The organism is Streptomyces naganishii JCM 4654 (genome assembly GCF_014650575.1).
Classification (GTDB): Bacteria; Actinomycetota; Actinomycetes; order Streptomycetales; family Streptomycetaceae; genus Streptomyces; species Streptomyces naganishii.
The window spans coordinates 115,344-173,014 of sequence record NZ_BMVF01000012.1; the positions used below are offsets into that span (position 1 = coordinate 115,344).

Annotated in this window: 45 protein-coding genes, 3 tRNA genes and 1 pseudogene (2 of these 49 cut by a window edge); 19 read left to right on the forward strand and 30 right to left on the reverse strand. The window is 74.8% G+C overall.

What is annotated here, in order from left to right; translation table 11 throughout:
• From nirB to IE217_RS22255, 7 genes are all read right to left on the reverse strand, one after another.
• Positions 1-500, reverse strand: the beginning of a protein-coding gene (nirB, locus tag IE217_RS22225) for a nitrite reductase large subunit NirB (RefSeq protein WP_190179674.1). 2,110 nt of this gene lie to the left of the window's left edge; 500 of the gene's 2,610 nt are visible here — the first part of the coding sequence; the start codon lies at positions 498-500; its stop codon lies off the left edge, out of view.
• On the reverse strand, positions 501-1,730 hold the full coding sequence (locus tag IE217_RS22230) for an NAD(P)/FAD-dependent oxidoreductase (RefSeq protein WP_190179675.1): 1,230 nt from the start codon (positions 1,728-1,730) through the stop codon (positions 501-503).
• Positions 1,731-1,839: 109 nt separating this feature from the next.
• Complete coding sequence (locus tag IE217_RS22235) at positions 1,840-2,460, reverse strand: class F sortase (protein WP_190179676.1); 621 nt, start codon at positions 2,458-2,460, stop codon at positions 1,840-1,842.
• A gap of 104 nt (positions 2,461-2,564) precedes the next feature.
• The gene (locus IE217_RS22240; RefSeq protein WP_190179677.1) at positions 2,565-3,110 is read right to left on the reverse strand and encodes a GVDTG sorting domain-containing protein; all 546 of its coding nucleotides are present in this window, start codon (positions 3,108-3,110) and stop codon (positions 2,565-2,567) included.
• Positions 3,111-3,558: 448 nt separating this feature from the next.
• Positions 3,559-5,202, reverse strand: a complete 1,644-nt coding sequence (locus tag IE217_RS22245) for a M4 family metallopeptidase (protein ID WP_190179678.1) — start codon at positions 5,200-5,202, stop codon at positions 3,559-3,561.
• A 144-nt stretch (positions 5,203-5,346) separates the two neighbouring features.
• Positions 5,347-7,548: a molybdopterin oxidoreductase family protein gene (locus IE217_RS22250; protein ID WP_190179679.1), complete on the reverse strand. Its 2,202-nt coding sequence runs from the start codon at positions 7,546-7,548 to the stop codon at positions 5,347-5,349.
• A 103-nt stretch (positions 7,549-7,651) separates the two neighbouring features.
• Positions 7,652-8,344, reverse strand: a complete 693-nt coding sequence (locus IE217_RS22255; protein WP_373298096.1) for a SanA/YdcF family protein — start codon at positions 8,342-8,344, stop codon at positions 7,652-7,654.
• Between the two features lie 271 nt (positions 8,345-8,615).
• Here IE217_RS22255 and IE217_RS22260 point away from each other — a divergent pair, with 271 nt between their 5' ends.
• The 5 genes from IE217_RS22260 (at position 8,616) to IE217_RS22280 (ending at position 15,963) form a co-directional block, all read left to right on the forward strand.
• On the forward strand, positions 8,616-9,461 hold the full coding sequence (locus IE217_RS22260) for a sirohydrochlorin chelatase (protein WP_190179681.1): 846 nt from the start codon (positions 8,616-8,618) through the stop codon (positions 9,459-9,461).
• Between the two features lie 336 nt (positions 9,462-9,797).
• Entirely contained in the window at positions 9,798-11,132 is a 1,335-nt protein-coding gene (locus IE217_RS22265; RefSeq protein WP_190179682.1) for a deoxyguanosinetriphosphate triphosphohydrolase, read from the forward strand.
• Between the two features lie 176 nt (positions 11,133-11,308).
• Positions 11,309-12,574, forward strand: a complete 1,266-nt coding sequence (locus IE217_RS22270) for an NAD(P)/FAD-dependent oxidoreductase (RefSeq protein ID WP_190179683.1) — start codon at positions 11,309-11,311, stop codon at positions 12,572-12,574.
• A gap of 39 nt (positions 12,575-12,613) precedes the next feature.
• On the forward strand, positions 12,614-14,536 hold the full coding sequence (dnaG, locus tag IE217_RS22275; protein WP_190179684.1) for a DNA primase: 1,923 nt from the start codon (positions 12,614-12,616) through the stop codon (positions 14,534-14,536).
• Positions 14,537-14,652: 116 nt separating this feature from the next.
• Positions 14,653-15,963 carry an RNA polymerase sigma factor gene (locus tag IE217_RS22280; protein ID WP_190179685.1) on the forward strand — a complete coding sequence of 437 codons (1,311 nt, stop codon included), beginning with the start codon at positions 14,653-14,655 and terminating at the stop codon, positions 15,961-15,963.
• 36 nt (positions 15,964-15,999) lie between these two features.
• Here the strand turns inward: IE217_RS22280 and IE217_RS22285 are convergent, their stop codons facing one another.
• The 4 genes from IE217_RS22285 to IE217_RS22300 all read right to left on the reverse strand — a co-directional run bounded on the left by IE217_RS22285 (position 16,000) and on the right by IE217_RS22300 (position 21,809).
• Positions 16,000-17,928 carry an ABC transporter ATP-binding protein gene (locus IE217_RS22285; protein WP_190179686.1) on the reverse strand — a complete coding sequence of 643 codons (1,929 nt, stop codon included), beginning with the start codon at positions 17,926-17,928 and terminating at the stop codon, positions 16,000-16,002.
• Entirely contained in the window at positions 17,928-19,661 is a 1,734-nt protein-coding gene (locus tag IE217_RS22290; protein ID WP_190179687.1) for an ABC transporter ATP-binding protein, read from the reverse strand. The genes IE217_RS22285 and IE217_RS22290 overlap by 1 nt, the downstream gene beginning before the upstream one ends.
• A gap of 194 nt (positions 19,662-19,855) precedes the next feature.
• Positions 19,856-21,310, reverse strand: a complete 1,455-nt coding sequence (locus IE217_RS22295; protein ID WP_190179688.1) for a xylulokinase — start codon at positions 21,308-21,310, stop codon at positions 19,856-19,858.
• A gap of 196 nt (positions 21,311-21,506) precedes the next feature.
• Entirely contained in the window at positions 21,507-21,809 is a 303-nt protein-coding gene (locus tag IE217_RS22300; protein ID WP_190179772.1) for a YtxH domain-containing protein, read from the reverse strand.
• A gap of 156 nt (positions 21,810-21,965) precedes the next feature.
• Between IE217_RS22300 and IE217_RS22305 the strand changes: the two genes are divergently transcribed.
• From IE217_RS22305 to IE217_RS22315, 3 genes are all read left to right on the forward strand, one after another.
• Positions 21,966-22,038: transfer RNA gene (locus IE217_RS22305), tRNA-Asn, on the forward strand.
• Between the two features lie 5 nt (positions 22,039-22,043).
• Positions 22,044-22,116 (forward strand) — tRNA-Asn (locus tag IE217_RS22310).
• A 129-nt stretch (positions 22,117-22,245) separates the two neighbouring features.
• A tRNA-Ile gene (locus tag IE217_RS22315) sits at positions 22,246-22,322 on the forward strand.
• A 162-nt stretch (positions 22,323-22,484) separates the two neighbouring features.
• Here IE217_RS22315 and IE217_RS22320 read toward each other — a convergent pair.
• Both IE217_RS22320 and IE217_RS22325 read right to left on the reverse strand, forming a co-directional pair.
• On the reverse strand, positions 22,485-22,646 hold the full coding sequence (locus tag IE217_RS22320; RefSeq protein ID WP_190179689.1) for a hypothetical protein: 162 nt from the start codon (positions 22,644-22,646) through the stop codon (positions 22,485-22,487).
• Positions 22,647-22,693: 47 nt separating this feature from the next.
• Positions 22,694-23,611 carry an ANTAR domain-containing response regulator gene (locus IE217_RS22325; protein ID WP_308432758.1) on the reverse strand — a complete coding sequence of 306 codons (918 nt, stop codon included), beginning with the start codon at positions 23,609-23,611 and terminating at the stop codon, positions 22,694-22,696.
• Between the two features lie 420 nt (positions 23,612-24,031).
• Between IE217_RS22325 and IE217_RS22330 the strand changes: the two genes are divergently transcribed.
• Both IE217_RS22330 and IE217_RS22335 read left to right on the forward strand, forming a co-directional pair.
• Positions 24,032-24,301, forward strand: a complete 270-nt coding sequence (locus tag IE217_RS22330) for an anti-anti-sigma factor (RefSeq protein WP_229865490.1) — start codon at positions 24,032-24,034, stop codon at positions 24,299-24,301.
• Positions 24,298-25,233, forward strand: coding sequence for an anti-sigma factor RsbA family regulatory protein (locus tag IE217_RS22335; RefSeq protein WP_190179690.1), 936 nt, complete (start codon positions 24,298-24,300; stop codon positions 25,231-25,233). The genes IE217_RS22330 and IE217_RS22335 overlap by 4 nt, the downstream gene beginning before the upstream one ends.
• 76 nt (positions 25,234-25,309) lie before the next feature.
• Here the strand turns inward: IE217_RS22335 and IE217_RS22340 are convergent, their stop codons facing one another.
• A complete protein-coding gene (locus IE217_RS22340; protein WP_190179691.1) occupies positions 25,310-26,347 on the reverse strand; it encodes a rod shape-determining protein in 1,038 nt (345 codons plus the stop codon).
• A 284-nt stretch (positions 26,348-26,631) separates the two neighbouring features.
• Here IE217_RS22340 and IE217_RS22345 point away from each other — a divergent pair, with 284 nt between their 5' ends.
• Complete coding sequence (locus IE217_RS22345; protein ID WP_190179692.1) at positions 26,632-30,348, forward strand: S8 family serine peptidase; 3,717 nt, start codon at positions 26,632-26,634, stop codon at positions 30,346-30,348.
• On the opposite strand, the gene IE217_RS22350 is transcribed toward IE217_RS22345, so the two are convergent.
• Positions 30,323-31,705: a carboxyl transferase domain-containing protein gene (locus IE217_RS22350; RefSeq protein ID WP_190179693.1), complete on the reverse strand. Its 1,383-nt coding sequence runs from the start codon at positions 31,703-31,705 to the stop codon at positions 30,323-30,325. The genes IE217_RS22345 and IE217_RS22350 overlap by 26 nt on opposite strands.
• On the reverse strand, positions 31,698-33,143 hold the full coding sequence (locus IE217_RS22355) for an acyl-CoA synthetase (RefSeq protein ID WP_190179694.1): 1,446 nt from the start codon (positions 33,141-33,143) through the stop codon (positions 31,698-31,700). The genes IE217_RS22350 and IE217_RS22355 overlap by 8 nt, the downstream gene beginning before the upstream one ends.
• A 173-nt stretch (positions 33,144-33,316) precedes the next feature.
• Here IE217_RS22355 and IE217_RS22360 point away from each other — a divergent pair, with 173 nt between their 5' ends.
• Complete coding sequence (locus IE217_RS22360; RefSeq protein ID WP_190179695.1) at positions 33,317-34,198, forward strand: ATP-grasp domain-containing protein; 882 nt, start codon at positions 33,317-33,319, stop codon at positions 34,196-34,198.
• Here the strand turns inward: IE217_RS22360 and IE217_RS22365 are convergent.
• From IE217_RS22365 to pgfA, 10 genes are all read right to left on the reverse strand, one after another.
• Positions 34,191-34,817 (reverse strand): hypothetical protein, encoded by a 627-nt coding sequence (locus IE217_RS22365; RefSeq protein WP_373298098.1) that lies wholly within the window; start codon positions 34,815-34,817, stop codon positions 34,191-34,193. The two genes, IE217_RS22360 and IE217_RS22365, sit on opposite strands and share 8 nt — an antisense overlap.
• Positions 34,774-35,607, reverse strand: coding sequence for an FkbM family methyltransferase (locus IE217_RS22370; protein ID WP_229865492.1), 834 nt, complete (start codon positions 35,605-35,607; stop codon positions 34,774-34,776). Before IE217_RS22370 ends, IE217_RS22365 begins: the two co-directional genes overlap by 44 nt.
• Positions 35,608-35,633: 26 nt before the next feature.
• Positions 35,634-35,840, reverse strand: a complete 207-nt coding sequence (locus IE217_RS22375; protein WP_190179697.1) for a Trm112 family protein — start codon at positions 35,838-35,840, stop codon at positions 35,634-35,636.
• Complete coding sequence (locus IE217_RS22380) at positions 35,837-36,745, reverse strand: hypothetical protein (protein WP_190179775.1); 909 nt, start codon at positions 36,743-36,745, stop codon at positions 35,837-35,839. Before IE217_RS22380 ends, IE217_RS22375 begins: the two co-directional genes overlap by 4 nt.
• Positions 36,746-36,761: 16 nt before the next feature.
• Positions 36,762-37,508 carry a class I SAM-dependent methyltransferase gene (locus IE217_RS22385; RefSeq protein WP_190179698.1) on the reverse strand — a complete coding sequence of 249 codons (747 nt, stop codon included), beginning with the start codon at positions 37,506-37,508 and terminating at the stop codon, positions 36,762-36,764.
• Positions 37,505-38,821, reverse strand: a complete 1,317-nt coding sequence (locus IE217_RS22390) for a condensation protein (protein ID WP_190179699.1) — start codon at positions 38,819-38,821, stop codon at positions 37,505-37,507. Before IE217_RS22390 ends, IE217_RS22385 begins: the two co-directional genes overlap by 4 nt.
• Entirely contained in the window at positions 38,818-43,263 is a 4,446-nt protein-coding gene (locus IE217_RS22395) for an alpha-(1->3)-arabinofuranosyltransferase domain-containing protein (RefSeq protein WP_190179700.1), read from the reverse strand. Before IE217_RS22395 ends, IE217_RS22390 begins: the two co-directional genes overlap by 4 nt.
• Positions 43,260-44,060, reverse strand: coding sequence for a class I SAM-dependent methyltransferase (locus tag IE217_RS22400; protein ID WP_373298099.1), 801 nt, complete (start codon positions 44,058-44,060; stop codon positions 43,260-43,262). Before IE217_RS22400 ends, IE217_RS22395 begins: the two co-directional genes overlap by 4 nt.
• Positions 44,057-45,211, reverse strand: coding sequence for a glycosyltransferase family 4 protein (locus IE217_RS22405; protein WP_190179701.1), 1,155 nt, complete (start codon positions 45,209-45,211; stop codon positions 44,057-44,059). The genes IE217_RS22400 and IE217_RS22405 overlap by 4 nt, the downstream gene beginning before the upstream one ends.
• 167 nt (positions 45,212-45,378) lie before the next feature.
• Entirely contained in the window at positions 45,379-46,356 is a 978-nt protein-coding gene (gene pgfA / locus IE217_RS22410; protein ID WP_190179702.1) for a cell envelope lipid trafficking protein PgfA, read from the reverse strand.
• 190 nt (positions 46,357-46,546) lie between these two features.
• On the opposite strand from pgfA, the gene IE217_RS22415 reads away from it, so the two are divergent.
• From IE217_RS22415 to IE217_RS22430, 4 genes are all read left to right on the forward strand, one after another.
• Positions 46,547-46,696: a DUF2613 family protein gene (locus IE217_RS22415; protein WP_190179703.1), complete on the forward strand. Its 150-nt coding sequence runs from the start codon at positions 46,547-46,549 to the stop codon at positions 46,694-46,696.
• A 3-nt stretch (positions 46,697-46,699) separates the two neighbouring features.
• Positions 46,700-47,947 carry a PucR family transcriptional regulator gene (locus IE217_RS22420; protein WP_190179704.1) on the forward strand — a complete coding sequence of 416 codons (1,248 nt, stop codon included), beginning with the start codon at positions 46,700-46,702 and terminating at the stop codon, positions 47,945-47,947.
• A 137-nt stretch (positions 47,948-48,084) separates the two neighbouring features.
• Positions 48,085-48,858 (forward strand): IclR family transcriptional regulator, encoded by a 774-nt coding sequence (locus IE217_RS22425; RefSeq protein ID WP_190179705.1) that lies wholly within the window; start codon positions 48,085-48,087, stop codon positions 48,856-48,858.
• The gene (locus tag IE217_RS22430; RefSeq protein WP_190179706.1) at positions 48,855-49,709 is read left to right on the forward strand and encodes an SMP-30/gluconolactonase/LRE family protein; all 855 of its coding nucleotides are present in this window, start codon (positions 48,855-48,857) and stop codon (positions 49,707-49,709) included. Before IE217_RS22425 ends, IE217_RS22430 begins: the two co-directional genes overlap by 4 nt.
• Before the next feature lie 4 nt (positions 49,710-49,713).
• Here IE217_RS22430 and IE217_RS22435 read toward each other — a convergent pair whose 3' ends face one another.
• The 4 genes from IE217_RS22435 to IE217_RS22450 form a co-directional block, all read right to left on the reverse strand.
• Entirely contained in the window at positions 49,714-51,114 is a 1,401-nt protein-coding gene (locus IE217_RS22435) for a pyridine nucleotide-disulfide oxidoreductase (protein ID WP_190179707.1), read from the reverse strand.
• Entirely contained in the window at positions 51,107-52,327 is a 1,221-nt protein-coding gene (locus tag IE217_RS22440) for an MAB_1171c family putative transporter (RefSeq protein ID WP_190179777.1), read from the reverse strand. The genes IE217_RS22435 and IE217_RS22440 overlap by 8 nt, the downstream gene beginning before the upstream one ends.
• Before the next feature lie 62 nt (positions 52,328-52,389).
• Complete coding sequence (locus IE217_RS22445) at positions 52,390-53,100, reverse strand: toxin-antitoxin system, toxin component family protein (RefSeq protein WP_229865494.1); 711 nt, start codon at positions 53,098-53,100, stop codon at positions 52,390-52,392.
• 125 nt (positions 53,101-53,225) lie between these two features.
• On the reverse strand, positions 53,226-56,192 hold the full coding sequence (locus tag IE217_RS22450; RefSeq protein WP_190179708.1) for a beta-galactosidase: 2,967 nt from the start codon (positions 56,190-56,192) through the stop codon (positions 53,226-53,228).
• 76 nt (positions 56,193-56,268) lie between these two features.
• Here IE217_RS22450 and IE217_RS22455 point away from each other — a divergent pair.
• The 3 genes and pseudogenes from IE217_RS22455 to IE217_RS22465 form a co-directional block, all read left to right on the forward strand.
• Positions 56,269-56,415 (forward strand): annotated as a pseudogene (locus IE217_RS22455) (transcriptional regulator); the annotation flags it as partial.
• A 191-nt stretch (positions 56,416-56,606) separates the two neighbouring features.
• On the forward strand, positions 56,607-57,257 hold the full coding sequence (locus IE217_RS22460; protein ID WP_190179709.1) for a DUF4360 domain-containing protein: 651 nt from the start codon (positions 56,607-56,609) through the stop codon (positions 57,255-57,257).
• Positions 57,258-57,338: 81 nt separating this feature from the next.
• Positions 57,339-57,671 carry the beginning of a hypothetical protein gene (locus IE217_RS22465; RefSeq protein ID WP_190179710.1) on the forward strand. Its footprint extends 1,086 nt past the window's final position, so the window shows 333 of its 1,419 coding nt (coding positions 1-333); the start codon lies at positions 57,339-57,341; its stop codon lies off the right edge, out of view.

The following is a 57,671-nucleotide window of genomic DNA, read 5'->3' on the forward strand; positions in this document are numbered from 1 at the left end:
GCCGCCTCCAGGCCGAGCAGTCCGCCGCCGACCACCACGCCCGTCGCCGCCCGCCGCCTCGCGTACTCCTCGATGGCGAGCAGGTCCTCGACGGTGCGGTAGACGAAGCAGCCCTCGGCGTCCTTGCCGGGGACCGGCGGCACGAAGGGGTAGGAGCCGGTGGCCAGGACGAGGACGTCGTAGCCGACGGTGAGACCGGAGCGCGCGGTGACGGTGCGGGCCTCGCGGTCGACGGACTCGGCCGGGTCGCCGATGCGCAGTTCGATGCCGTGCGCCGCGATGAACTCCTCGTCCGTCAGGGACAGTTCCTCGGGTGTGGTGCCCGAGAAGTACGAGGTGAGCCGCACGCGGTCGTACGCGGGACGCGGCTCCTCGCACAGCACGACCACGCGGTGCGTGGCGGTCAGGCCGCGCTCGGCGAGCGCCTCGAGGAAGCGCTGGCCGACCATGCCGTGGCCGACGAGCACGATCGTGGGGGTGGCCCCCGGGGTGGCGGTCATTCAGGAGCCTCCGTCGTTGGTGAGCAGGTGGAGCAGGGGGCCGCCGTCCGCGGGGAGCGGCTCGGCTCCCTCCCACGCGCGGGCCAGCGCGCCGACGGTGCCGAGCTCGCCGACCAGGACGCCGCCGACGAGGCGGTCGTCACGGACGACGACCTTGCGGTAGGTGCCGCGGGTCGCGTCGGCGAGCTGCACGACGTCGTCCCCGGGCCGGGCCTCGGTCTCGCCGAAGGCGGCGAGGTCGAAGGGCGTCCGTGCGGTCAGGGCGGGGCCGGTCAGCGTGAGGCGGGTCAGGGCGCGGGTGCCGGTGTAGCGGGCGGCGGGGTCGCCGGCGAGGAGTCCGGCCAGGGCGGTGGCCTGTTCCAGGGCGGGGGCGGCCAGGCCGTAGACCGTGCCGGCGTGCTCGGCGCAGTCGCCGATGGCGTGGATGCGCGGGTCCGAGGTGCGCAGCTCGTCGTCGACCAGCACGCCCCTGCGCACGGCGAGCCCGGCGTCCTCGGCGAGCCCCGTGCGCGGGTGCACCCCGCAGGCCAGGACGACGAGGTCGGCGCCGAGGGCGTACCCGTCGGCCAGCTCGACCGAGCGGACCGCGCCGCCCACGCAGCGCACGTCCCGCACCCGGCACTCGGTGTGCACCTCGACGCCGAGGCCGCGCAGGTGCCGCAGCACGAGCGCCGAGGCGCCCGGGTCGAGCTGGCGCTCCATGAGCCGCTCGGCCTGCTGGGCGAGGACCACCTGGGCGCCCCGCACGGCCAGCGCACGCGCGGCGGACACGCCGAGCAGCCCGCCGCCGACGACCACCGCCCGCACCCCCGGCCGGACGGCCGCCGACAGGCCCAGGCAGTCGTCCAGGGTGCGGAAGGCGTGCACGCCGCCCGGCAGGTCGTGCCCGGGGGTGAACAGTCCGCGCAGCGGCGGCAGCACCGGGTTGGAGCCGGTGGCCAGGACCAGCGTGTCGTACGCGATGGCGGAGCCGTCCGCGCGGCGCACCTCGCGGGCGGCGCGGTCGATGCCGGTGACCCGGCCGCGCAGCAGCCCGGCGGGCGCGGGAAGGGCGATCACCTCGGGGGCGTAGCGGCCGGCCAGCACCTCGGCGAGCAGGACCCGGTTGTACGGGGGGTGCTCCTCCTCGCCCACGAGCAGCGCGGGCGTGCCGAGCTCGCCGAGCCGCCGGGCGAGCGTGACGCCCGCGAGGCCGGCGCCGATCACCACCACACGCGTATTCGAGGTCATGCCCCCGAGCGTGCGGCGCGGAGGTTACCCGGTGGCATCACCCCTGTTTCCCGTACGGAACGCTGCCCTCAGCCGGCGCGGGCCCGGGGTGTGAGATCTCCCCGCCGCCTCAGCGGCTGCCGGTGAGGTGGGCGAAGACGACCACGTTGCCCTGGTAGCCGGTGGCCTTGGAGTAGCCGCCGCCGCAGGTGATCACCCTCAGTTCGGGGCGGCGGGCGGCGCCGTAGACCTTCTCGTCGGGGAAGTCGCGGGCCGCGTACACCTCGACGGCGTCCACGGTGAAGAGCGCGACGCTCCCGTCCCGGCGGTCCACCTCGATGGCCGCGCCCTTCTTCAGCGCGCCGAGGTCGTAGAAGACGGCGGGGCCCTCCGCGTTGTCGACGTGCCCGGCGACGACCGCGGTGCCCCGCTCGCCGGGGGTGGTGCCGGCCTCGTACCAGCCGGCGAGGTTCTTGTCCCCGGCGGGCGGCACGTCCAGGCTGCCGGACCTGGTCAGGCCGAGGCCCGTCAGCGGGGCGTTCACCCGGATGGAGGGGATGCGGATGCGGGTGGGCGGGGACGGCGGCAGCGCGGGCGCGGTGAGCTGTTCCTCGCCGGGGTCGGGCAAACCCTCGGCGGCGGCGGGCTGGGGCGGGGCGTGGGTGCCGGCGCCGCCGTGCAGCAGCCAGGCCCCGGAGCAGAGGGCGACCACGGTCACGGTCGCTATGGCGGTGTTGCCGATCCTTCGCATGCGAACCCCTCTCGGTACCCCGTGCCCCCTCCGGGCCGCGAGGGGCGTCGGGCCCGGAGGGGGAGGGGAAGCGGTACCGGCGGACGGACAGCGGAGGGTGTCCGTCAGATCCCGTCGCCTCTCGCCCGGCGATGCAGGAGCCAGGTACCGCCCGCGGCGGCGACGGCGAGAGCCGCCACGCCGGCCGCGGTCTGCGCGGGGTCGCGGCCGAGCGCGCCGCCGACCCCCGTCTTGACACTTCCGCGGGGCTGCGCCTGCCCCTGCGCCGCGGTCAGCGTGACGACCAGGTCGCCCGTGACCCGTCTGCCGCCCTCGGCGCACTCGGCGACGATCTCGTACGTCCCCGGCTGCGCGCTCTCCGGGACCCGGAACTGGCCGATGGCGTCGCCCTCGTGCGCGCTGGGCGCCAGCGTGAACGGGCCCGCGCCCACCGCGCTGGCGTCGCCGGCCGCGGAGGCCTTGTCGCCGCAGGCCTTGGTGTTCACGCTGACCTGCCCGCCGGGCACCGCCGAGGACGGGTACACCTCCAGGGTGCCGCCGCCGTCCGCGGCGTACGCGGGCGCCGTGTTCACGGCGAGCGCGCCCACGGCGGCGACGGCGAGTGCGGCCCCGGCCATGGCCCCGCTCAGCGGGCGGGCGGTACGTCGCATCGGTGCTCCCTGGAGCTCGGTCCGTGGGGTACGGCCCGCGGCACCCGCTTGTGCCGCCGTCGTCCGTGCCCCTGCCCTTCCGAGGTAAGTGGCACTTGGGCGGGTCCGCTTCCTGAGCGGTCGTCAGGGATTGGGGTGAACGGGTGTCGAAAAGCCCCGCCCGCCCGCCTCGCGCACGGCGTTTGGGCAGGTCAGGGCGCATCTGCTGACGGGCCGTCGAAAACACCCGAAGGGCGCACGGCGCAGGGATGAACGGGTGACGGGCCGGGGGCACCGCATCCGGCGGCCCGGGTGGGGGCCGGGTCGGGACAGGGTCGAGACCGGGACGGGAGCGGGTGAGGGGCCGCCGGCCGGGGCGCCGGGGCAATGGAGAGGCCGGCGCCCCGGGGCGGGGGCGCCGGCCTGTGCACCGTCGCGCGGATCGCTCGGCGGACGCTTCCCGGGCGGGTCAGTTCACGTTGACCGCGCTCCAGGCAGCGGCCACCGCGTTGTACTCCGTGCTGCCCGCGCCGTAGAGGTCCTTGGCGGCGTTCAGGGTCGCCGTGCGGGCGCCCGCGTAGTTCGTCGAGGACGTCATGTAGACGGTCAGCGCCCGGTACCAGATCTGGCCGAGCTTGTCCCGGCCGATGCCGGTGACCGTGGAGCCGTTGTACGTGGGCGAGTTGTAGCTGACGCCGTTGATGGTCTTCGGACCGCTGCCCTCGGCCAGCAGGTAGGCGAAGTGGTTGGCGACGCCGGAGGAGTAGTGGACGTCGAGGTTGCCGACCGAGCTGCTCCAGTAGTCGGCCGAACTGCCGTCCTTGGACGGCTGGTCCATGTAGCGCAGGGCCGTCTTGCCGAAGCCGGAGCGGACGATCTTCTCGCCGATCAGGTAGTCGCCGGGGTCGGAGGAGTTGTTCGCGTACCACTCCACCAGCGTGCCGAGGATGTCGGAGGTGGCCTCGTTCAGGCCGCCGGACTCGCCCGAGTAGGTCAGCGCCGCCGTCTTCGAGGTCACGCCGTGCGTCATCTCGTGCCCGGCCACGTCCAGGGCGACCAGCGGCCCGAACGTCGTCCCGTCACCGTCGCCGTACGTCATGCAGAAGCAACTGTCGTCCCAGAAGGCGTTGTTGTAGTTGCTGCCGTAGTGGACGCGGTTGTACGAGCCCTTGCCGTCGCCGGCGATGCCGTTGCGGCCGTGGACGTATCTGTAGTAGTCCCAGGTCTCGTTGGTGCCGTACTGGGCGTCGACCGCCGCCGAGGAGCGGTCCGCCGTCGTGCCGGTGCCCCAGTGGTTGTCGGCGTCGGTGAAGAGGGTCGCGGGCGCCCGCTGGAAGCAGATGCCGAGGAAGCACAGGTCGGTCTTGTTCGCGGCGTCGCCCGTGTAGGTGTTGCCGCGGGTGGGGTCCTTGAGCTGGTACGTGGACCCGGACTGGGTGGTCTCCAGCCCGACCGTGCCGCTGTAGAGCGACTTGCCGTCCCCGGTGGCGGTCTCGATGCTGTCCCAGGCGTCGATCTGCGCGCCGGTGCGGGCGTCGGTGAGCACCGTGCGGGCGACGGGGTTGCCCAGCGAGTCGAGGCCCACCGCGTTGGTGCGCCAGGCCAGGCGCAGGGCGCCGTGCAGGGCGTCCACGATCAACTGCGGCTTGGCCTTGACCTGTTGCAGACGGTCGCCGAGGTTCGCCGCGCGCAGCGCGTTGACCGCGAGGCCGGCGGCCTTCGGGGCGGAGACCTGGGGTGTGGTGCTCGGCAGCGAGACGGTGCCCCTGGAGGCGCGGTTGGCCCCGCGGTAGGCGCCGGCCGGGGTGAGGTGGACGACGAAGTCGCCGCCCAGTACGGGCAGTCGGTGGTAGGTGCGGTCGTATCGGACGTGCTGGGTGCCGTCCTTGTCGACGATCACGTCCCGGACGGCGGCCTGCTCGGCGGAGGTGAGTCCCAGGGCCGCCGCGTGGTCCACGAGAGCCGTGGCCGCGTGCTGGATCGCGGTGGCTCTGGTGGGTCTGCCCTCCGCGTGCGCGGCGGGGGAGAGCGCGGTGGCCAGCAGGGCGGCGGTGGTGGCGGCTATGCCGGCCGTGGCCAGGCGGGAACCTCGGATGTGCGCTGTCCGACTCATCAGTCTCCTTGAGCGCGGGCGCCCTCGGGCGCGTGGGGTTGCGCTGTTGTTGACTGAGATTTAAAAGGGCATGACATGTCATGTCCATAGCGCCCGCGTGCCGATGTGACGAGGGTGAAGGAGGGTGTGTGAGGGCGACCGGCGTCAGGGCCGAACGGCCTCCAGCCGCACCGCGCACACCTTGAACTCGGGCATGCGGGAGGTGGGGTCAAGGGCCGGGTTGGTGAGGGTGTTGGCGCGGCCCTCGCCGGGCCAGTGGAAGGGCATGAACACCGTGTCGGGGCGGATGGCGGAGGTGATCCGCGCGGGGGCCACCGCACGGCCCCGGCGCGACACCACCGCGACCGGGTCGCCCTCCGCAGCGCCGAGCCGCGCCGCGAGCCGGGGGTGCAGCTCCACGAACGGGCCCGGCGCGGCCGAGTTCAGCTCGTCCACGCGCCGGGTCTGGGCGCCCGACTGGTAGTGCGCCACTACGCGCCCGGTGGTCAGCAGCACCGGGTACTCCTCGTCCGGCTCCTCGGCCGACGCGCGGTACGACACGGGCGCGAAGCGGGCCCGGCCGTCCTCGGTGGCGAACCGGTCGAGGAACAGGCGGGGGGTGCCGGGGTGAGCCTCGGTGCTGGTGCTGGTGCTGGTGCTGGTAGTTGTGCGGGTGCGGGTGCGGGTGCGGGTGCCTGAGTCGGTGTCGGTGCCGGTGCTTGGGGCGGTGCCGGTCTCGGCGTGGGCGGAGGGCTGGTCCTCGGCCGGGCAGGGCCAGAAGACGCCGTTCCGCTCGGCCAGCCGGCGGTAGGTGATGCCGGAGTAGTCGGCCGGGGCGCCCGCCGTGGCACGGCGGAGCTCGTCGAAGACCTCCTCCGGGTCGGTGGGGAAGCCCTTCTCCACGCCGAGTCGCGCGGCGAGTTCGTGCAGGACCTCCAGGTCGGTGCGGACCCCGGGCGGCGGGCTCAGCGCGCGCCGGCGCAGCAGCACCCTGCCCTCGAGGCTGGTCGTGGTGCCCGTCTCCTCCGCCCACTGCGCGACCGGCAGGACCACGTCCGCGAGCGCCGCCGTCTCCGACAGGACCACGTCCGACACGGCCAGGAAGTCCAGGGAGCGCAGCCGCTCCTCGACGTGCGCGGCGCGCGGCGCGGACACCACCGGGTTGGAACCCATGAGCAGCAGGGCGCGGACGTCCGTGCCGAGCGCGTCCAGGAGTTCGTAGGCGCTGCGGCCGGGGCCCGGCAGGCTGTCCGGGGCCACGCCCCACACCTCGGCCACGTGCCGCCGCGCCGCCGGGTCGGTCAGCTTGCGGTAGCCGGGCAACTGGTCGGCCTTCTGCCCGTGTTCGCGCCCGCCCTGCCCGTTGCCCTGTCCGGTCAGGCAGCCGTACCCGGACAGCGGGCGGCCCGGGCGGCCGGTCGCCAGGCACAGGTTGATCCACGCGGCCACCGTGTCGGTGCCCTTGGACTGCTGCTCGGGCCCGCGCGCGGTGAGCACCATCGCCGACTCCGGCTCGCAGAACATCCGCGCCGCCCGGCGCAGTTGCGGGACGGACACCCCCGTGATCCGCTCCACGTACTCCGGCCAGTGCGCCATCGCCGCCGCCCGCGTCTCCCGCCAGCCGGTGGTGCGCCGCCGTATGTACTCCTCGTCCGTACGGCCCTCGGCGACGACCAGGTGCAACAGGCCCAGGGCGAGGGCGAGATCGGTGCCGGGTCGGGGCGCGAGGTGAAGGTCGGCCTGCTCGGCGGTCCTCGTCCGGCGCGGATCGACGACGATCAGCGTGCCGCCGTTCTCCCGCAGTTCGGTGAAGTAGCGCAGCGCCGGCGGCATCGTCTCCGCCGGGTTGGCACCGACCAGGATCACGCAGCCCGTCCGCGGCACGTCCTCCAGCGGGAAGGGCAGTCCCCGGTCCAGGCCGAACGCCGCGTCGCCGGCCGCGGCCGCCGAGGACATGCAGAAGCGGCCGTTGTAGTCGATCTGCGAGGTGCCGAGCACGACCCGCGCGAACTTCCCGAGCGCGTACGCCTTCTCGTTCGTCAGCCCGCCCCCGCCGAACACCCCGCACGCGTCCGGGCCGTGCGCCACCCGCGCGCGTGCCAGGCCCTCGGCGACCCGGTCCAGGGCCTCGGCCCAGCCGGCCGGGCGGAGGGCGCCGTCCCGCGCGCGCACCAGCGGCGAGGTGAGGCGCACCCGCGAGGACAGCACCGCCGGCGCCGTACGGCCCTTGCCGCACAGCGCGCCCCGGTTCACCGGGAAGTCCGCGCGCCCGGTGGCCTCCAGGCCCCCGTCGGGGGCCGGCGTGAGGTTCATGCCGCACTGCAGGGCGCAGTACGGGCAGTGCGTGGGCGTCGCGGCGGTTTCCATGCCGCTCAGCGTGCGTCGGCCGTGTTACGCCGCCGGGCGGCCTCCTGTTACGCCGCCGGGACGGGGACCTCCCCGCCCGCTCCGGAACGGGGTGAGGTCGCGGTCACCCGGCCCCGGCCCCGGTGCCGCTGCCAGTGCCGGCTTCGGCCTCGGCGAGCGCGCGTGCGACACCCGGCTCCTTCGGACCGAGGAACCTCGGGTCCGGCCGGAGCACCGCGTCCAGCGCCGCCTTGCCGGCCGCGAGCACCTCGCGGACGCCGCCGTAGTACCAGGTGGCGTTGTGCGCCTCCTCGACGCCGACGCCGTAGGAGTCGATGCCCGCCGCCTCGCACAGCGCCACCGCGCGCCGGATGTGGAAGCCCTGGCTGACGAGCACCGCTCGGTCCACACCGAAGATCTTCTTCGCGCGCACGCAGGAGTCCCAGGTGTCGAAGCCGGCGTAGTCGGTGACGATCCGGGCGGCGGGGACGCCGTGCCGGGTCAGGTACGCGCGCATGGCGTCCGGCTCGTCGTAGTCCGCGCGGCTGTTGTCGCCGGTCACCAGGAGCACCTTGACGCGTCCGTCGTGGTACAGCCGTGCCGCCGCGTCCAGGCGGTGGGCGAGGTACGGCGACGGCTCGCCGTCCCATAGCCCGGCGCCGAAGACGACGGCGACCTCGGTGCGCGGGGCGTCGGCCGCGGTGCGCAGCCGGTCGCCGGCGGCCACGTAGAGCCAGGTCGTCGGCAGCAGCGCCAGCACGCACACGGCCATCACGGCCTGCGTCAGCCGCCGCCGCCCGGCACGCGTACGCGGCATCCGCGGCCGCCGTATCCGCGGCCGTGCCTCCCGCGCGGGCTGTCGTTTCGGCATCGGACGGTCCCTCCCCACGGCCCGGGCGCACCGCTTGCCCCCTCGGGCCTCGATCAGCAAGGACGCGGCGCGCGGCGGCCCGGTTCACACCGCTCCCGCGCGAGTCGCCCGGGTGCCAGGACGCCTCACCGCGCTTCCGCGCCCGCCGTGAAGGCCCGGAAAACACCCGTCACCGCCGCGCAACGGGCACGCAATCCGGGCCGGGGAGGATCCGTGCATGACGCTCGACAGTACGGCGCACATCATGAGCAGCATCGGTGCCGAGCTCGCCGGCCGGCTCCGGCTCGTCGGGCCCGACGGCAGGCGCAGGCAGCCCCCGGGCGAGCCGCCCGCCCTCGTCCTCGTGGCCCACGGCAGCCGCGACCCGCGCGCGCTGCGCACCGTACGGGCCCTGATGGACCGGGTGAGCCGGACGCGGCCCGGCCTGTCCGTGCACCTCGGGCACATCGAGATCGACGAGCCGCCGCTGTCCGGCACCCTCGCGGCCCTGGGCGCGACCGACGCCGTACTGGTGCCGCTGCTGCTCAGTCCCGGGCACCACGTGAAGCGGGACATCCCCGAGATGGCGGCCGCCTCACCGGCACGCGCGCGCGTGGCCGCGCCGCTCGGGCCGCACCCGCTGCTCGTGGAGACCCTGTACGACCGGCTCACCGAGGCCGGCTGGCCCGCACGGACCGACGCGGCCACGCGCCGCGCGAGCGCGGTGGTGCTGGCCGCCGCCGGGTCGCGCGACCCCGACTCGGCGGCCGGCACCCGCCGCACCGCGCGGCTCCTCGCCGACCGCCTGGGCGTGCCGGTCGTCCCGGCCTACGCCTCCGCCGCCGCGCCCACCGTCCCGGCCGCCCTGCGGGCTCTGGCCGCCCGGGGCCGTCACCGCGTCGCCGTCGCCTCCTGCTTCACCGCGCCGGGCCGCTTCGCCACCCAGTGCGCCGAGGCCGCCCCCTGGATCGCCTCCGCCCCGCTGGGCGACCACCCGGCCATGGCCCGCCTGGTCCTGCACCGCTACGACCGGACCGTCGCCGCCCCCGGCACGCCGACGGAGCCCGCCCTCGCCTCGGCCTGACCCCCGAGGCCGGGGAAACCGAGGGTGACCCCGGCGGTGCGAAACGGACGGTGCCCCCAGCCGCGGGAAACGGACGGTCACCCCCCGATTGTCGGTGCCTGCACCGAGGGCCTGTCCGGCGGATCACGCCGCAGACGCGGGGTCTGGCACGCCCATCTGCGGCGTTGTCGTCGGTTGCCGACTCCCCCAAGCTCTTGACGAGCAAGGGGGGACCCCCATCGCGTCGCCGCCCTCCTCCGCCTTGCATCTGGACGCACCAGACCCCGCTCACCCGGGTCGACCGGTGCCGTGACTTTCCTGCGGTCTGATCCGCCGGACAGGCCCTAATGTCGAGGCATGGAAAGGATCGCGTCCGAGTCGGCCGAGGCCGCAGTGCCGTACGAGAATCACGTCCCGCCCGCGGGGTACGACCCGGCGGCCGTCGAGCGGTGGGCCGCCGAGCCGGACAAGCGGCCGGGGCGCACGGCGTTCCAGCGCGACCGCGCGCGGGTGCTGCACTCGGCCGCCCTGCGAAGGCTGGCCGGCAAGACGCAGGTCGTCACCCCGGGCACCCGCAGCCAGGCCTGGGACGCCAGTCCCCGCACGCGGCTCACCCACTCGCTGGAGTGCGCCCAGGTGGGCCGCGAACTCGGCGCCGCCCTGGGCTGCGACCCCGACCTGGTGGAGGCGGCCTGCCTCTCCCACGACCTGGGCCACCCGCCCTTCGGGCACAACGGCGAGCAGGCGCTGAACGAGTTCGCGGCCGACTGCGGCGGCTTCGAGGGCAACGCCCAGTCGCTGCGGCTGCTCACCCGTATCGAGCCCAAGCGGTTCGTCACCGACCCCGCCTCCGGCGAGCTCGTCAGCGTGGGCCTCAACCTCACCCGCGCCGCCTTGGACGCCGCCACCAAGTACCCCTGGCCGCGTGGTGCCCACCCCACCGACCCGGTCTCGCCGAAGTTCGGGGTCTACGAGGACGACCGGCCGGTGTTCGACTGGGTCCGCAAGGAGGCGCCGGGCACCCGCGCGTGCTTCGAGGCCCAGGTCATGGACTGGTCCGACGACGTGGCGTACTCGGTGCACGACGTGGAGGACGGCCTGCACGCGGGCCACATCGACCCGGCCTGCCTGCAGGCCGAGCCCGAGCGGCAGGCCGTCTTCGAGGTCGCCGTCGGGAGGTACGTCCCGGCCGGCACCGACCCGGCGGAGCTGGCCGAGGCCCTCGACCGCCTCATGGAGCAGGAGTGGTGGCCGCACGGGTACGACGGCTCGGCCGTCGCCCAGGCCCGCCTGAAGGACGCCACCAGCCAGCTCATCGGCCGCTTCTGCCTGGCCGCCGAGGGCGCCACCCGGCAGACGTACGGCTCGGGCCGCCTCACCCGCTACGGCGCCGAGCTCGTCGTCCCCAGAACCACCCGAATGGAGTGCGCCGTCCTCAAGGCCGTCGCCGACCGCTACGTGATGCAGCGCGCCGAGCAGGAGCGGCTGCGCGCCGACCAGCGGATCGTGGTCGCCGAACTCGCCGAGGCGCTCACCGCGCGGGCCCCCGCCGGCCTCGACCCGCAGTTCCGCGCGCTGTTCGCCGAGGCCCCCGACGACCGCGCCCGCAAGCGGGTGATCGTCGACCAGATCGCCTCCCTCACCGACGCCTCCGCCCGCTCGCTTCACGCGCGCCTGACGGGGCAGCCATGACATTCACAGCGCGCTTACCGACACCCGTGATACCGGTGGGACCGGAGTGACTGCCCAGGCCCCGGCCGGGCCGCCGAGGTGACCCCCCGTGGCCTGATCGGGCCACTCCCTCTTCCCGCAGCACGCTTTCGTGCGGGACGCTCGCAGGTGGCGGCACCCTTACGAGGAGGCATCAAGTGGTCGACGCGGATCAGACATTCGTCATCGTCGGAGGAGGTCTCGCCGGCGCGAAGGCGGCCGAGACCCTCCGCGCGGAGGGCTTCAGCGGCCGCGTGCTCCTCATCTGCGACGAGCGCGACCACCCCTACGAACGCCCGCCGCTGTCCAAGGGCTACCTGCTCGGCAAGGAGGAGCGCGACAGCGTCTTCGTGCACGAGCCCGCCTGGTACGCGCGCAACGACATCGAGCTGCACCTCGGCCAGACCGTCGTCGCCATCGACCGCGCCGCCAAGACCGTCCACTACGGCGACGACGGCACCCACGTGCGCTACGACAAGCTGCTCCTGGCCACCGGCGCCGAGCCGCGCCGCCTGGACATCCCCGGCACCGGCCTCGCCGGCGTCCACCACCTGCGCCGCCTCGCCCACGCCGAGCGCCTCAAGGGCGTGCTGACCCACCTCGGCCGGGACAACGGCCACCTGGTGATCGCCGGCGGCGGCTGGATCGGCCTGGAGGTGGCCGCCGCGGCCCGCGAGTACGGCGCCGAGGTCACCCTCGTCGAGCCCTCCGCCACCCCGCTGCACCACGTCCTCGGCCCCGAGCTGGGCCAGCTCTTCGCCGAGCTGCACCGCGAGCACGGCGTCCGCTTCCACTTCGGCGCCCGGCTCACCGAGATCGTCGGGCAGGACGGCATGGTGCTGGCCGCCCGCACCGACGACGGCGAGGAGCACCCCTGCCACGACGTGCTCGCCGCGATCGGCGCCGCCCCGCGCGTCGCCCTCGCCGAGTCCGCGGGCCTCGAGCTGGCCCCCCGCGAGCACGGCGGCGGCATCGCGGTCGACGAGCGGCTGCGCACCTCCGACCCGGACATTTACGCGGCCGGCGACGCCGCGTCCTTCCCGCACGGGCTGTTCGGCACCCGGCTGCGGGTGGAGCACTGGGCCAACGCGCTCAACGGCGGCCCGGCCGCGGCCCGCGCGATGCTCGGCCAGGACGTCGTCTACGACCGCGTGCCCTACTTCTTCTCCGACCAGTACGACCTCGGCATGGAGTACAGCGGCTGGGCGCCGCCCGGGTCGTACGACGAGGTGGTCATCCGAGGGGACGCCGGCAAGCGCGAGTTCATCGCCTTCTGGGTGAAGGAGGGCCGGGTGCTGGCCGGGATGAACGTCAACGTGTGGGACGTCACGGACCCGATCCAGCACCTGATCCGCACGAAGGCGCGCGTGGACACGGAGGCGCTGGCCGACCCGCACGTCCCGCTGGACAGCCTGGCCTCGTAGGAGGGAAGGAGTGTCCGACCGTCCCCGTAGAATTCACGCGTGGCAGGACGGATCAACGACGAGGACGTGAAGGCGGTACGGGACGCGGTCCCGATCGACGCCGTCGTGTCCGAGTACCTCCAGCTGCGGGGCGCGGGCGGCGGCAACCTCAAGGGCCTGTGCCCGTTCCACGACGAGAAGTCCCCGTCCTTCCAGGTCAGCCCGAGCAAGGGACTCTTCCACTGCTTCGGCTGCCAGGAGGGCGGCGACACCATCACCTTCGTGATGAAGGTGGACCACCTCTCCTTCTCCGAGGCGGTCGAGCGCCTGGCCGCCCAGGCCGGCATCACGTTGCGCTACGAGGAGGGCGGGTACAACCCCGCCCACCAGCGCGGCGAGCGCATCCGCCTGGTCGAGGCCCACAAGCTGGCCGCCGAGTGGTACGCGGAACAGCTCGCGGCCTCCCCCGAGGCCGAGACCGGCCGGGTCTTCCTCGCCGAGCGCGGCTTCGACCAGGCCGCCGCCGTCCACTTCGGCGTCGGCTACAGCCCGCAGGGCTGGGACCACCTCACCCGCTTCCTGCGCGGCAAGGGCTTCAGCGACAAGGAGCTGATCCTCTCCGGGCTCTCCCAGGAGGGCCGCCGCGGCCCCATCGACCGCTTCCGCGGCCGGCTGATGTGGCCGATCCGCGACATCGGCGGCGAGGTGGTGGGCTTCGGCGCACGCAAGCTCTACGAGGCGGACAACGGCCCGAAGTACCTCAACACCCCCGAGACCGCGATCTACAAGAAGTCCCAGGTCCTCTACGGCATCGACCTGGCCAAGAAGGAGATCGCCAAGGCCTCCCGCGCGGTCGTCGTCGAGGGCTACACCGACGTCATGGCCTGCCACCTCGCCGGGGTCACCACCGCGATCGCCACCTGCGGCACCGCCTTCGGCGGCGACCACATCAAGATCCTGCGTCGGCTGCTGATGGACAACGGCTCGGCGCGCGTGATCTTCACCTTCGACGGCGACGCGGCCGGGCAGAAGGCCGCCCTGCGCGCCTTCGAGGACGACCAGAAGTTCGCCGCCGAGACCTACATCGCCATCGCCCCCGACGGCATGGACCCCTGCGAGCTGCGGCTGGCCAAGGGCGACGAGGCGGTCGCCGACCTGACCGAACCGCGCACCCCGCTCTTCGAGTTCGCGCTGCGCCAGATCGTCGCCCGCTACGACCTCGACACCCCGGCCGGCCGCGCCGCGGCGCTCGACGAGGCCGCGCCGGTCGTCGCCCGGATCAAGAACAGCGGCGCCCAGCACGAGGTCGCCGTCCAGCTCGCCGGGCTGCTCGGCATCCTCGACACCCAGTTCGTGGTCCGGCGGGTCGCCCAGCTCGCCCGCTGGGCCCGCGAGCGCGGCGGCTCCGGCCGCGGCGGCGGCCCGGACCGCCAGCAGGGCGGCCCCCGGCAGCAGTACGCAGCCGCGCGGCCCGCCGCCACGCAGGCCCGGGGCCCCGCGCTGAACCTGCGCAACCCCGTCTTCGCCACCGAGCGGGAGCTGCTGAAGCTCGCGCTCCAGCGCCCGGAGCTGGTCTCCCCGGCCTTCGACGCGTACGGCGTCGACGAGTTCACTGCCCCGCCCTACGCCGCCGTGCGCCAGACCATCCTCGAAGCGGGTGGCGCGGAGCACGGCGTCGGCGACCCCCAGGAGTACCTGGCCCGCGTCCGCGAGGCGGCCCCGGACGACCAGGTCCGCGCGATGGTCACCGAGCTCGCCGTCGAGGCGATCATGCACCGGGCGGTCGACGAGATGTACGCGGGCGAGGTCCTGGTCCGCGTCCGCCGCCGCGCCGTCGAACGCCGCATCCGCGACCTCAACAGCACCGTCGCCCGCCTCGGCACCGGCGGCGACCCGGCCGAACTCGCCGCGGCGCAGAACGAGTTGTGGATCCTCCAGCAGTACGACCAGGCCCTGCGCCAGCGCGGCGCGGCCGCGCTGTGAGCGTGGCTGCGGCCCGCCGCCAAACGATCTGAGTAACCGCCCGGTCACGGACCGGACGCAAAAAGTCATCGCACGCCCCTCGTGGCAGCGATGTGTCGTACCCCACACTGGGTCCGGTGCCTGAGTCCTCGGAGCGCGGCCGATCCGTCCCCCACGGGTCCCACACCCCCGCCGCTTCGCTCATCGCGTACGGGACGGACAGCGGCGAGGCCGCCGACTCCGCCCCCCGAGTACCGCTGCCGCACAGCTCAGCAGCGAACATCCTGGAGGTCGCCCCCGTGCAGACCCAGACCCTCGCCCAGACCGACGTCGCCCCCGACCGCGTCATCGCGGCCGTACCCCCGCAGGACAGGGCCGGGCGCCACCCCGGGACGGAAGGCCCCGCCGAGGCCCCGTCCGAGCCGGAGGAACCTCCGGCGGGAGCGCTGGAGGGCGACGCCCCCGAGCCCGCCGAACCGGGCGACGCCCCCGAGCCCGTCGAACCGGCCCCCGCCCCCGCCCGCACCGAGTCCGGCGCGCCCTCCTCCGACCTGTTCCGCCAGTACCTGCGCGAGATCGGCCGCATCCCGCTGCTCACCGCCGCCGAGGAGGTCGAGCTCGCCCGGCGCGTGGAGGCCGGGCTGTTCGCCGAGGAGAAACTGGCCGGCACCCCCGACCTGGACTCCCAGCTCGCCCTGGACCTGGACCGCCTCGTCGTCATGGGGCGGATGGCCAAGCGCCGGCTCATCGAGGCGAACCTCCGGCTCGTCGTCTCCGTCGCCAAGCGGTACGTGGGGCGCGGGCTCACCATGCTCGACCTCGTGCAGGAGGGCAACCTCGGGCTGATCAGGGCGGTGGAGAAGTTCGACTACGCCCGCGGCTACAAGTTCTCCACCTACGCCACCTGGTGGATCCGGCAGGCCATGTCCCGGGCGCTGGCCGACCAGGCCCGCACCATCCGGGTCCCTGTCCACGTCGTCGAGCTCATCAACCGGGTCGTGCGCGTGCAGCGCCGGATCCTCCAGGAACGGGGCTACGAGCCGACGCCCGACGAGGTCGCCGCCCATCTCGAACTGCCGCCCGAGCGGGTCAGCGAGGTGCTGCGCCTGGCCCAGGAGCCGGTCTCCCTGCACGCCCCGGTCGGCGAGGAGGACGACGTGGCCCTCGGCGACCTCATCGAGGACGGCGACGCCGCCTCCCCGGTGGAGTCCGCCGCCTTCCTGCTGCTGCGCGAGCACCTGGACGCCGTGCTGTCGACGCTCGGGGAGCGCGAGCGCAAGGTCGTCCAGCTGCGCTACGGGCTGGCCGACGGGCGGCCGCGCACCCTGGAGGAGATAGGGCGCATCTTCGGCGTGACCCGCGAGCGGATCCGGCAGATCGAGTCCAAGACCCTCAACAAGCTGCGCGACCACGCCTTCGCCGACCAGCTGCGCGGCTACCTGGACTGAGAAGGGGCCGCCGCGCGGACGGCGGCCCCCCGTGCCTCAGTCGACCTCCGCGACCGCCTGCGCGAACTGCGCCTTGTAGAGCCGCGCGTAGGCCCCGTCGGCCTCCAGCAGCTCGTCGTGGGCGCCCTGTTCGACGATCGAGCCGTTCTCCATGACGAGGATCGTGTCCGCGTCCCGGATCGTGGAGAGCCGGTGCGCGATGACGAACGACGTCCGGCCGTGCTGGAGTTTGGCCATCGCCTTCTGGATCAGCACCTCGGTGCGGGTGTCCACCGAGCTGGTCGCCTCGTCCAGGACCAGGATCACCGGGTCGGACAGGAACGCCCGCGCGATGGTGATGAGCTGCTTCTCACCGGCGCTCACCCCGGAGCCCTCGTCGTCGATCACCGTGTCGTAGCCCTCGGGCAGGGTGCGGATGAACCGGTCCGCGTGGGCCGCCCGCGCCGCCTCCTCGATCTCCCCGCGCGTGACCTGGCGGGAGGCTCCGTAGGCGATGTTCTCCGCGATGGTGCCGCCGAACAGCCAGGTGTCCTGGAGCACCATGCCGATGCCGGAGCGCAGTTCGTCCCGCGACATGCGCGCGATGTCCACGCCGTCCAGGGTGATCCGCCCGCTGGTGACGTCGTAGAACCGCATCAGCAGGTTGACCAGCGTGGTCTTGCCCGCGCCGGTCGGGCCGACGATCGCGACCGTGTGACCGGGCTCGACCTTCAGGGACAGGTCCTCGATGAGCGGCTTGTCCTCGTCGTAGCGGAAGGACACGTGCTCCAGCGCGACCCGCCCGCGCAGCTGCTCCGGCCGCACGCCCGGCACCGGGTCCGCCTCCTGCTCCTCGGCGTCCAGGAGTTCGAAGATCCGCTCGGCCGAGGCGACGCCCGACTGCACCAGGTTCGCCATCGAGGCGACCTGGGTCAGCGGCATCGAGAACTGCCGCGAGTACTGGATGAACGCCTGCACGTCACCGATCGACAGCGCGCCGGAGGCCACCCTGAGCCCGCCGACGACCGCCACCAGCACGTAGTTGATGTTCGAGACGAACATCATCAGCGGCTGCATGATGCCGCTGTTGAACTGCGCCCTGAACCCGGCCTCGTACAGCGCCTCGTTCTGCTCGGCGAACTGCCGCGCCGACTCCTCCTGCCGGCCGAACACCTTCACCAGGGTGTGCCCGGTGTACATCTCCTCGATGTGCGCGTTCAGCTTGCCGGTGGAGCGCCACTGCTGCACGAAGTGCGGCTGCGACCGCTTGCCCACGCGGGTGGCGACGACGAACGACAGCGGCACGGTCACCAGCGCGACCAGCGCCAGGATCCAGGAGACGTAGAACATCATCACCAGCACGCCGATGATGGTCAGCACCGAGTTGATGAGCTGGCCCATCGACTGCTGGAGCGTCTGCCCGATGTTGTCGATGTCGTTGGTGGCGCGCGAGAGCACCTCGCCGCGCTGGCGCTTGTCGAAGTACGACAGCGGCAGCCGCGACAGCTTCGTCTGCACGTCCTCGCGCATGCGGAACATGGTGCGGTTCACCGACCGGTTCACCAGCCGCGTCGCCACCGCCATCAGCAGGCCTGCCGCCAGGAACGTGCCGAGCGCGAACAGCAGGACCTCGCCCACGGCGCCGAAGTCGATGCCCTTGCCCGGGGTGAAGTCGGTGCCGCCCAGCATGTCGGCGATGCCGCCCTGGCCGCGCCGGCGCATCGAGTCGAGCACCTGCTCCTTGGTCAGCCCCGACGGCATCTGCCGTCCGACGATCCCGGCGAAGACCAGGTCGGTGGCCCTGCCGAGGATCTTCGGCCCGATCACGCTGAGCGTGACGCTGACGACCACGCACAGCACCAGCGCGTACATCGTGTACCGCTCGGGCCGGAAGTGCCCGAGGAGCCGCCGGCCCGACGTCTTGAAGTCCATCGAGCGGTTGTCGGGGCCGCCGCCGGCCATCATCCGCCCCATCGGCCCGGCCATCAGGCAGCCTCCGCTTCCGTCAGCTGGGAGAGCACGATCTCCCGGTAGGTCTCGTTGTCCGCCATCAGCTCGTGGTGGCGGCCGGTGCCGACGACCCGTCCCTCGTCCAGTACGACGATCCGGTCGGCGTCCCGGATGGTCGCCACCCGCTGGGCGACGATCACCACGGTCGCCTCGGCGGTCTCGCGCGCGAGCGCGGCGCGCAGGGCGGCGTCGGTGGCGTAGTCGAGCGCGGAGAAGGAGTCGTCGAAGAGGTAGATCTCCGGGCGCTGCACCAGGGTGCGGGCGATGGCCAGGCGCTGGCGCTGACCGCCGGAGACGTTGGTGCCGCCCTGGGCGATCGGCGCGTCCAGCCCGCCCTCCAGCCGGGAGACGAACTCCTTGGCCTGCGCCACCTCCAGCGCGTGCCACAGCTCCTCGTCGGTGGCGTCCGGGTTGCCGTAGCGCAGGTTGGTCGCCACCGTGCCCGCGAACAGGTACGGCTTCTGCGGGACCAGGCCGACCGTGCGCGCCAGCAGCGCCGGCTCCACCCGCTGCACGTCCACCCCGTCGACGAGGATCTCCCCGTCGGTGGCGTCGAACAGCCGGGGCACCAGGCCCAGCAGGGTGGACTTGCCGCTGCCGGTGGACCCGATGACGGCGGTGACCTCGCCGGGGCGGGCCACCAGGTCGACGGCCTTGAGGACGGGCTCCTCGGCGCCCGGGTAGCGGAAGCCGGCCTGACGGATCTCCAGATGCCCGTGGCGGCGCAGCTCGAGCACCGGGGCGCTCGGCGGCACGACGCTGGACTCGGTGTCCAAAACCTCCTCGATGCGCTCGGCGCACACCTCCGCGCGCGGCACCATCATGAACATGAAGGTGGCCATCATCACGGACATCACGATCTGCATCAGATAGGCGAGGAACGCGGTCAGGTCGCCGATCTGCATGCCGCCGCTGTCGATGCGGTGGGCGCCGAACCACACCACCGCGATGGACGACAGGTTCACCACCGTCATCACCATCGGGAACATCAGCGCGAGCAGCCGGCCGGTGGCCAGCGCCATCTCGGTGAGGTCCCCGTTGGCCCGGCGGAAGCGGTCCTTCTCGTACTCGTCGCGGACGAAGGCGCGGATGACGCGGTTGCCGGTGATCTGCTCGCGCAGCACCCGGTTCACCGTGTCCAGCCGTGTCTGCATGGAACGGAACAGCGGGCGCAGCCGGCGCACGATCAGCGTCACGCAGATGCCGAGCACCGGTACGACGGCGACCAGGACGCCCGACAGCGGCACGTCCAGGCCGAGGGCGAGCACCACACCGCCCACGCACATGATGGGCGCCGACACCATCAGGGTGAACGTCATCAGGGCCAGCATCTGGACCTGCTGGACGTCGTTGGTCGTACGGGTGATGAGGGAGGGCGCCCCGAAGTGCCCGACCTCGCGCGCCGAGAAGGACTGCACGCGGTCGAAGACGGCCGCGCGGACGTCCCGCCCGAGCGAGGAGGCGGTGCGGGCGCCGTAGTACACGGCGCCGATGTTGCACACCACCTGCGCCAGCGAGATGGCGATCATCACGCCGCCGTACGTCAGGATGTAACCGGTGTCACCCTTCACCACACCGTTGTCGATGATGTGGGCGTTCAGCGTGGGCAGGTAGAGGGTGGCGCACGTCTGCAGGAACTGCAGCAGCACCAGGAGGGCTATGGGTTTCTTGTAGGGCCTGAGATAGGTCCGCAGAAGTCTTATGAGCACACTGGTCTCTCGGAGTCGGCGGTGGGGGGCGGTCGGTGTCCCCTGGCCCCTATCGTCGGACACTCCACCCGCGTTACCTCAACTGATTAACCCAATAGCGGTCCACCGGCCGAGCCGCCCTCGGCCGGTGGTCCTACGCCGTCCGGGTCATCCCCGCCCCAAGGGGCCGCCCGGACAGGGGACGTCACAGGGCATCACGGGCGGAACGCCCCGGGGTGGGTCTGCTCGCGCACCGACACGTACTGCTGGCGCACCGCCTGCCCCACCGCCAGTTCCTCGCCCGGCTCCAGCACCTGGGCCACCGCGCCCTGCCAGGCGGGCGGGGTGCGCGGGTCGAGGGCGCCCTGGGAGACGCCGAGCGCCCAGGCCGCCTGCCGGGCCGCGCCGATCGCCGCGTAGTCCGCGGGCTGCGGCACCACCACCTGCGCGCCGAACAGCGAGGGCGCGGCGGCCTGCACGGCCGGCAGCTCCGCCGTCTGCCCCAGCAGGAACACGCGCCGCACCTCCACGCCCCGGCCGCGCAGTACGTCCAGCGCGTCCGCGAGCCCGCACAGCATCCCCTCGAACGCGGCCCGCGCCAGGTGCTCCGGCTTCATCGACTCGCGCCTGAGACCCGCGAGCGTCCCGGCGGTGTGCGGCAGGCTCGGCGTCCGCTCGCCCTCCAGATACGGCAGCAGGACCAGCCCGTGCGCCCCGGGCGTCGACTTCATCGCCAGGTCGGACAGGGCCTCGAGGTCGGCGAGGCCCAGCAGTTCGGCGGTGCCGCGCAGGGCCCGCACCGCGTTGAGTGTGGTGACGACCGGCAGGTGCATGCCGGTGGCGTCCGCGAGCGAGGTGATCATCCCGCTCTGGTCGACCAGCGCCTCGGGGTGCACGGCCATCACCGAGCCGGAGGCGCCCAGGGAGACCACCGCGTCACCGAGGCCGAGGCCCAGACCGAAGGCGGCGGCCATGGTCTCGCCGGTGCCGGCGGAGATCAGCAAACCCTCCGGGGTCGTACCGGCCGCGTCGGCGGGGCCGATCACCTCCGGGAGCACCGCCTGGTGGCCGAGGGCCAGCTCGACCAGGTCGGGGCGGTAGGCGCCGGTGGCCGCGGACCAGTAGCCGGTGCCGGAGGCGCCGCCGCGGTCGGTGGTCCGTCTGACCGGACGGCCGAGCAGCTGCCACACCAGCCAGTCGTGCGCCTGCATCAGCACGGCGGTGCGGCGCGCGGCCTCGGGTTCGTTCTTGGCGAGCCAGCGCAGCTTGGTCACCGGCTGCGCGGCCTGCGGGACGCAGCCCACCGCCTGCGCCCAGGCCTCGCGGCCGCCGAGCGCGTCGATCAGGTCCGCGGCGGCCACCTGGGCCCGCCGGTCGCCGCCGACCAGCGCGGGCCGCACGGTGGCGCCCTGGCCGTCCAGCGGGATCAGCGCGTTCTGCTGCGCGGAGACGCCGATGGCCTGCACACCCTCCAGCAGCCCGCCGCCGGCGGCCTCCCCGAGAGAGAGCAGCCAGGCCTGCGGGTCCACGTCGGAGGGGCGGCCGCCTCCCTCGGGGCTCTCCACCGGATGCGGCGCGTATCCCTGCCGGAGCACGGCTCCCGTGTCCGTGTCGCAGACCACGATGCGAGTGAAATCGGGCGAACTGTCCAACCCGGCGACTATCCCCATGGCGAAAATTCTGCCGTACGGCGAGGGGTGGCCGCGCCGTATGCCGGTGGGAGCGCGGGGGAGCGGGCGGCGGGCGCCCCCGTACACGCGGGTAGCCGCCCCCGTACGGTGCGGGTGGGGCTGCCCCCGTACACGCGAAAGGGTGCCCTCGGACGGCCGTCCGAGGGCACCCACTCGCCGTGGCGGGACCGCTGTACTACGTGTTGCTCGTGCCCCAGTCGTCCGCGCCGCTGCCGTTGCCGTGGGCCCGCAGCGAGCGCACCCGCTCGGCCACCGCCTCGGGAACGTGGTCGCCGACCTTCTCGCTGACCACGTGGTACGCCTTGCCGGCGAACTGGCGGCTCTGCTGTGCCGCCGTCTCGGCGGTGTTGCGCACCGCGGGGTTCTGGGCGACCTGGCGGGCGGAACTCCTCAGCTGCTCGTAGCGTTCGCGCCCGGCCTTCGTGCCCAGCACGTAGCCCAGCGCGAGCCCTGCGATGAACGCGAGCCGGTAACGCATGGTGGCCACCCTTCCTTGCCTCGTGGGTCAGAGCCCGGGGATGCCCGGGGATACCGATTGGCGGAGCACCCCCCTGCTTGCGCTAATGTATGTGTCGCAGCGAGCGCGCGCCCCCTGGCGAATACCCAGGTAGGCACGTTCGATGCAACGAGGCATTCCTCCGTAGCTCAATTGGCAGAGCAGCCGGCTGTTAACCGGCAGGTTACTGGTTCGAGTCCAGTCGGGGGAGCTCGGTCCTCCGTAGCTCAATTGGCAGAGCAGCCGGCTGTTAACCGGCAGGTTACTGGTTCGAGTCCAGTCGGGGGAGCATGCTGAACGAGGACCCCGCCGGGGTCCTTTTTCATGTCGCGGGAAGCCGACCATGGCGAAGCAGGAGATCGTATGAGCGGCTATGCTGCGGCAGACGGCGCACACACATGTACGCGACGCGCCGAACGGGGCGGTAGCTCAGCCGGTTAGAGCAGCGGACTCATAATCCGTCGGCCGTGGGTTCGAGTCCCACCCGCCCCACCAGGCTCTACCCGCGCAGAATCGATATGACCTGCGGCCGCGCGCGGGGTGCCTTGGTCAAAGTCTGCGGCCCCCGGACCGGTTCCGGGGGCCGCAGGCGCGTGTTGGCCGGGTTTTGCACCCGGCCGGAGGAACGCCTCGCGCGGCCTTCGGCGGTCCCGTGCGTCAGGTGCTGTCGTCGGCGGGGTCCGCCGTGTCCGGGAGGTCGTCCCGGTCGCCCTCGGCCTGTGACGGTGTCGGATACGGCGTGTCCGGCGGCTCGGCGTTGCGCCGGGTGCCCGCGTCGTCCCGCTCGCCCTCGGCCTGGGATGGGGTGTGCTCTCTCATCGTGGTGACTCCTGGGGCTCCTGGTGACTCCTCTGGGACGGGGATGGTCACTCGGAGGCCGGGTACCCCGGCGTGCGGTCCGCTACCGGCGTGCGGTCCGCTACCGGCGCGCGGGGCGCCTGCGGGTCCGGGGGTGGGGGCGTCTGCTGGGCCGGGGGCGCCTGCGCGGTGGGAGGCGGCTGCGGTGCCTGCGAGGGCTCCGGTGCCGGTGACGGCTCCGGTGCCGAGGGCTGCGGTGCCGGCGAGAGTCGCGGTGTGTCCGGGGCGGTGGTGCGGGATATCGCCGTGCGCAGGGCCGTGCGGATGCCGTCCGGCGGTACGGGGCCGTCCGGCAGGGCGCCGGCGGTGACGGCGGCGGCCACCTCGCGCAGTTTGGTGTTCGAGCGCTGGGAGGTCTCGCGCAGGATGTCCCAGGCCTGTTCGGGCGTGCAGGAGTGGGCGGCCATCAGGATGCCGCGCGCCTGGTCGATCACCGGGCGGGCCACCATGGCCTCGCGGAGCTGCCCGACCTCCTCGCGCAGCCGAAGCAGCCGCTCCGTGCGCTCCAGGGCCACCGCCGAGCCGGTCAGGGTTTCAGGCGACGGATGCGCACACCCGTCGGGCGGCGGACGCAGCGGGTCGGCGGTGTCCAGGCCCGCCAGCTCCAGCACCCGGCGCGGCTGACCGGTCCAGCCGGTGGCCGTCACCTCGACCAGGTGACCCCGGCCGTGCTCGTCGAGCACCTGGAGGAACTCCAGGCCGGTGGTGTCCATGAAGGTCACCCGCGACACGTCGAGCTCCACCCGGACGACCCCGGGCGGCAGTTCGGCCAGTGCCTTGGCCAGCGTCTGCGTACAGCCGTGGACCAGTTCCCCGCGCGGGGTGAGGAAGGCCCGGCCGTCCTGGTCCGTGCGCACGCCGATGGTCAGCGTGTCGACAAGGGCGTGCAACCGCAGTGCGAGAGGTGGTGGCGCCGTTGAGGTCATGTCCCCGCCTTGTTCGTCCCCGGCAGTCCCCGCGCGACCTGGCGACGTCGCGCTCCCCGTCGCCGCCGGGCCGCGGCCGTGGGGGCCGCGGGTCGAAACGCCATGGTCTGCCTCCCGGCGGTGCTTTCGTGCACCTGCCCACTGCTCTCCGCCGTACACGCAATCGTGGTGATACGGGCTGATTCTTGACGAACCCGTGGGACGCATGGGGCTCGTACGGGGCGGGCAGGGGGCGGAGGCGGGGCGCGTGAGAGGGGCGCGGATCATACTGTTGAGCGAGCAGTGGAGCAACGGGGAGGCGGTGTGGACGTGCCGGGAGCAGAGCGGAACGCGCCGGGCGGATGCGTGGCGCCCGGCGCGGGGCCGCGGCTGAGCGTGTCGCCGCCGTCCGGGCACGGCGGACCGCGGGCGGAGGGTGAAGTGAACCTGGCCACACGGAGGGTCCGCGAGCGCGCGGGGGAACGGGCGGTGCGCGACGCCGGCGACGTCCACGGCCCGGGGCCGTCGGCCGTGACCCTCGCCGGCGTGGCCGGTGCCGGCGTACTCGCCGAGACCGTGGGCGGGCTCGGTCCGGGTCGCCCGACCGTGCCGCACCGGCCGCCGGCCGCGCTGCCCCGGATACTGGAGGTGTTCCGGATACTGGAGGTGTTCCGGCCCGGCCTGCCGGGAAGTGAGGTCCCCGCGTCATGACGACCGTCGTCACAGAACCGTTCGTCCACCCCGCCCTGTTCTACCGGGACGAGGCGGAGTACCTGGCGGGCACCGTCCCCTTCGTACGCGCGGGCCTCGAGTCCGGCGAGCCGGTCGCGGTGGCCGTCCCCGGCGAGAACCTGCGGCTGATCGAGGCGGAACTGGGCGCGGACGCCGCCGCCGTACGGCTGCTGGACATGCGGCAGGCCGGACGCAACCCCGGCCGGATCATCCCCGGCGTGCTGCGCGCCTTCGCCGACGCCCAGGCGGCCGGCCGCCGCGTGCGGATCATCGGCGAGCCGATCTGGGCCGGCCGCACGCCCAGCGAGTACCCGGCCTGCGTGCAGCACGAGGCGCTGATCAACGCCGCGTTCGAGGGCCGCGAGGTCACCATCCTGTGCCCGTACGACGCCGTGCGGCTGGACGAGCGGACCCTCGCCGACGCGCACGCCACCCACCCCGTCGTCATCCCCTCCGGCGCCACCGCCGGACGGGACAGCGTCGCCTACGCCCCCGACCACGTCCTCGGCCGGTACAACGAGCCGCTGGCGCCCGCGCCGGACGCGCTGTGCTTCGCCTTCACCGCGCAGACGCTCTCACGGGCGCGGCACGTGGCCACCGCCGAGGGTGCCCGGCTGGGTCTGGTGGACACCCGCCTGGAGGACCTGGCGCTGGTCACGGCCGAGCTGACCACCAACAGCGTGGTGCACGGCGGCGGTTCGGGCGAGCTGCGGGTGTGGGCGGAGAACGGCGAGGTGCTGTGCGAGGTGCGCGACCGGGGCCGCCTCGCCGACCCGCTGGCCGGACGCCGGCCCGCCGCCCGCGACCAGCGTGGCGGCCGCGGCCTGCTGCTGGTCAACCTCGTCGCCGACCTGGTGCGCGTGCACACCGGGGAGAAGGGCACCACGGTCCGCTGCTGGTTCGCTCCCTGAACGGCCCAAGTGGCCTGACGGCCGCGCGGGTTCGCGTCACGGGTTCGCGTACGGCTCTGCCGGGGCCCCGCGCGGGCTACGCGCCCAGCGGGTCCAGCACCAGCGGCTCGATCCTGCCCTCCAGCATGGCGCCCAGGCCCTGGACCGCGCACACGTCCGGCCGTTCGGCGATGTGCACCGGTACGCCGGTGGCCTGGCGCAGCATCTGGTCCAGGCCCGGGAGCAGCGCGGAGCCGCCCACCATCATGATCCCCCGGTCGGCGACGTCGGCCACCAGGTCCGGCGGGCACTCGCGCAGCACGCGGTAGATGCCGTCGAGCACGGCGGTCAGCGGCGTCTGGATGGCGTCCCGTACGGCGGCGGTGTCGACCCGCACCGAGCGGGCGAGGCCCGTGGCCACGTCGCGGCCGTGGATCTCGGTGGACGACGGGCCCTGCGGGGTGAGCCCGTTGCCGGACAGGGCGAGCTGGAGCGGCCGTACGGACTGGCTGGGCAGCATCAACTCGTGTGCGTGGCGCAGGTGCTGGACGATCGCGTGGTCGACCGCCTCGCCGCCGACCGGGATGCGCTCGGCGGTGACGATCGAGCCCAGCGAGAGCACGGCGACCTGGGTCGCCGCGGCCCCGCACACCATGATCATGGTGGCCTCGGCCCGTTCCACGGGCAGCCCGCAGCCGACCGCCGCCGCGATGAGGGTGTCGACGAGTTCGACCCGGCGGGCGCCGAGCCCGACCAGCGTCTCGATCGTGGCGCGCTGGGCCAGCGGGTCGGCGTCGTGCGGGGTGCAGGCGGCGGCCCGCAGCCGGGGCTTGCGGCGCAGGCTGCGGCGCATCCGGTCGCCGAGCAGATGGCGCAGCATGCGCTGGGCCATCTCGATGTCGACGACGGTGCCGCCGGACACCGGACGGGCCACGCGGATGTAGTCGGGGGTGCGGCCGGTCATCTTCTCGGCGAACTCGCCGACCGCGATCAGCGCTCCGGTACGGGTGTTGACGGCGGCGACCGAGGGCTGGTCGACCACGAGGCCCGCGCCCTTGACGTACACCCGGGTCCGGGCCGCTCCCAGGTCGACGGCGAAATGGCAGCGGCGCAACTGCTCCAGACTTGCGGTCACGGCAGATCCTCCCGGGTGCGCGGTCCGTGGCGGCCACCGGGCGGCGGCCTTCTTCGTCATCGTGCGCGGGCCGGGGAGCGGGCGCCTGTTCAAGGGGGCCGGGCGGGGTGCCGCTGGATGAGTGCATTTTAGGGTTATGTGCTGAATAAGCGCCAGATAAAGGGGAATCGGGGCCGGTGCGACGGCGGGAACCCGCCAGGGCGCCAAACCGCCAGCACCTCCCAACTCCCCAGCCCCACAAGGCTTCTGCCACTCTTCGCAGCACCCGACGAAGAGAGGCACGGATGAGCAGAGGACCAGCCCGACGGAGAGCGGCCCTCCTGTCCGCCGGGCTCGTGATCGCCCTGCTGCCGGCCGCGCCGGCGACCGCGCGGGAGACGACCGCCGGGTCGCCGCCCACGGCCTCCGGACCGCCGCCCACGGCCTCCGGACCGCCGCCCACGGCCTCCGGACCGCCGCCCACGGTCTCCGGGCCGCCGCCCACGGCGTCCGCGTCCGTCACTCTCGTCACCGGCGACAAGGTCACCGTCACCGGCCTCGGCGGCGGCCGCCGTACCGTCACCGTGCGGCGGCCCCCGGGCGCCACGGGAGCCGTGCGCACCCGCACGGTGAACGGCGACATCAGCGTCGTACCGGACGAGGCGCTGCCCTATCTGCGGGCGGGCCGCCTGGACCGGCGGCTGTTCGACGTGAGCGCGCTGATCCGGCAGGGGCTCGGCGACGCGAGCACCGGTGAGCTGCCGTTGATCGTGACCGACGGCAGGGGCGGGGCCCTGTCGGGACTGGCCGGGGCGCGGCGGACCCGGTCCCTGGCCAGTGTGGGCGGGGCCGCCGTCGAGGCCGCCAAGGGCCGTGCCTTCTGGCGGGCGTTCACGGGGGAGCACTCCGCCGCCGGCAAGGTGTGGCTCGACGGGCGGGTGCGGGCCGTCATGGCCGAGAGCAACGCGCAGATCGGCACACCGGCCGCCTGGGACGCCGGGCTCACCGGCAAGGGCGTCACCGTCGCCGTCCTGGACACCGGCGTGGACGCCGCCCACCCGGACCTCACCGGCCGCGTCCGGGTGGCCAAGGACTTCACCGGCGGCGGCGACACCGCCGACCGCGACGGCCACGGCACCCACGTCACCTCCACCGTGGGCGGCAGCGGCGCTGCCTCCGGCGGCAAGGAGAAGGGGGTCGCGCCGGACGCCACGCTCGCCGTCGGCAAGGTGCTCGGCGACCAGGGGTCCGGCAGCGAGTCGCAGATCATCGCCGGGATGGAGTGGGCCGCGCGGGACGTGCGCGCGCGGATCGTCTCCATGAGCCTCGGCTCCACCGAGCCCAGCGACGGCACCGACCCCATGGCGCTGGCCGTCGACACCCTCTCCAGACAGACCGGCGCGCTCTTCGTCGTCGCCGCCGGCAACACCGGCGCTCCCTCCTCCATCGGCTCGCCCGGCGCCGCCGACGCCGCGCTCACCGTGGGCGCCGTCGACTCCGCCGACCGGGCCGCGTACTTCACCAGCGCCGGACCGCGCGCCGGCGACGACGCCCTCAAGCCCGACCTCGCGGCCCCCGGCGTGGACATCCTCGCCGCCCGCTCCCAACTCGCCCAGGGCAGCGGCTACTACACCACCATGAGCGGTACGTCCATGGCGGCGCCCCATGTCGCCGGGGCCGCGGCGCTGCTCGCGCAGGAGCACCCCGACTGGGACGGCGCCCGCCTCAAGGACGCGCTGATGTCGACGTCGAAGCCGCTCGACGCCTCCGCCTACCTGCTGGGCGCGGGCCGGGTGAGCGTGCCCGACGCCGTGCGCGCGGGGATCACCGCCACCGGCAGCGCCGACCTCGGCTTCCTGCGCTGGCCCTACCCGGCGGACAAGCCGGTGACGAGGACCCTGACGTACACCAACTCCTCCGACGCGGCGGTGCGGCTGAGCCTCGCCGTGCGGGGCGCACCGGACGGCGTGGCCACGCTCGCCGACTCCGCGCTCACCGTGCCCGCGCACGGCACCGCCACCACCACGGTCACCGGCGACGGGACGAAGGCCCCGGTCGGCGAGACCAGCGGGCAGATCGTCGCCTCGGCCGACGGGACGCCGGTCGCGCACACCGTGTTCGGGCTGGTCAAGGAGGACGAGCGGTACACGCTCACCGTGCACGTCAAGGACCGCACGGGCGCCGCTGCCGCCGCCGACGTCACCGTGCAGCGGCTCGCCGCCGGCGCCGATCCCGGCACGGAGCACGCCGGTGACTCGGGCACCCTGCGGCTGCGGCTGAAGCCGGGCACGTACAGCCTCACCACCTTCCTCGATGTGCGCGGCAGCCACGGCGCCGACTCCCTCGGCCTCGGCTTCCTCGCCGCACCCGAGGTCGTCCTCGACCGGGACCGCGAGGTCACCCTGGACGGCCGCGGGCTGCGGGAGATCAGGGCCGCCGTCGCCCGCCGCACCGAGACGCGGCAACTGCTCATGGAGTACGACCGCGACGCCGGCGGCTCGGACCTGTCCGAGGCGGTCCAGGTGCCGGTGACGTACGACAGCGTCTTCGCCGCGCCGACGCGGAAGGTCACCCGGGGCGGCTTCGAGTACCGGACGGTGTGGCGGCTCGGCAAGCCGCGGCTGGAGGTCAGGGGGATCGGCGAGGCGGTCGCGCAGTCCGGCGGCACGCTGATCGAGGGACGCAGCCGGCTGCCGCTCGTCGACACCGGCGACGGCGACTTCGCCGGGAAGGACGTGCGGGGCAAGGCGGTGCTGGCCCGGCTCGCCGACGGCGCCGAGCCGGCCGCGCTCGCCCGGGCCGCCCAGGACGCGGGCGCGAAGGCGCTGTTCGTGACCGACGACGCGCCCGGGCGGCTCAGCGCCTGGTGGGGCACCGACGACAACGCCGACCGGCCGCTGCAGATCGCCACCGTGAACCAGGCGGACGCGGCCCGGCTGCGCGCCACCGGCCGGGTCGACATGACGGGGACGCGCGACACCCCGTACGTCTACGACCTGGAGCAGGGCCACCGGGGCGCGATCCCCGACCACGACCTCACGTACGCGCCGGACGGGCGCGAACTCGCCACCGTCCGGGCGAGGTTCCACGCCGTGCGGCCGGTGTCCCAGGCGTCCCCGGCGTCCGGCGGCGAGTTCCGGTACTCGATCACCGGCACCTTCCCGGTCGGCATCGGCTTCCAGGAGCGCATCGACTACCCGGCCGTACGCACCGACTACGTCTCCGCCGGTCCCGGCAGGCTCTGGCAGGAGTCGGTGACGGTCGGCGACGCCACCCTGGAGGAGCGCGGCGGGCTGGTCCGCTACACCGGAGGATCGCACCCGGTGCTCGACTGGTTCGGTCCCGTCTGGCACCCCTGGCTCGGCACCGGCCTCGGCTGGGGACAGCAACGGCAGGGAAACCAGCTGCGGTTCGACGCGCCCGGCTGGGGCGACTCGGGACCCGACCACACCGGTTTCGGGGACGTCTGGAGCCAGGACAGCGGCATGACCCAGACCACGTCCCTCTACACGGACGGCCGACTGACCGACCAGCGGTCCGACTCGACCGCCTACGCGTGGGACGCGCCCGCCGGTGAGCACACGTACCGGCTCGTCACGGACACCGCGCTGGACGCCGGCCGGTGGCGCCTCGCGAGCCGGGGGCACGCGGAGTGGACCTTCCGCTCCTCGGCCGCCCCGCAGGACCGCTGGACGACGCTGCCCCTGATCAACCTCGCCTTCGGCGTCGGCACCGGCCTCGCGGGCGACGTGCGCGCCGGCGGCCGCGTGCGCGTGGGCCTGCACGCGGAGTACGTCGCGGGAGCCACGGGGACCGGGACCGTCGGCGGGGGCCGGCTCGAGGTGTCGTACGACGAGGGCGCGACCTGGCGGCCGGTGGCGCTCACCGGCCGGGACGCCACCTGGCGGGGCACGCTGACCGTGCCGCGCGGCGCCGCCTCGGTGTCGCTGCGCGCTTCGGCGGGCGACGACCGGGGCGGCTTCGTGCGGCAGGAGGTCATCCGGGCGGTGGGGGTGCGGTGACCGCGCCTTCGTCGTGGCCGGCGATGCCCCGCACCACCCCCAGGGCGAGCAGGTCCTGGGGGCGCACGCGGAGCTCGCCGGCCGTGGCCGGCGCCTGCTCCGGCGGGCGCTTGAGGATCGCGGCGGCTAGCTCGGGCGCTATCACCGAGAAGTAACTGTCCGGCGTGGCCCAGGTGTCGCGGGGCGAGGCCAGGGCGAGGGCGCCGCCGGAGCCGCCCTCGCCGATCACCAGCGTGGTGACGGGCGTACGGGCCTCGGCGACCGCGGCGAACAGGTCCGCGATCGCGGCCCCGGCGCCCTGCCGCTCGGCCTCGGCGTCGTTCGCCGCGCCCGGGGTGTCCACCAGGGTCAGCACCGGGATGCCGAGCCGGTCCGCGAGCCGCACCAGCCGGGCGGCGGTGCGGTACCCGGCGGGCCGGGTCGCGGTGCCGGTCTGCGCGGCATAGGCGATCGTACGTCCCTCACGCTCGCCGAAACCGCACAGCATCCCGTCGTCCCGCCCGCCGCACCGGTCTCCGGAGATCGCCGCCCGCTGCTCGAAGTACGCGTCGAGATACCGCTCGGCGCGCGGCCGCTCCGGGGCGCGGGCCCGCCGGACGGCCTCCCAGCCGGTGGCGGGCAGAGCGGTGCGCGTGGCGGTGTCCGGTGTGGGCAGGGCGTGCGGTGGCGGGGCGCCGGTCGCCGACGGGGTGGTCAGGAGGCGGAGCCACAGGGCCAGGGTGGCGCGGAGTTCGCCGGGGGGCACGATCGCGTCCGCCGAGCCTGCCGCCAGCTGGGCCTCGGCGGTGTAGGCAGCCGGGTCGGCGCCGGCGGGCCGGACGCGGGAGCCGGCGAAGCCGATCTGGGCGCCGGGCAGGGCGAGGACCACGTCGGCGCCCGCGCCGAGGGTGGCCCAGCCGCCGCCCGTGGTCGGGTCGCGCACCACCGCGATCTGGGGCAGCCCGGCCGCCCGGGTGAGCGCGGACTGGCGGGCCACGCGCTGGAGCTGGGTGAGCGCGAGCATGCCCTCCTGCATCCTGCTGCCCCCGGTGGCGACCAGCGGGACGACGGGCAGGCGGTGCTCGCGGGCGTGGACGTACGCCGACTCCAGGCGGTCGCCGGTGCGTTCGCCCAGCGAGCCGCCGAGGAAGCCGAACTCGAAGGAGACCAGCACCGCCCGGGTGCCGCCGACGGTCGCGGTGCCGCACACCACCGACTCCCGCTCGCCGGTGCGTTCGGTGGCGCGGGCGCGCGCGGTGTCGTAGCCCCGCCAGCCGAGCGGGCCGTCCGGCTCCGAGTGACCGGCAGGATCCGGGAGTTCGGTGAAGTCGTCGGTGACGAGGGCGAGGGCCTGCCGGGCGGTGAGCCGCTCAGCCATGGGGCAGCGCCCGCTTCATGATCTTCCCCATGTCGTTGCGCGGGAGCGCGTCGAGGAGACGGACGGCGCGGGGCCGTTTGTGCGGGGCGAGCCGCCGGGCCACGTGGTCGGCCAGCTCCTCGGCGCCGGGCGGCGACTGCGGGTCGGCCGGCACGATCCAGGCGACGACGCGCTCCCCGAGGTCGGCGTCCGGCTCCCCGGTGACGGCCGCCTCCCGCACGCCCGGATGCTCCAGGAGCGCGTTCTCGATCTCGCCCGCGCCGATCTTGTAGCCGCCGCTCTTGATCAGGTCGGTGGCCTTGCGGCCGACGATGCGGACGTAGCCGTCCGGGTCGCGCACCGCCATGTCACCGGTGCGGAAGAACCCGTCGGCGGTGAACGCGGCGGCCGTCGCGTCGGGCCGGTTGAGGTACTCGGTGAACAGGTTCGGGCCGCGCACCTGGATCTCGCCGACCGTCTCCCCGTCGTACGCCGTCAGGGCCGTGCCGTCCTCCTCCACCAGCCGCAGTTCGACCCCCGGCAGCGGCACGCCCACCGTCCCGGCCCGCGCCTCGCCGTCGGCGCGGACGCTGGTGTTCATCAGCGTCTCCGTCATGCCGTACCGCTCGATCACCCGCCGCCCGGTCGCCGCCGCGATCCGCTCGTGGTCGTGCACGGGCAGCGCGGCGGACCCGGAGACCAGCAGCCGGGCGCCGGCGAGCGCCTTCGCCAGCGCCGGGTCGCCGGGCAGCGCCTCCGCGATCCGGTGGTACATGGTCGGCACCGCGAACAGCATGGTCGCCCCGGTGCTCAGCTCCCGCGCCACGCCCTCGGTGCCGAACCGCCCCAGGTGCCGCACGGCCCCGCCGCGCCGCAGCGGCCCGAGGACGCCGAGAACCAGCCCGTGCACATGGAACAGCGGCAGGCCCTGCACGAGCACGTCGTCCCCGGTCCACTGCCAGGCGTCGGCGAGCGCGTCCAGCGTGGTGGCGACGGCCCGGCGCGGGATGACGGCGCCCTTGGGCGGACCGGTGGTGCCGGAGGTGTAGACGACCAGGGCCGGGTCCTCCTCGCCCGCGTGGCCGTCGGGCAGCGGCGCGGTGGCGCGCACGTCGACGTCCACCCGCTCCAGTGCGGCGAGCACGGGCGGCAGTTCGGCGCCGGGGGCCGCGAGCACCAGCGAGGGCGCGCTGTCGGCCAGGATGTGCCCGAGCTCCTTCTCGCCCGACCTGGGGTTCAGCGGCACGGCGGCCACCCCGGCCAGGAGCACGCCCACCACCGCCACGGCCGTCTCCAGCTCCGGCGTCGCCCACACGGCGACCCGCTCCCGGCCGGCCACCCGCCGCCCGACGGCCCCGGCCGCCGCCGCGAGCCGCGCGTACGTCAGCGACCGCTCACCGAACCGCAGGGCGACTCGCTCGCCGGGGTCTTCCGTCAGGGCGGGAAAGAGCAAGGACACGCGAGGACTCCCTGTGAACTCGTGCGCGGGCGGTGGAACTCGCGCGCGGGCGGTGGCGACACCACCGTTCCTACCCCACCCGCACCCGCTTCGGTCGCCGCCGGAGGTTGACTCCGGTCACAGCCGTCTGAACTGATGTACGAGCCGAAACTCCCGACGAGAGGAAACCCGCCGTGCTCCGCGTCGCGCTCGCCACCTACGACCCCGGAGCGCAACCGCACCGGGACCGTGACCTGCCCGTGCTGACCGAGGCGCTCGCGGACGCCGGGGCCGAGGCGGTCGCGGTGCCCTGGGACCGGGAGGGCGTCGACTGGGGCCGCTTCGACCTCGTCCTCATCCGGTCCACCTGGGACTACACCTGGCGCATGGCGGAGTTCACCGAGTGGCTGGAGCGGTGCGCGAAGGCCACCCGGGTCGCCAACCCGGCCGACGTGGTGCGCTGGAGCACCGACAAGCGCTACCTCGTCGACCTCGCGGCGGCCGGGGTGCCCGTCGTGCCGACCAGCTGTCTCGCGCCCGGCGACGAGCTACGGCTGCCCGCCGACCGCGAGTTCGTGGTCAAGCCGGTCTTCGGCGCCGGCGCCCGCTTCGCCGCCCGATACGCGCCGGGAGAGCGGGACAGGGCGGCCGCGCAGGTGGCGCGGATGCACGAGGAGGGGCTGACCGCGATGGTGCAGCCGTACCTCACCCGCATCGACGTCAGCGGGGAGCGGGCGCTCCAGTTCTTCGGCGGCCGGCTGCTGCACGCCAGCCGCAAGCGTGCCGTGCTGGCGCCCGGGACCGCCTACGACGCGGCCAAGGTCGCCCACCCCGGCGTGGAGCCGTGGGAGCCGGCGCCCGCCGAACTCGCCGTGGCCGAGCGGGCGCTGGCCGCCGTGCCGGGCGGCGGCTCCGGGCTGCTGTACGCCCGCGTGGACCTGGTGGACGGGGACGACGGCGAACCGAGGGTGATGGAACTGGAACTGGTGGAGCCCAACCTGTTCCTGTGGCTGCACCCCGCGTCCCTGCCCCGGGTGGTCCGGGACGTGCTGGCCGCGGCCGGTGCCGTCAGCTGATCCGCGTCCGCTGGAGCAGACCCCAGGTGAACTCGGCCACGACCTGCCGGGGCGTCCCGTCCGGGTCGGGGGCCGTGAACGCCAGGCCCCAGCGGGTGGGCGCGGTGCCCTCCAGGGGGCGGGCCGGGGCGAAGGCGCGGGCGGCCTCGTCGACCGTGCAGGACCAGGGGACGAGGTCCGCGGTGGTGCGCAGGCGCGGCGGCTCGGCATCCGGGGCGCGCACCAGCCACTCGTTCCAGACCTGCCCGTCCGGTCCTGCCAGCACCTCGAAGCGCAGGCCCGGCCACAAGGGCAGCCGCCACTGACGGGCCTCGCAGTCCAGGTCGCCCACGCGGCGCGCGGTCGCCGACTCCGGTTCGCCGAGCACGGAGCGGTAGCGGGCGGCGGCGCGGCGGCCCTTGGGCGAGTGCAGCATGGCCTGCCAGCGCTTGTTGGCGTCCCGCATCCGCGCGAGGGAGACGCCCAGTTCACGGCGGGCGTCCTCCACCAGGTCCGGGTTGTGGTCGGCCATGCGGCGCAGCAGCACCAGCTGGAGGTCGAGGGCGGTGAAGGGGACGTGGGCCTTGGCGGGGCGCTCAGCTGGTCCCCTGGCGGGGCGCTTTCCGGAGGGCGTCGGCATGGTGCCCATCCTCACCCACCCGTACGTCCGGGCGGCGGCCGTCGGGCAGGAACAGCACCGAGTTGACGTAGCGGACGTGGCGCGGGCCGTGCGAGGACAGCACGCGGCGCAGCAGCCCGTGCGCGGCGACGTGGGACGCGCCCGCCTGGTGCTCGGCCAGCGGGAAGGACGCCAGCGGCAGCCAGTGGGCGCCGGGCAGCACCCAGCCGGTGTAGCCCAGCAGCTCCAGGTACCGCACGACCGGCGCGACCGGCTGGATCCGGGTCTCCAGCTCGACGAAGAGCGCCGGGCGGTCGCGGGCCAGCAGCCCGGTCGCCCCGCGCAGCACCGCGAGTTCGGCGCCGTCCACGTCCACCTTGACGAACCCGACCCCGCGCAGCCCCAGGTCGTCCAGGGCCACGCACTCCACCGGCAGCGCGCGGCCGTGGATGTCCCGCCGCACCAGCGACGACACCCCCCGGTCGCCCGCGTCGTCCGGCGGCAGCCACAGCCGGGCGGTGCCGGGGCGTTCGGCGGCGGCCGCCTGGATCACGCGGACGTTGGCGGGGGCCCGGGTGGCGAGCAGCCGCGCCAGGTGCGGCACCGGCTCCAGGGTCACCACCCGGTGGGCGCGGGCCGCCAGCCGGTGCGTCCAGGGCCCGTACCAGCCGCCGACGTCCACCGCCGTGCCGCATCCCGGCGGGCACAGCTCGTCCAGCCGGGCCAGCTCGGGCTCGAACCGCGGGTACACGGCCCGCGCGGCGGCGGCGACCCACCGGGCGGGCAGCAACGGCGCCAGCCGGGCGGCCACCGTGCGCCCACCCGGCGCCGGGGGCCTCACCGGGCCATCCGTTTCAGCAGTTCCTCGTGCTCCTCCTGCGCCACCTGCTCGCCCGAGGACGGCAGCAGCTGGGGGATGCCGTCCACGATGGGGTAGCGGCGGCGCAGGCGCGGGTTGTAGAGCGCGTCCTCCGGCAGCAGGTGCAGCGGGCCCTTGTCGAGCGGGCAGGCCAGGATCCTCAGCAGCGGGTCGTCGCGGTTCACGGTGGCGTCAGCTCCTCGGCCCCGAGGGCGTCACGGGGCTCCTCGTGGTGTTTGGGCATGGTCAGCAGCACGGCCACAGCCAGGGCCGTGCCCGCGATCCGCAGCGACAGCCGCAGCGGGTCGTGGGGCAGCGCCTCGCCGAACGTCAGCGTGCCGAGCACCGCCGTGAACAGGCAGGTCACCGTCGTGCACACCGGCACGACCAGCGAGGCACGGCAGCGCTGGAGCGCGGCCTGGGACATGACCAGACCGAAGGCGCCGGTGAACAGCAGCAGATACGGGTACGGCGAGCGCAGCACGCCCGTCACCGCGCCGAGCGGCCCGTGCCCGGCGCCCAGGTAACCGGAGACCCCTTTGACGGCGAGCGAGCTGACCCCGTAGAGCAGGCCCACCGCCACCCCGTACTCCACGCCCGTGGCGGGCGGCCGGTGCCGGTGGCGGGCGCGCCGCTCGGCGGCCCGGTACAGCGCCACCCCGGCCCACAGCGACGGCACGCACACCAGCAGCACCAGCGGGTAGGGGGCGTCGCGGCCGACGGTGTCCGAGCCCCGGTCCAGGGAGAGCACGACCATCAGCAGCGCGGGCAGGATCGTGCCGAGCGCGTACCGCTCGCGGCCGGTGGTGCGCTCGCCCAGCAGCCGCGCGGACAGCAGCACGAGCAGCACCAGACCCGATACGAAGATGCCCTGCGCGGCCGCGATCGGCAGTGTCCGGTAGACCACCAGCTGCGCCCCGAACCCGGCCGCGAGGGCGGCGGATCCGGCGATCCACAGCGGGCTGCCCAGCACCATCCGCAGCAGCCGCACCGGCCGCCGCACGGACACCTCCGGCAGCCCGGCCAGCGCCCGTTTCTCCAGCACGAACCCCGTGCTGTACAGGACGTTGGCCAGCAGCGCGGCGGCCACCCCCCACCACACGGCGCTACGTCCTTCGCGCGTGCAGCAGCAGGATGGAGGCGAGCGGCGCTCTCGCGCAGGCCAGCCGGTCCAGCGGCCGCAGCGGGCGCGGGACGCCGTGGAAGGGCGCGCCGCGCACCGCCACGACCTCGAAACCGGCCGCGGTGACGAACTGCCTGAGCGCGCGGGCCGTGCACAGCCGCAGGTGGCCCACCACCTGCGAACCCGGGCGGCCGTGGATCGCGCGCAGGCTCACCTCGGAGAACACCGGCTGCACCCCGGCCGCCAGCAGCACCCGGTTGTACCAGGCGGCCAGGTTGGGTGTGGAGAGCATGAGATGGCCTCCGGGACGCAGGACGCGGCGGATCTCCTCCAGGGCCGCGTCCGGGTCGACGAGGTGCTCGAGCACCTCGCTGAACAGCACCGCGTCGGCGCAGGCGGTCCGCAACGGCAGCCCGCCGCCGCTGAGTTCACCGCGCACCGCGTACGGCAGCCGGGTGCGGGCGCGGCGCAGGGCGTCCTGCGACCAGTCGACGCCGACGAGGCGGTGGCCGGCCAGCAGCGGGGCGGCGACCGCGGCCGCGGAGCCGTCGCCGCAGCCCACGTCGACGACCGTGCGCACCCCGGCGGCGGCCGGGCCGAGCGCGGCGGCGAGCATACGGGCCTGGCGCAGGCTGCGCGGGGCGCCGGAGGCGACGGGGACGGCGGGGTCCTCGTAGAAGTCGCGCAGTCCGTCGCGCGCGGGGGGCCCGGGAGCGGTGGGCGCGGTCATGGAGCGGCCTCCTGCGTCAGGTGCAGGCAGTGCTCGAACAGCTCGCGCAGCCGGGCGCCGTCGGCGGGGCCGAGCAGGGTGCGCGACCAGCGCAGGGCGAGGTGGAGGCGGCCGGCCGTGGACGCGGTGGTGATGGTCAGGCCGCGCGGCATGCGGGCCGGGGCCGAGAACCACACGGCGTGCGCCCGCCCCGCCTCCTCGCCGAAGTCCAGAGGGTAGGGGACCCGGCCGATGTTGCTGAGCAGCGTGGTGGACGTCCACGGCGCCGCCGCCCGGCGCAGACCCCGGGTGAGCGCGGCCCGTACGCCCACCGGCGCCCAGGGGGCGGTGAGCAGGGCCGCGCCGTGCCCGAGCTGGGGGCGGGGACGGGACTTCAGGGCGCGGGTGCGGTGCGCGGTGCGGCGCAGCAGCGCCGGCAGGTCGTCCTCCGTCAACTCGTCGGCGGCAAACGGGACTTCCACCAGCCGGGTGCCGTTGCCGATGGGCATGGTGACGTCGCGCGGGCGGTCGTCCACGGGCATGGTGGCGCGCATCGGGCGCGGACGGGCGCCGTGTTCGCGGTTCCAGCGGGCGACGGTCAGGGCGGTGGCGGCCATCAGCTGGTCGTTGACGGTGTACGGGGCGCCCCGGGGCCGGTGCGGGAGGGGCAGCTCGGCGAGCAGCAGGCGGTTCCCGGGGGCGCGTTCCGGGCTGCCCGGGGCCACGCGGGCGGGCGGGGCCCAGCCGGCGGGGGCGGGCGGCGCGGGCTCCTCGGGGGCGTTCGGGTGCCGGGCGGGCGGCGCGGCGGGGGAGTTGTCCCGGCCGCCGTACAGCGCGGCGGCGGTGGCGAGCACGCGCAGGCAGGCGGGGCCGTCGAGGGCGGTGTGGTTGACGGTGAGGACGAGGACCGTGCCGTCCCCGGCCCCGTGACCGTCCCCGCCGCCGATCGCCTCCAGCCGGACCGGCGGCGAGGACGACAGCGGCGGCGCGTGGTCCAGCGCCCGCTGCCTGGCGTGCTCCAGCGCGTGGGGCCCGGCCGCCGGGAAGGTCACCGTCTCCACGTCGGGACCCTCGGTCAGCTCCCAGACGTAGCCACGGCTGTACCAGTGCGCCGGGGCCTGGCGCACGAGGACACGGGGGTGGCGGAGCAGCGCCTCGCCGAACGCGCGCCGCAGCCGCCCCGCGTCCACCCGCCCCGGCAGATGCACCTCGATGTGCACCGTCTCCGGCTCCGCCTCCTGCGCACAGTGCCGCGCCACCTCGTCCACCACCGGGAACGGAACCCGCGTCGACACGGGATCCGGCTCCCCGGCTCGACGCTCCACCGCGGTCATGCGCCGTCCTCCCTCGTCCCGGGGCCGCGTGGCGGGTCCGGCTCGGTGGCGCCGGGCGCCTCGCCCGCCCCGGTGCCGCGCGGCGGCGGGCTCGTGACGGGCGGGTCCGGCTCGGCCCTTCGGGGGCCGCGTGCGTCGACCGGGGGCTCGGCGTCCGGCGGGTGCGACGCGGTGCCGGGGCCGTCCGGCGGGTGCGACGCGGTACCGGGACCGTCCGGCGGGTGCGACGTGGTGCCGGGACCGGCCGGCGGTCCCGTGGGCCCGGGTGGTCCGCCGGCGGCCGGGGGCGGCAGGGCCGTGGTCACCGGGTCTCCGGCGCGGGCGGGGCCGGGCGGCCGCTCCCGTACCGTCACCAGGGCGGCGAACAGGCCCGTCAGGGCCAGCAGTTGGGCCGCCGGACCGAAGGCGCCCGTCCCCGCGCCCGGGGGGTCGCCCGCGCCCGTGGCCGCCGCGATGCCCGCCCCCGCCAGGGACAGGAAGGCGATCGGCACCAGCAGGCGGTGGCGGCGGTGGGCCACCAGGGCCAGGGCGGGGACCAGCAGGGCGAGCCACCCGGCGATCACGACGGCCACCAGCGTCAGCGCCACCGTGCCGAGCCACGGGCCGGGCGGCGGCGGTGCCGGGCGGGCCGGGTCCGTCGCCGGTTCGCGGCGGCGCCATGCCGCGAGGGCCACCAGGCCGGCCGCCGCCACCGCGGCGCCGATCAGGCCGCCCTGGTACGCCGTCGCCGGCTCGTACGTCAGCTTCACCGTGCCGCCCGCCCCGGCGGGGATCCGCCAGCCCTGCTGCCAGCCGTCCAGCCGCACCGGTGCCAGCCGCTCGCCGTTCAGGGTGGCCCGCCAGCCGTCGTTGTAGTTCTCGTACGTCGTCAGGTACACCGCCGCACCCGAGCCCACGCTCACCTCGCGCCGGTCGCCCAGCCAGTCCCGTATCCGCAGCTCGCGCCCCGGTGCCACGGCGGGTGGAAGGGTTCCGCGGGTCAGCGTGACGTCGGCCGGCGCGAGCGGGCCGGTGTCCCCGGTCTCGAGGGTGTGCGTGCCCGTGGTCAGCTCCAGCGACGGATCGGCGCCGCCCTGCTGGCACAGCGTCACCGTCACCGGCCGCCGCTGCACCAGGTCCCCTACGGTGCCCTTCGCGGCGGTCTCGTACGGCTTCCCGTCGACCGTGACCACCGGGCCCCTGCCGCACGGGAGCGAGAAGGCCCGGGACGCGGGCGGTTGCGGGGTGCGGTACCGCGCCAGCGCCGGTACGTACACCTCGCTGAAGCCGACGGGCAGTTGGAGGTCCTCGTCCGCGACCGGGTTGTGCAGGGTCAGCGGGGCCGTCCCGGTGACCGTGATGTCGAGACGGTCGGTGGTGATCGGGTCGAAGCGGACCACGCCGCCCTCGTCGACGCCCGCCGTGGCCGCGCCGTCCGGGGAGCTGATGTCCACCCGCGTGGCCCGCGTCGACAGGCCGCCCGCCGGGGCCAGCACGATCTCGCCCACCGCCTGCTTGCCCGGCCAGCCCAGGTGGATCGTGGGCCGGCCGCCCGCGATCCACGCGGTGGTCAGGTCCCCGTCGGTGAGGTTGCGCGCCGAGAGGCCCGCGCCGAGGGCGGCCGTGGAGTCGGCGGTGGCGACGATCCGGTCGCCCCGCTCGGGCGCGACCTCGTACAGCAGCCGGTCGAGCGCCTCGCCCGGCACCGGCACCGCGCTCGCGTTCACCTCGTACGTCCCCGCCGCGCCCGCGGTGAACCGGCGGTGCAGCCCGCTCTCCCCGCCCGTCACGGACAGGCCGGTCGGGTCGGGCGTGCGGTGCAGCGAGACGATCTCGGCGGCGGCGCCCTGCGTGTCCGCGTCCACCGGCAGCCGCAGCAGCCGCGTCACCCGGACGTGCGGCAGGGCGATCTCGGAGAAGCCGGCGCCGGTCAGGCCGGCCCTGCGGGCCACCGAACCGGTGATCGTCAGCTTCATCCAGCGCGTCGCGCCCGCCGGCGTGCGCACCGTCTGGGTGGACCCGTCCGGCCGCAGCAGACTGGTCGCCGAGCCCCGCTCCGTGTCCACCCGCACCTCGGTCGCCGCCGACCTGACGCTCTCCTGCGGCAGCGGCGTGACCCGCACCGAGGAGGGCATGTCGTAGCGGCCGGTGAAGCCGATCCGCAGCCACTGCCCGTTCGCCGAGCCGGGCGCGCCCTCCGCCCACGCGGTGCCGGGGTCGCCGTCGAAGGCGTTCACCGGGTCGTACTGGGGCAGGTGGAACAGCCAGTTGCCGTAGGAGGAGGCCGTGACCGAGCGGGCGCCGCGCAGTTCGGCGACCGTCTGGTGGGCGAGGCCGTGGACCGGCAGGATCTGGTGCGGGGACCGGCCCGCGTCCTGCACGGCGTCCGGGGCGTTGCGCTCGTCCGCGGTGTACGTGTACGAGGTGTTGGCGTCGACCAGGCCGAACCGCGTGTCCGCGCGCCGCAGCCCGTCCCCGCTCACCTGGACCGCGGGCGAGGCGAGGCCGGGACGGCCGTCGCGGGTCAGAACGCCCGCCCGGCCGCGCAGTTCGCCCGCGAGCGGCAGCAGCGACTCGGGGCCGCCGGAGACCACGGCGGTGGCCGCGACCGGCAGCAACCGGGCCTGCCCGGGCCTGGGCACGCTCCGGTCCACCGGCTCGTAGACCTCCACCGCCCGCTGCCGCGGGTAGAGGCCCTCGACCTGGAGCGGGGTGCCGTGCGCGATCCGGCCGCCGGTCATGACCGGTCCGAAGCCGGTCACGCGCCGGTAGCCGGACTGCTCCAGGGTGCGCTTGACGGTGGTGGTCGGCAGGGAGCCGATCTGGTCGGGGTCGAGGTCGTTGCGGACCACCACGAAGCGCACGCCGGCGCGGGCGAGGTAGTCGGCGAGGCCGGGCACGTCCGCGCCGCTGGTCAGCGCCTGCTCGACGGCGTCCATGGCGCGCCGGTTGCCGGGGGTGCCGAAGGGCACGAAGTCCCGTTCCGCCCAGCGGGACTCGGCGAGCACGTCCAGTGGCTCGTCGATGGGCGAGCCCCAGGTGTAGAGGCCGTGCGCGGTGGCGGGGACGACCAGGGCGCGCGAGTCGGGGGAGTAGGTGTGCAGCCAGTCGGCCGTGGCGGACCAGTACGCGGGCAGCGCGGTGAACGAACCCGGGTTCAGGATCGACCCGTTGAGGTACGGCCACGCCAGTCCGGGCAGGGCCAGGACGGCGGCGAACAGCGGCGCGAGCCGCCGGCCGCGGACCGGGCGGGCGCCGCGCTCCTCGGCGGCCACGCCCACCAGGTGCGTGAGGCCGAGGGCGAGCGCCGACGCGAGTCCCGTCTGGAACTTGTAGATGTTGCGGAAGGGCGCCAGGGGGCCGTTCAGCCAGTCCTGGACCACCGAGTGGAAGGGCGCGCCGAGCGCGCCGCCGTACCCGGCGAGCACCACCGGCGCGACGGTCAGCACGGTCAGCACCAGCCACCGCCGCTCCGGCATGTCCCGCCGGGCCAGGCCCGCCAGGCCCAGCCCCGCCGCGAGCGCCGAGCAGACGATCACCGTCACCGAGGACGCCACCGTCCACCCGGCCGGCAGCCAGGCCTGCCCGAAGTGCAGGTACGCCACCCAGTTGCCGGCCCCGCGCAGCGCCTCGGCCGCCGATATGGTGGCCGTGGTGGTCTGCGAGGTCTCCACGTAGGCGAGGAAGTTCTCGCCGTGGGCCCCCAGCAGGAGCAGCGGGATCCACCACCAGGCGGTGGCCGCCACCACCGCGGGCGCCCACCAGGCCAGCAGCCGGCGCCGCCGCGGCCCGGGCGGCCGGGAGAGCAGGTACAGGCCCACCGGGAGCAGGGAGGCCAGGGTCGCGGCCGCGTTGACCCCGCCCATGAACGGCACGAGCAGCGCCGAGCGCAGCGCCGCGACCCGGGCGGTGTACCGCCGGTCCGCGAGCGGCAGCAGCACCCACGGCAGCAGGGCGCCGGGCAGCGCGGCCGCCGAGGTGGAGCCGACGACGGTGGTGAACAGCGGCCACAGCGCGTACGCCACCGCCCCGACCAGCCGGGAGGCGCGGCTGCCCACGCCCAGCCGTTCCGCCAGCCGCAGCGCGCCCCAGAAGGCGGCCGACACGATCAGCGACATCCACAGCCGCTCGGCGAGCCACACCGGCAGGCGGACGGCGTGGGCGAGCCAGTAGTACGGCAGCATCGGCCACAGGTAGCCGGCGTACTGGTCCTGGATGCCGCCGAAGGACCCCTGGTCGTGCCACAACTGGCCCAGGCCGGACAGGAACCGGCCGGGGTCGGTGGTCACGCCGAGCTTGGTGTCGAAGGTCTGCCGCCCGGGGTGCACGGCGAGCAGCAGGACGAGCACCACGGCCCAGAAACCCAGCAGCGCGCGCCGCGACCGCGGGCCCCGAGGCGGGTCCTGGCGGACCGCGGTGGTGGGGCCGGCTGCCGGGGGTGAGGCCTGGACCGTGGTTGTCATGGGGGACACCGCCGCAGGATGAGGAGGAGGTTCCAGGTGGCGAACTCCCGCAGCCCGGGCGCGTGGACGATCGCCCGGGGCAGGAACGGCCAGTAGCGGGAGCGGGCGGTCACGACCGTCACGTCGTCGCGGGCCCGCACCCGCCGCAGGGTCGGCCCGACGTGCACGGCGAACAGGTTCTCGCCCAGGGTGTGCTTGGCGGGCCGGCCGGTACGGCGCTCGTAGCGGGCGCGGGCACGCTCGGCGCCGAGGTAGTGCCAGGGGGCCCACTCGTGCCCGCCCCACGGGGAGAGCCAGTTGGTGAACGACACGTAGATCAGTCCGCCGGGCCGGGTCACCCGGATCAGCTCGCTGAGGAAGGTCTGCGGGTCGGCCACGTGCTCCAGGACGTTGGAGGAGAAGGTGACGTCGGCGACCGCGTCGGACAGCGGCAGCAGATAGCCGTCCGCGATCACCGTGCCCGCGGGCGGCCCCGCGCCGAGCTCCCGTACGTCCGGTTCGAACAGGTAGGCGTCGGCGCCGCGGCCGCGGAACTCCTCGGTGAAGTGGCCGCTGCCGCCGCCGACGTCGACCACGGTCAGGCCGGCGAGCGGGCCGGCGCAGGCCTCGAGCTGGTCGGCGGCGTCCCGGGCCAGCAGGGCGTAGCAGGCGTCCGGGTCCTCCCGCTCGTGCCGGAAGGCGCGGAAGAGGGCCACGGACCGGCGTATGGAGGGGTCCTTGGGGAGAGAACGGGTGCCGGTGCCGGTGCCGGTGCCGGTGCGAGCGCGGGCGCGGGGCGCCGGGCGGGCGGGGTTCACGACGCCCAGCCCCTCACCGCCTCGGCGGCCACCGCGCGGAACTGCCGGACCGTGCGGTGCCAGCGGTAGCGGGCGGCACGGTCGCGGGCCGCCTTGCCCATCAGCTCCCGGCGGTGCTCCGACAGGGCGAGGGCGCACCAGGCGGCCGCGAAGGAGGACTCGCCGCGGGCCAGCAGGCCCGTCTCGCCGTCCGCCACCGAGTCCCGCAGTCCGGGCACGTCGAAGGCGACCGCCGGGGTGCCGCGGGCCGCCGCCTCGGTCACCACCAGGCCCCAGCCCTCGACGGCGGAGGGGTGCAGCAGCAGCCAGGCCGCGCACAGCAGCCGGTGCTTCTCGGCCTCGCCGACACGGCCGGTGAACCGCACCGCGGGTCCGGCCAGCTCCTCCAGCCGACCGCGCTCGGGGCCGTCGCCGACGATCAGCAGCCGGCCGCCGGTGACCGGCCGCACCCGCTCCCACAGCCGGAGCAGCAGGTCGATCCGCTTGTACTCCACCAGCCGGCCCACCGCCACGAACAGCGGCTCGGGCGAGCGCCCGGTGTGCGGGCCCGGTTCCGCCACGCCGTTGTGCACGACCCGGATGCGGTCGCGCTCGACGCCGAGGGCGCGCAGCGCGCGGGCGGTGGACGGGGAGACGGCGACCAGCAGGCCGCGGGCCTGCGCGCCGGTCAGCGCCCAGTGCTCGAGTCTTCGGCCGACCCGGGCCGCCGGGGCCAGCGGGCCGCCGCCGAACCGCATCCTCCAGATGTCGGTGTGCACGTGGTTGACCAGGCACAGCGTGGGTCCGCGGTGCCACAGCGGCGCGAGGTACGGCACCCCGTCGCACACCTCGACCAGCAGGTCGGTCTCGCCGACCTGGCGGGCGAAGGCGGAGCGGGCGCGCAGGTAGTGGCCGTAGGCGCCGCCCGCGGAGACGACCCGGTAGTCGCGGCAGGAGGCGGGCCCTCCGCACAGCAGGGTGACCTGGTGGCCGAGCCGGGTCAGCCCGTCGGCGAGCCGGTCGACCAGCAACTCGGAACCGCCGGCGGCCGGATTGCCGAGGTCCCGGTGGGCGAGGAAGACGATCCGGCGCGGCTGTGGGGGGAGCGCCGGGGGGTGCTGCACGCCCCTGGGGAGCGAGGCGGGCAGCGAGAAGGGCACGTGCTGGGGCATGCGAGCTCCAACTCGTCTCGGGGTGCGGAACTCAGCGGGGGGCGTGGGACGTCGGGGAGGGGGAGTGGGGTGGGGTCCTCGGGTGGGGTGGACAGTTTTCGCCCAGCCGTCCGTGACGGCTACTCACCGGGGTGACAATTTCGGCGGTTGTTCGAGCTGACGTATCGTCACATCGTGAGGGTGGACGGGGACTTACCGGACCTTCCCGGGCCTTTACGCCCACGCAGCGCCAGGACGCCCCCCGCGACCGCCAGGACGAATCCGGCCACTGCGGACGTGATGGGCAACGTCAGCCCCACCAGGCGCAGCCGCCCGCTGTCGGTCTTCGCCTCCCGCACCTGCTCGCGCTGGGTGGCGGGCGTGAAGGCGAGGCTGTCCGAGTCCAGCAGCACCACCGCGTCCCGCTCCCCGCCCGGGGCGCGCAGGGTGCGGCGCGGACCCACCTGGGCGTAGATCACCCGGCCGGTGCGCTGGTCGGCGACCAGTTCGATGCCGTGGTTGGAGTACCACTCCTCGGCCTGCACCTGCGGCCGCCCCGGCTCGCCCACGATGCTCCCGGGCACCAGGCGGGTGCCGATCCGGGTCGGGGCGACCGTGCCGGTGAAGAGGTAACCGCTGTAGCCCTGCACCTTCCTGGTGCCGGCGTAGCGCAGGACCACCGTCGAGCGCAGGGAGTCGTCCCACCACTGGTAGGAGCGTTTGCGCAGGCCGAAGGGGAACTTCAGATAGGCGTCGCCCTCGAAGTACGGGTTCTCGTGGCAGCAGTGCACGGGCTTGTTCGTCGTGCGGTCGGTCACCCAGCGGCCGGTGAAGAACTCCAGCGCGTCGTGCGGATCGGCCGCCGGGAGCGTGCCGTCGGAGTCGACCGACGTGGTCACGTCCCACACGGCGTCCCCGCTGCGCTCGCTGTCCTCGACGTCACCGCGCACCCGCTGGGTGACGGTGATGCGCCGGTCGCGCACGGTCCGTACGGCGGTGGTGTCGAAGTAGCTGCCCGTGCCGGTGTAGACGGCGGTCGTGTCGATGGCGATGGGGTTCACCGCGGCCCGCGGGGTCACGTACCAGGCCAGCATCGGGGCCAGGACCAGGAGGAACGATCCGAGGCCCAGGAGGATCAGGGACGAAGGTGAGGCGGTACGGCGCATCCGGCGCTCCAGAAGCCGAGAGGGAAAGTGCGCGTATGGGCCGGGAACCGTAAGCGCCTCTTGACGGAGTGTCAATGTCCTGCCGACACTGAACCGACCGACAGCAGGGGTGGGACACACCGGGGTGGGGCGACCGCCGGACCGGAAAGGCCTGGGACCGGCTCTTCCGGACAGAGAGGCTGACCCTGCGATGTCCAGACTGCTCGCCGCCGTACTCGCCGTCGCGGCCGGCGCCGCGCTCGCCGTGGCCGCCGCCCTCGGCGCCGTCGCGCTGCTCGACGCCCGCCCCGACCAGCCGAACACCCCGCTGATCACCTACGAGCAGGCCGACGGGAGCTGACCGGTGGCCGCTCCCCGCCCGGCCCCCGCACCCGCCCGCCGGTCCGCCTGGCACGACGTGCCCCGCCTCCAGGTGCGGCGGTTCGCGGCGATCGCCATGGCCGAGGCGCCCGCGCTCGCCGAGGAGATCCTGCGCGAGATCCGCCGCGAGCACCCGCACCTGCCGGTGGTCCTGGACGAGAGCGGCGAGCCGATGGCGCTGGTCGGCATCCGCCGCGCCATCGAGGTGTTCGTCCAGCACCTGGAGCACTCCGAGGGACGCCCCACCGTTCCGCCGGGCGTCTTCCACGACTTCGGCCGCGGCGAGGGCCTGCAGGGCCGCAGCCTCGACTCGCTCCAGGCGATCTACCGGCTGGGCGTGCGCCTGGCCTGGCGGCGCTTCGCCGACATCGGCCAGCGGGTGCGCATCCCGCCGCCCGCCATGTACGAACTGGTCGACGCCGGTTACGAGTACCTCGACGGCCTCGTCGACCAGTCCGTGCGCGGATACGCCGAGGCGGCCGCCCGGCAGGCCGGGGAACGGCTGCGGCTCCAGCGCCGGCTGATGGAGCTGCTGTTCGCCGAACGGCAGCGCGGCGACGCCGCCGACGCCCTCGCCGAGCGCGCCGCGCGGATCGGCTGGCCGCTGCCCGGCCGGGTCGCGGTCGGCGTGCTGCTGCGCCCGGCCCGTGAGTCGGTCGCGCCCGCCGTGGGCCAGGGGGTGCTGCTGGACCTGGAGTACGAGCAGCCCCGCATGGTCGTGCCCGACCCGGACGCCGCCGGCCGTTCCGAACTGCTGCACCGGGCCCTGACCGGCTGGTCCGGCGCCATCGGGCCGCCGGTCGCGCTCACCGACGCGGTCAAGTCGCTGCGCTGGGCGCGCACCGCCGTGGGGCTCATGGAGCGGGGGCTGCTGCCCGCCGGGGAGGTGCTGTACTGCACCGAGCACACCCAGGCGCTGGTGCTGCTCCAGCCCGAGGAGCTGATCGACGACCTGGCGCGGCGCTGCCTGGCCCCGCTCTCGCACTGCGGGCCCACCCACGGACGGCGGCTCGCCCAGACGCTGCTCGCCTGGCTGGAGACACGCGGCGGGGCCCCGGAGGTGGCCGCCAGGCTGGGCGTCCATCCGCAGACGGTGCGCTACCGGCTGCGGCAGATACGGCAGCTGTGGGGCGACGAGATCGACGACCCCGACCGCCGCTTCGAACTCGAACTGGTCCTGCGGGCCCAGCGTCTGCGCGGCGCCCTCGGCGACACGGCACCGCACCGGTGACCGCCCACGGGTGCGGCCGGTGCCGCGCCCCGGTGCGGGCGTTGCCTGGGGGAAGGCGGGTGGCTAACCTGTGTTCGCCATGCCGATCGCCTGTTGATATCTCGAACATAGGCCTAGATTCAGGGAGGGGGCCGGTCGTGGGACGCCTCGTACCTGCCGTGACCCGGGCTCTCGACATACTCGAGCTCTTCCTCGACGGGGACGGGACGCTCTCCGCCCCCGACATCGTGCGCAGGCTCCAGCTCCCGCGCACCACCGTGCACGAGCTGGTCACCACGCTCTGCGCGCGCCAGTACATCGTGCCCGTCACCGGGCAGCCCGGACGCTACCGGCTCGGCGTGCGCCCGTACCAGCTCGGCAGCCGCTACGCCGAGCAGCTCGACCTCGCCGCCGAGGGCCAGCAGGTCGCCCGGTCCGTCGCCGAGACCTGCGACGAGACCGTGCACGTGGCGATCCTGGAGGACACCGACGTCATCTACATCGCCAAGGTCGACTCCACCCACGCGGTGCGCATGGTCTCCGCGGCCGGCCGCCGGCTCCCGGCGCACTGCACCTCGGTCGGCAAGATGCTGCTCGCCTCGCTGCCCGAGCAGGAGCTCGCCGCGCGCGTCCCGGACGACGCCGAGCTGGCCGCGATGACGCCCAACAGCATCACCGACCCGGCCGCCCTGCGCGAGGCCCTGAGCGGGATCCGGCAGCGGGGCATCGCCGTGGAGAGCCGCGAGTCCAACCCGGACGTCTCCTGCGTGGCCGCGCCGGTGCGCGACCGCACCGGGCAGGTGGTCGCCGCGCTGTCCATCTCCGTGCCGATGATCCGCTGGAGCGAGGAGCGCCGCGCCGAGCTGGAGCAGCTCGCCGCGAAGGGCGCCGCCGAGCTGTCCGAGCGCCTCGGCCACCGGGGCGCGGCATGAGGACGCCGTACGAGGTGGCCGTGGCCGCCCGGGCCGAGCTGGGCGAGGGACCGGTCTGGGACCCGGCGGCAGGCCGGCTTATCTGGATCGACATCCTCTCCTCGCGCGTGCACACCTACGACCCCTCCTCCGGCCGCCGCACGGTCCGCGCGACCGGACAGCACGTGGGCGCCGCCAGGCCCCGCGCGGGCGGCGGGCTGGTGCTCAACCTCCGTGACGGAGTGGGCCTGCTGGACCCCGGCGGCGCCTTCCGCTGGCTGCACCGCGACCCGGTGCCCGGCCGCCGCGCCAACGACGCCGCGGTCGCCCCCGACGGCTCGCTGTGGGCCGGCACCATGCGCTACGACGAGGCGCCCGGCGGCGGCACCCTCACCCGCCTGACCGGCGACGGCACGGCCGAGGTCGTCCTCGACGACGTGGCGGTCAGCAACGGCACCGGCTGGAGCCCGGACGGCCGCCTGATGTACTACGTCGACTCGCCGACCCGGCGCATCGACGTCTTCGACGTCGAGGGCGGCGGCGAACGGGTCGGCGGGCGCCGGGAGTTCGCGCGCGTGGAGGAGGGCGCCGGCTTCCCGGACGGCCTCACGGTCGACGCGGACGGCTGCGTGTGGGTGGCCCTGTGGGACGGCGGCGCCGTCCGCCGCTACACCCCCGACGGCAGGCTGGACCGCGTGGTCGCGCTCCCCGTCCCGCGCCCCACGGCGTGCGCCTTCGGCGGCCCCGGCCTCACCGACCTGTACGTCACCACGGCCCGCACCGGCCTCACCGCCCCCCACCCGATGGCGGGCTCCCTCCTGGTCCTCCCCGACACGGGCAAGGGCCTCGCCCAGCCCGCCTTCGCGGGCTGACCCCCTAGGAGATGCCCGCCGCCTTGCGCTCCTCGGGCGTCAGCGGCGGGCCCGGCAGGGCCGGTCGCAGGGGGCCGGCCGCCGCGGCCAGGAGCATGCTCGGGGCCAGCAGGACGTGGGCGCCGCGCTCGAGGGAGGTCACGTCGGTGACGCGGCGGGCGACGCGGCCGTTGCCGGTGGCCGTGTGCATGATCCGGTCGACGTACGCGGACAGGAGCCGGTCCCGCAGCGTGGGGCCCTGTTCGGTGGCGCCCGGGTAGAACACGTCCTGCGCTATGGCCAGTTCCCACGCCGCCGCCACCGGCCGGGCCACCGCCCGCTGGACGCGGCGGGACAGCCCCGGCGTGCCCCAGCCGTGACGCCGCACCACCTCGCGCAGGGCGAGCGCGCTCTGGGCGGCGGCGGCGAGCCCGTGGCCGTAGACCGGGTTGAACGCGGCGAGCGCGTCGCCGAGGACCGCGAAGTTCCCGGGCCAGGCGGGCATCCGCTCGTAGAAGTGACGGCGGTTGACGGTGGTGCGGGTGAACGACACCCCGGACAGCGGCTCGGCGCGCTCCAGCAGCTCGCCGATCACCGGGTGGCGCAGCTCCTCGCGCGCGAAGCGCACGAAGTCCTCGTCGGCCGGGGAGGGTTCGCCGCCCCGGGTGCCGGACAGGGTGACGATCCACCGGCCGTCCTCGATGGGCAGCAGGAAGCCCGCCCGGCCGGGTCCGCCGCCGCGCGGGCCGGGCTGCACGTTGACGATCGGGAAGCAGTCCCGGGCCGCCTCGGGCGCGAGGTAGAGCCGGCTGGCGTACGCCAGGCCCGGGTCGACCTCGCGCCGCTCGGGCGCGGGCAGGCCGAGCTCCGTCAGCCAGCGGGACGCCGCCGAGCCCCGGCCGGTCGCGTCGACGACGAGACCGGCCTCGATCACGCGCTCCGCGCCGCCGGTCCGCACCCGGACCCCGGTGACCGCGGACGCGGTGCCGGTCAGGCCCAGGGCCTCGGTGCCGCCGAGCAGTTCGATCCGCTCGTCGGCGAGCACCCGCGCGCGGATCGTCGCGTCCAGCAGGTCCCGGCCGGCCAGGATCACGTGGTGGGACTCCGGCCAGCGCCGGAACCAGCCCTTCGCGGACATGGCGACGATGTCGGTCGTGACCGGCAGCCGGCGCGCCCCGGCCGCGCGCAGCGCCCCGGCCGCCCCGGGCAGCAGCTCCTCGACCGCCCGCATCCCGCCCGACCACAGCATGTGGGCGTGACGCGCCTGCGGCAGCCCCTTGCGCGGCTCGGGCCCGTCCGGCAGCTCGTCGCGGTCCACGACCACGACCCGGCCGGCGAAGGCGGCCAGCGCGCGGGCCGCGAGCATGCCGGTGTGGGATCCCCCCAGCACGACGGCGGTGGTGGCGGGGAAGGAACGTTCACTCATGCGCGGGCACGCTTCCTGCCGGGGCGGCCGCACGGGCGCGTACCGCCTCGATGACTTCGGGGTGACGCAGGGCCTGGGACACGTCCTGGATCTCGCGCAGCAGATAGGCGGTGTCCGGGCCGGAGGGGGCGGAGGCGCTCTCGGCCTCCGGGTGGCGCTGCCGCGCGTCGACGGCGTCCAGGAGGGCCACGGCGCCGGCCAGCGCCCTGGCCCGGCCGGGCTCGTGACCGAGCGCCACGGCCGCGTCGTAGGAGCGGGTGCGCAGGTCCTCGTCCATGTACCGGGACAGTTGGAGCAGCGCGTCGCGGATGAACGTCTCGCGGCGGATCAGGCGCAGGTCGGCGGTGGCGCGCGGCGCGAACGGTTCCCGGCCGCCGGTCACGGACCGCGTCAGCCGGTACAGCGGCCGCAGCCGCCAGTGGCCGACCCTGAGCCGCCAGCGCTCGTGCCCGTACTGGCCGACGTGCGGCACGATGAAGCCCACCGCGACCAGGGTGGCCGAGACGCAGGCCGCCGAGGGGGCCAGGTCGGTGCTCAGCCAGTCCAGGTCGTGCCCGGTCCACCGGGCCACCACGGCGGTGAGCTTGGAGGCGTCGAAGAACAGGTTGGTCGCGTAGCCCACGCCCAGCAGCCGCAGCCCCCAGCGCAGCCAGGCGTCCAGGCCGTCGGTGCGGATCCAGTTCCAGATCAGCCGGGCGGTGATCGAGCAGGCCACGGTGTGCGCGAGCAGGTAGAGCAGGATCTCCTCGCGCATGAACGGGGTGTTCGCGTAGTACGTGTCCAGGTCCCGCGGCCGCTCCACGGGGACGTCCGCGAGGGCGAAGAGCACCCAGAGCACGACGACCACGCCCGCGTACACCGCCACCACCAGCCGGGTGGCGCGGCGGGTCTGGGCCGAGCGGTCGGCGAGGTCGTTGCGCCAGGCGATGATCAGCAGCAGCCAGGACGCGCACAGCGCGGTCAGCAGGGAGTACACCCAGGGCGCCGAGATGTTCGGCACTCCGGTGACCCGGTTGGTCCAGTGGATCGTCCCCGGCGCGGCGAAGACGAACACCGCGCAGCCGAACAGCAGCAGGCCGCCGACCGCGCGCAGCAGCGGGTCCCGCCACATCTTCAGGATGCTGGGCAGTTTGATCGCCAGCGCCGCGGCCAGCACCGCGGTCGGCAGCCAGAAGGACACGTACAGCCCGCTGAACGCGCGCGAGGTGGCCAGCGCGACCCGGGCCGGCGCCGCCGCCGGGCCGAGGAACTCGCCCACCGGCACCAGTGCCTGCGTCACCGCGCCCCGCCTCCGCGCCCGCGGCCGCGACTGCTTGCGCCTCTGCTCCCGGTACCGCCTCCGCCTCTGCTTGCGCCTCTGCCTGCGCCTGCGCCTGTGCTCGCGCTGCCGCGGTAGCCCATGGAGCGCTGGACCGGGTCGGGTGACGAGCCGTGGCCCTGCCCGCCCCCGCTCAGCCACGGGCGGAAGGCGGTGGCCAGGCGGTGGCCGAAGTCGTCGGCCGCGGCCTCCTCCGCCTCGCGGGAGCCGTGGCGCGCGGCGACCGTCAGCGCCTCGCGCCAGCCGGACTCCTCGGCCAGCACCCGGGCGGCGGCCGCACCGGGCAGGTGGCGGTGCCGGTGTCCGGCGTGCATGTGCCACAACTCATGGCCGAGGATGACCAGTTGCTGCATCTCCTCGGCCCGCTCCTCCACGATGACCAGATCGAAGTCCTGGAACTCCACCCACAGGCCGGTCACTTCGATCTCGTCGGGGAAGCGCTCGAAGCGCAGCTGCACCGGCCGCCCGGCGCGCCGCGCGCTCATCTCCTCGCACAGCGCCCGGCACAACTCCCGGACGTCGGCGGGTGGTCGGGGCCGGGTCCGGACGGCGGCGGCGAGGTCGGCGGCGAGCGTGCGCATCGCCGCGCCGGGCCGCGCGTGCCGGATCAGCCCGGCGATCCGGGCCGTGCGTCGCGCGCCGCGCCGGCGCGCGCCCGCGAAGTCCATCGACTCCCCCTTCCGGCCGCCCGTGACGGGGCGGGCCGTCCGAGCCTACGCGGCCCCGCGTGTCCGCGTCATGCGATCCCGGGACCGTTCGTTGAACCGGTGACGACCCTGGCGCGGCAACCGCCTCAGCGGCCCGGGCAGGCCACCGGCGTCACGGGGATCCCACCGGCCGCCGCGCCCAGCAGGGTCAGCCCCACCCGGCCCGGACCCGACGGTGCGCCGGCCTCCGAGAGCACCGCCAGCGCCAGGGTGTTGGCGCCCCGGGTGCGCAGGATGCCGTTCGGCAGCACGAAGGTGTGCTGCGGGCCCACGTCGTTGACGTACTGGCCCATGTTCCAGCCGTTGAGGAAGATCTGCGCCCGGTACCTCCGCTCCGGGTCGTCCTCGAGCGTCAGCCCCACCGAGGCGTCCGCGCGCGGGTCCACGGCCAGGCGGAACGTGGTCCGGTACCAGGTCACCCCCTGCCGCCGCACCGAGCGCGGGAAGGACGCCTTCTCCCAGTCGCCGTCCGGGAAGCCGGGCAGGTGCCAGCCCTCCCGCTCGCCGTACAGGCCGCCGTTGTTCATCGGCCCGCGCACCGGGTCGGGTCCAACCTCGCCCTGGATCCGCCACCGCACGTCCGGGTCGCCCCCGGTGAAGGAGACCGCCGTCAGCCCGCGCGCCGCCTTGTGGGTGTCCCGGGCCCCGCCGTCCTGGTCGTGCTGCATCCGCCGCACCAGCACCGACAGCACGTGCCGGCCGGGTGTGCGCAGCCCGCGGCGCACCGGGAACTCGGCCGTCGCCGTCCAAGTCCCCCTGCGGATCGTGTCGTTGTCCGGCACCGGCATGCGGTGCGTGCCCAGCGGCTCGCCGTCGAGCCACGCCATGAGCAGCCCCTGGGTGCCCGTGGAGTACGCGAGCGAGACCGACTCGACGCCGGCGGCGCCGGTGAGGGAGCCGCGGTACCAGACGTCCCCGTAGTGGAAGCCGTAGTCGTCGGCGAACAGCACGGGCTGCCCCCCGGGGACCGCGGTGGTGCTGTACGAGGAGGTGCGGTCGGCCCTGCGCCAGGCGGAGTCGTCGAAGTCCGGCGCGGACTCGGGGTTCTCCTCGCGCGTGCGCCAGCCGCCGAGCGCGGGCAGCCGCACCTCGGGCGCCCCGGGCAGCGCGGCGACCGCGCGCAGGCCGCCGGAGGCGCCGGGCGAGGTGCGCACCGCCGAGCCGTTCCACACCACGGAGCCGATTCCGGCCGGCCCCCACACCTCCAGGCCGGTGGGCCGCCCGGTGTCGCCGCTCAGGTGGACGACGCCGTCCCGCACCTCGGCGGTGCGCAGCAGTTCGGGGCCGTAGACCAGCAGGGAGCCCGCGGGGGTGTCGTACGGCCACAGGCGCAGGGACGACTCCTCGTCGGCGAAGATCATCAGCAGCGGCCGTTCCACGCCGTCGCCCTGCACCCGCACCTGGATCGTCCGGCCCGCGGCGAAGGGCGAGGTCACCCGCAGCAGGCCCTGGTCGTAGACGTACGCGGCCTCCTGGTCCACGCGCGTGACCAGCGGCTCCTCGGGGGAGTCCAGGACCACCCGGGCCAGGTCGCCGTGCCGCCCGCAGAACACCACCACGTCCTGCTGCCCGGCGGCCAGGAACAGCATGGGCTGAGCCGTCGCCCAGCGCACCGTGCGCTCCCCGAGCCGCAGCCCGGTCACCATCAGCCGCGCGTCGCGCGCCGGGACGGTCACCGGCAGGTCCTCGCCGGCCGCGGGCAGCGTCGAGGAGACGTCCTTGCCGCCGTCGTTGCGCAGGACGTAGGCGTGGGCGCCGGTGTCCGGGTTGGCCAGGTGGTACACGGTGAGGCCGGCCGCCTTCACGTCCGCCGCCCGGTCCAGCTTGGCGAAGTCAGGGAAACGCTGGAGCATGTGCCCGATCTGGTGCATCGGCGCCAGCTTGTCCGTGGGCCTGCGGCCCTCGTCGAGGGCGGCCCCGTAGTCGTACGACGTGTAGACCACCGGCGCGGGCAGCCAGCCCCAGGAGGTGCCGCCGAAGGCCATGTAGACGTTGTGCGCGGTGATGCCGTTGGCGAGGTGGGTCAGGTAGAAGCGCCGCTCGTACGCCGCGTCCCGGGTGCGCCGCGCCTCGGCGTACCCCCGGCCCTTGGACCACACCCCGCCCCACCCGTCGAACCAGCCGCCGCCGGACTCGGGCATGAACCCGGGCGTGTGCGGGCTGGCGCTCGCCCCGCCGGCCGGGCCGCCGGTGCCGAAGTACCCCCAGTCGGGCGGGGGCTGGGACGGCGAGGGGTAGCCGTCGAAGCCGTACAGCCAGCCGTCCTTCTCGCCGCCGGTGTCGAAGGAGCCCGGCGTCCAGTGGCCGTTGCGGCCCTTGTCGTTGTGGAAGAGGGGGACGTCGATGCCGTCGGCGCGCACCTTCTTGTAGAGGTGGCTCATGTAGGCGCGCCCGGCCGGCTCGCCCACGTGGGCGTCGTACTCGTTCTCGATCTGGTACAGCAGAACCGTGCCGCCGCCCTTGGTGAACAGGCGCCGGGAGGCGATCGCGTCGACGCGGGTCAGCCACTCGTCGACGTGGCGCAGGTAGTCCGGGTCGTCGGTGCGCGCGGTGCCCTTGGCGGCGGTCAGCCAGCCGGGGAAGCCGCCGCCGTCGACCTCGGCGTTGATGTAGGGGCCGGGGCGCAGGACGACGTACAGCCCGGTCTCGGCGGCCGTGCGCAGGAACAGGTCGAGGTCGCGCACGCCGGTGAAGTCGTACCGGCCGGGCGCGGGGGAGTGGTAGTTCCAGGCCACGTAGACGCTCACGGCGTTGAAGCCGTGCGCCCGCATCTTCTGGAGCACGTCCCGCCACAGGGAGGGGCTGGGCAGCCGGAAGGGGTGCATCTCGCCGGACCACAGCACCAGGCGCCTGCCGTCGACCAGCAGCGAGTGGCGGTCGAACCCGACCGTGTGGCGCCGTCCGTCCGCGGACGGGGGCGGGGGCGGCGGGCCCGTGGGCACCGAGCGCGCGGCATAGGCCGACGGCGCCCCCGGTCCGCCACTGCCGCCCAGTGCCAGTCCGAGCGCGGCCGTGCCGGCGAGGGCGCTGAATGAACGTCTGCTGAGCGCCAAAGGTGTGCCTCCCGGGCGGATCTTACGGGGCGCGGGTGCGGCCATTCTCCACGGACCCGGGCCTCACAACGGCCCCATGAGCATCTCGGCGCGCGCCGGTTGCGCGGTACGGGCGGTTGTGGAACCGGCGGTTCGCCAGGGCGGCGGCCCGGTGAGGGCCGGGGCCATCGCGGCGGAACGGGACGTCCCGCACGCGCTCCTGGAGGGGATCCTGGGCGGCCTGGGAGGCCCCTGAGGGAATGGCCGGAGAGCTACCTTCTCGCGTACCCCGGCGCTGCGTACGATGCGACCGCTCCCCGGCCTTCACGGCGCGTCCATGATTCCTCCATGGACGGGGAGCATATGCGTATGCCTTTTTGGCATGTGCATGACGTAAATGCCTGGTGTCACCCCCCACTGAACGGATGGAGAACCATGGCCGGCGGAATGCTCATGAGCGGCGCGATCGCCGCTCTCCTGACCACAGCGCTCCCCACGCACCCCTCGTCCCCGGTGGTCACCGACCCGCCCCCGGACAAGATCGTCATCGACGTCGCGACGGTGAACGGCTCCGGCTGTCCCCAGGGCACGGCGGCCGTCGCCGTCTCGCCCGACAACACCGCCTTCACGGTGACCTACAGCAACTACCTCGCCCAGGCCGGCGGCAACTCCGACCCCACCGCGTTCCGCAAGAACTGCCAGCTCAACCTGATCGTCCACGTGCCGCAGGGCTTCACCTACGCCATCGCCAGCGCCGACTACCGGGGCTTCCTCTCGCTCCAGCCCGGCGCCACCGGCACCCAGCGGGCCTCGTACTACTTCCAGGGCTCCTCGAACACCGCCTTCAAGAACCACCCCTTCAACGGCCCGTACAACGACGACTGGCAGGCCACCGACAGCACCGACTGGGCCCAGCTCGTCTGGGCGCCCTGCGGGGTGCTGCGCAACTTCAACATCAACACCGAACTGCGCGTCAACGCGGGCAGCAGCGCGCCCGGCAAGGTCAGTTTCATGACCATGGACTCCACCGACGGCGACATCAGCACCGTCTACCACATGGCCTGGAAGGAGTGCCCGAAGTCCTGACGCAACCGAAGGGACCCCCCGGCGGTCTGACGTGACATGGGCCAATGGCGGGGAAGCGGGAGACGGCGGTCGCTGACGGCCGTGGCGTGCGTCCTGGCACTGGCCGCGGCCGTGGTGTGGGCCGTCTCCCGCCCGGAGGGCGGAGCGGCCGGGCCGGGGCGGGCGCCCGCCTCCGCCCCGGCCGCCCACAGGTGGGCACCGGCGTCCTCGGCGCCCTCCGGCAAGGGCGTGCTCACCCTGCGCGACGCGCCGCACGTCCTCTACCTGCCGCGCTACGACCCGCACGCCGCCGCACCCTACGGCCCGACCTACACGTTCGATCTGGCGGCGGCCCCGGCCTCACCGGGCGGCGGGCAGGGCTCCGTGGGCGGGATCGAGGTGGACCTCGACCTGTCCGCCCTCCAGGGCAGGGCC

Bases quoted from the DNA above. Each gene is read 5' to 3' on its own strand.
- IE217_RS22345 (WP_190179692.1), top strand. From the start codon at position 26,632: ATGAGCAGAGGACCAGCCCGACGGAGAGCGGCCCTCCTGTCCGCCGGG.
- IE217_RS22235 (WP_190179676.1), bottom strand. From the start codon at position 2,460: ATGCGAAGGATCGGCAACACCGCCATAGCGACCGTGACCGTGGTCGCC.
- IE217_RS22405 (WP_190179701.1), bottom strand. From the start codon at position 45,211: ATGCCCCAGCACGTGCCCTTCTCGCTGCCCGCCTCGCTCCCCAGGGGC.
- IE217_RS22250 (WP_190179679.1), bottom strand. From the start codon at position 7,548: ATGGAAACCGCCGCGACGCCCACGCACTGCCCGTACTGCGCCCTGCAG.
- IE217_RS22365 (WP_373298098.1), bottom strand. From the start codon at position 34,817: ATGCCGACGCCCTCCGGAAAGCGCCCCGCCAGGGGACCAGCTGAGCGC.
- IE217_RS22350 (WP_190179693.1), bottom strand. From the start codon at position 31,705: ATGGCTGAGCGGCTCACCGCCCGGCAGGCCCTCGCCCTCGTCACCGAC.
- IE217_RS22445 (WP_229865494.1), bottom strand. From the start codon at position 53,100: ATGGACTTCGCGGGCGCGCGCCGGCGCGGCGCGCGACGCACGGCCCGG.
- IE217_RS22295 (WP_190179688.1), bottom strand. From the start codon at position 21,310: ATGGGGATAGTCGCCGGGTTGGACAGTTCGCCCGATTTCACTCGCATC.
- IE217_RS22265 (WP_190179682.1), top strand. From the start codon at position 9,798: ATGGAAAGGATCGCGTCCGAGTCGGCCGAGGCCGCAGTGCCGTACGAG.
- pgfA (WP_190179702.1), bottom strand. From the start codon at position 46,356: ATGCGCCGTACCGCCTCACCTTCGTCCCTGATCCTCCTGGGCCTCGGA.
- IE217_RS22385 (WP_190179698.1), bottom strand. From the start codon at position 37,508: ATGACCGCGCCCACCGCTCCCGGGCCCCCCGCGCGCGACGGACTGCGC.
- IE217_RS22335 (WP_190179690.1), top strand. From the start codon at position 24,298: ATGACGACCGTCGTCACAGAACCGTTCGTCCACCCCGCCCTGTTCTAC.
- IE217_RS22260 (WP_190179681.1), top strand. From the start codon at position 8,616: ATGACGCTCGACAGTACGGCGCACATCATGAGCAGCATCGGTGCCGAG.
- IE217_RS22240 (WP_190179677.1), bottom strand. From the start codon at position 3,110: ATGCGACGTACCGCCCGCCCGCTGAGCGGGGCCATGGCCGGGGCCGCA.
- IE217_RS22325 (WP_308432758.1), bottom strand. From the start codon at position 23,611: ATGACCTCAACGGCGCCACCACCTCTCGCACTGCGGTTGCACGCCCTT.
- IE217_RS22395 (WP_190179700.1), bottom strand. From the start codon at position 43,263: ATGACAACCACGGTCCAGGCCTCACCCCCGGCAGCCGGCCCCACCACC.
- IE217_RS22435 (WP_190179707.1), bottom strand. From the start codon at position 51,114: ATGAGTGAACGTTCCTTCCCCGCCACCACCGCCGTCGTGCTGGGGGGA.
- IE217_RS22460 (WP_190179709.1), top strand. From the start codon at position 56,607: ATGGCCGGCGGAATGCTCATGAGCGGCGCGATCGCCGCTCTCCTGACC.
- IE217_RS22430 (WP_190179706.1), top strand. From the start codon at position 48,855: ATGAGGACGCCGTACGAGGTGGCCGTGGCCGCCCGGGCCGAGCTGGGC.
- IE217_RS22300 (WP_190179772.1), bottom strand. From the start codon at position 21,809: ATGCGTTACCGGCTCGCGTTCATCGCAGGGCTCGCGCTGGGCTACGTG.
- IE217_RS22415 (WP_190179703.1), top strand. From the start codon at position 46,547: ATGTCCAGACTGCTCGCCGCCGTACTCGCCGTCGCGGCCGGCGCCGCG.
- IE217_RS22390 (WP_190179699.1), bottom strand. From the start codon at position 38,821: ATGACCGCGGTGGAGCGTCGAGCCGGGGAGCCGGATCCCGTGTCGACG.
- IE217_RS22285 (WP_190179686.1), bottom strand. From the start codon at position 17,928: ATGGCCGGGCCGATGGGGCGGATGATGGCCGGCGGCGGCCCCGACAAC.
- IE217_RS22320 (WP_190179689.1), bottom strand. From the start codon at position 22,646: ATGAGAGAGCACACCCCATCCCAGGCCGAGGGCGAGCGGGACGACGCG.
- IE217_RS22245 (WP_190179678.1), bottom strand. From the start codon at position 5,202: ATGAGTCGGACAGCGCACATCCGAGGTTCCCGCCTGGCCACGGCCGGC.
- IE217_RS22230 (WP_190179675.1), bottom strand. From the start codon at position 1,730: ATGACCTCGAATACGCGTGTGGTGGTGATCGGCGCCGGCCTCGCGGGC.
- IE217_RS22255 (WP_373298096.1), bottom strand. From the start codon at position 8,344: ATGCCGCGTACGCGTGCCGGGCGGCGGCGGCTGACGCAGGCCGTGATG.